Annotated in this window: 45 protein-coding genes, 2 tRNA genes, 1 other RNA gene and 2 pseudogenes (2 of these 50 running past the window's edge); 18 read left to right on the top strand and 32 right to left on the bottom strand. The window is 58.3% G+C overall.

The genetic code is table 11. The features are described 5' to 3' along the window. The 3 genes from oppB to AFK63_RS07420 form a co-directional block, all read right to left on the bottom strand. On the bottom strand, positions 1-438 hold the start of the coding sequence (gene oppB / locus AFK63_RS07430; RefSeq protein ID WP_038862574.1) for an oligopeptide ABC transporter permease OppB. The gene continues 483 nt to the left of window position 1, outside the view; the window shows 438 of its 921 coding nt (coding positions 1-438); it begins with the start codon at positions 436-438; its stop codon lies off the left edge, out of view. 83 nt (positions 439-521) lie between these two features. Continuing rightward, positions 522-2150, bottom strand: a complete 1629-nt coding sequence (oppA, locus tag AFK63_RS07425) for an oligopeptide ABC transporter substrate-binding protein OppA (RefSeq protein WP_038862573.1) — start codon at positions 2148-2150, stop codon at positions 522-524. A gap of 791 nt (positions 2151-2941) precedes the next feature. Next, a complete protein-coding gene (locus AFK63_RS07420; RefSeq protein ID WP_038862572.1) occupies positions 2942-3580 on the bottom strand; it encodes a YchE family NAAT transporter in 639 nt (212 codons plus the stop codon). A gap of 481 nt (positions 3581-4061) precedes the next feature. Between AFK63_RS07420 and adhE the strand changes: the two genes are divergently transcribed. After that, entirely contained in the window at positions 4062-6743 is a 2682-nt protein-coding gene (gene adhE, locus AFK63_RS07415; protein WP_038862570.1) for a bifunctional acetaldehyde-CoA/alcohol dehydrogenase, read from the top strand. 309 nt (positions 6744-7052) lie between these two features. Here adhE and tdk read toward each other — a convergent pair whose 3' ends face one another. Continuing rightward, positions 7053-7658, bottom strand: coding sequence for a thymidine kinase (gene tdk, locus AFK63_RS07410; RefSeq protein ID WP_038862569.1), 606 nt, complete (start codon positions 7656-7658; stop codon positions 7053-7055). Positions 7659-8199: 541 nt separating this feature from the next. Between tdk and hns the strand changes: the two genes are divergently transcribed. Further along, on the top strand, positions 8200-8613 hold the full coding sequence (gene hns, locus AFK63_RS07405; protein WP_007679581.1) for a histone-like nucleoid-structuring protein H-NS: 414 nt from the start codon (positions 8200-8202) through the stop codon (positions 8611-8613). A 108-nt stretch (positions 8614-8721) separates the two neighbouring features. Here hns and AFK63_RS07400 read toward each other — a convergent pair whose 3' ends face one another. From AFK63_RS07400 to rssB, 4 genes are all read right to left on the bottom strand, one after another. After that, positions 8722-9735 (bottom strand): NAD-dependent epimerase, encoded by a 1014-nt coding sequence (locus AFK63_RS07400; RefSeq protein WP_038862567.1) that lies wholly within the window; start codon positions 9733-9735, stop codon positions 8722-8724. Positions 9736-9749: 14 nt separating this feature from the next. Continuing rightward, entirely contained in the window at positions 9750-11090 is a 1341-nt protein-coding gene (locus AFK63_RS07395; protein WP_038862565.1) for a UDP-glucose dehydrogenase family protein, read from the bottom strand. 22 nt (positions 11091-11112) lie between these two features. Then, positions 11113-12021 carry a UTP--glucose-1-phosphate uridylyltransferase GalU gene (galU, locus tag AFK63_RS07390; RefSeq protein ID WP_038862564.1) on the bottom strand — a complete coding sequence of 303 codons (909 nt, stop codon included), beginning with the start codon at positions 12019-12021 and terminating at the stop codon, positions 11113-11115. A gap of 201 nt (positions 12022-12222) precedes the next feature. Further along, the gene (rssB, locus tag AFK63_RS07385; RefSeq protein WP_038862563.1) at positions 12223-13236 is read right to left on the bottom strand and encodes a two-component system response regulator RssB; all 1014 of its coding nucleotides are present in this window, start codon (positions 13234-13236) and stop codon (positions 12223-12225) included. Positions 13237-13637: 401 nt separating this feature from the next. On the opposite strand from rssB, the gene AFK63_RS07380 reads away from it, so the two are divergent. From AFK63_RS07380 to AFK63_RS20285, 5 genes are all read left to right on the top strand, one after another. Then, positions 13638-14096, top strand: a complete 459-nt coding sequence (locus AFK63_RS07380) for a YchJ family protein (RefSeq protein WP_071603673.1) — start codon at positions 13638-13640, stop codon at positions 14094-14096. Between the two features lie 51 nt (positions 14097-14147). Next, positions 14148-14990, top strand: a complete 843-nt coding sequence (gene purU, locus AFK63_RS07375) for a formyltetrahydrofolate deformylase (RefSeq protein WP_038862560.1) — start codon at positions 14148-14150, stop codon at positions 14988-14990. Positions 14991-15145: 155 nt separating this feature from the next. After that, positions 15146-15230: transfer RNA gene (locus tag AFK63_RS07370), tRNA-Tyr, on the top strand. A 29-nt stretch (positions 15231-15259) separates the two neighbouring features. Then, positions 15260-15344 (top strand) — tRNA-Tyr (locus AFK63_RS07365). A 45-nt stretch (positions 15345-15389) separates the two neighbouring features. Then, positions 15390-15520: non-coding RNA, RtT sRNA (locus AFK63_RS20285), on the top strand. Positions 15521-15630: 110 nt separating this feature from the next. On the opposite strand, the gene AFK63_RS07360 is transcribed toward AFK63_RS20285, so the two are convergent. Continuing rightward, entirely contained in the window at positions 15631-17079 is a 1449-nt protein-coding gene (locus tag AFK63_RS07360; protein ID WP_038862559.1) for an MFS transporter, read from the bottom strand. Between the two features lie 103 nt (positions 17080-17182). On the opposite strand from AFK63_RS07360, the gene AFK63_RS07355 reads away from it, so the two are divergent. Then, on the top strand, positions 17183-17980 hold the full coding sequence (locus tag AFK63_RS07355) for a helix-turn-helix transcriptional regulator (protein ID WP_038862558.1): 798 nt from the start codon (positions 17183-17185) through the stop codon (positions 17978-17980). 68 nt (positions 17981-18048) lie between these two features. Here AFK63_RS07355 and AFK63_RS07350 read toward each other — a convergent pair whose 3' ends face one another. Next, positions 18049-18819 (bottom strand): SDR family oxidoreductase, encoded by a 771-nt coding sequence (locus tag AFK63_RS07350; protein WP_038862557.1) that lies wholly within the window; start codon positions 18817-18819, stop codon positions 18049-18051. Positions 18820-18913: 94 nt separating this feature from the next. Between AFK63_RS07350 and AFK63_RS07345 the strand changes: the two genes are divergently transcribed. Next, positions 18914-19858, top strand: a complete 945-nt coding sequence (locus AFK63_RS07345; RefSeq protein ID WP_038862555.1) for an AraC family transcriptional regulator — start codon at positions 18914-18916, stop codon at positions 19856-19858. A gap of 28 nt (positions 19859-19886) precedes the next feature. Here the strand turns inward: AFK63_RS07345 and AFK63_RS07340 are convergent. The 7 genes and pseudogenes from AFK63_RS07340 to AFK63_RS07315 form a co-directional block, all read right to left on the bottom strand. Then, positions 19887-20024: pseudogene (locus AFK63_RS07340) on the bottom strand (oxidoreductase); the annotation flags it as partial. Beyond that, positions 20015-20232 (bottom strand): annotated as a pseudogene (locus AFK63_RS21780) (2-dehydropantoate 2-reductase N-terminal domain-containing protein); the annotation flags it as partial. The pseudogenes AFK63_RS21780 and AFK63_RS07340, both read right to left, overlap by 10 nt. A 262-nt stretch (positions 20233-20494) precedes the next feature. Next, positions 20495-21172: a respiratory nitrate reductase subunit gamma gene (gene narI, locus AFK63_RS07335; protein WP_038862553.1), complete on the bottom strand. Its 678-nt coding sequence runs from the start codon at positions 21170-21172 to the stop codon at positions 20495-20497. Next, a complete protein-coding gene (gene narJ / locus AFK63_RS07330; protein ID WP_038862551.1) occupies positions 21172-21882 on the bottom strand; it encodes a nitrate reductase molybdenum cofactor assembly chaperone in 711 nt (236 codons plus the stop codon). The genes narI and narJ overlap by 1 nt, the downstream gene beginning before the upstream one ends. Beyond that, positions 21879-23414, bottom strand: coding sequence for a nitrate reductase subunit beta (gene narH, locus AFK63_RS07325; protein ID WP_038862550.1), 1536 nt, complete (start codon positions 23412-23414; stop codon positions 21879-21881). The genes narJ and narH overlap by 4 nt, the downstream gene beginning before the upstream one ends. Further along, complete coding sequence (locus tag AFK63_RS07320; protein WP_038862549.1) at positions 23411-27157, bottom strand: nitrate reductase subunit alpha; 3747 nt, start codon at positions 27155-27157, stop codon at positions 23411-23413. Before AFK63_RS07320 ends, narH begins: the two co-directional genes overlap by 4 nt. Positions 27158-27584: 427 nt before the next feature. Then, the gene (locus AFK63_RS07315) at positions 27585-28976 is read right to left on the bottom strand and encodes a NarK family nitrate/nitrite MFS transporter (RefSeq protein WP_075193051.1); all 1392 of its coding nucleotides are present in this window, start codon (positions 28974-28976) and stop codon (positions 27585-27587) included. Between the two features lie 312 nt (positions 28977-29288). On the opposite strand from AFK63_RS07315, the gene narX reads away from it, so the two are divergent. Both narX and narL read left to right on the top strand, forming a co-directional pair. Beyond that, complete coding sequence (gene narX / locus AFK63_RS07310) at positions 29289-31097, top strand: nitrate/nitrite two-component system sensor histidine kinase NarX (protein WP_038862547.1); 1809 nt, start codon at positions 29289-29291, stop codon at positions 31095-31097. After that, positions 31090-31740, top strand: a complete 651-nt coding sequence (gene narL, locus AFK63_RS07305; protein ID WP_007698510.1) for a two-component system response regulator NarL — start codon at positions 31090-31092, stop codon at positions 31738-31740. The genes narX and narL overlap by 8 nt, the downstream gene beginning before the upstream one ends. Here narL and AFK63_RS07300 read toward each other — a convergent pair. Then, positions 31737-33152 carry a YchO/YchP family invasin gene (locus AFK63_RS07300; RefSeq protein WP_071603672.1) on the bottom strand — a complete coding sequence of 472 codons (1416 nt, stop codon included), beginning with the start codon at positions 33150-33152 and terminating at the stop codon, positions 31737-31739. The two genes, narL and AFK63_RS07300, sit on opposite strands and share 4 nt — an antisense overlap. 178 nt (positions 33153-33330) lie before the next feature. On the opposite strand from AFK63_RS07300, the gene AFK63_RS07295 reads away from it, so the two are divergent. Continuing rightward, the gene (locus tag AFK63_RS07295; RefSeq protein ID WP_038862545.1) at positions 33331-33882 is read left to right on the top strand and encodes a YbhB/YbcL family Raf kinase inhibitor-like protein; all 552 of its coding nucleotides are present in this window, start codon (positions 33331-33333) and stop codon (positions 33880-33882) included. Here the strand turns inward: AFK63_RS07295 and AFK63_RS07290 are convergent. From AFK63_RS07290 to AFK63_RS07265, 6 genes are all read right to left on the bottom strand, one after another. Then, positions 33790-36480, bottom strand: coding sequence for a nitrate reductase (locus AFK63_RS07290; RefSeq protein WP_038862544.1), 2691 nt, complete (start codon positions 36478-36480; stop codon positions 33790-33792). The two genes, AFK63_RS07295 and AFK63_RS07290, sit on opposite strands and share 93 nt — an antisense overlap. After that, the gene (gene nirB, locus AFK63_RS07285) at positions 36477-40544 is read right to left on the bottom strand and encodes a nitrite reductase large subunit NirB (RefSeq protein ID WP_081642067.1); all 4068 of its coding nucleotides are present in this window, start codon (positions 40542-40544) and stop codon (positions 36477-36479) included. Before nirB ends, AFK63_RS07290 begins: the two co-directional genes overlap by 4 nt. Positions 40545-40553: 9 nt before the next feature. Further along, positions 40554-41342, bottom strand: coding sequence for an ABC transporter ATP-binding protein (locus tag AFK63_RS07280; protein WP_038862543.1), 789 nt, complete (start codon positions 41340-41342; stop codon positions 40554-40556). Positions 41343-41351: 9 nt separating this feature from the next. Beyond that, a complete protein-coding gene (gene ntrB / locus AFK63_RS07275; protein WP_038862537.1) occupies positions 41352-42233 on the bottom strand; it encodes a nitrate ABC transporter permease in 882 nt (293 codons plus the stop codon). A 9-nt stretch (positions 42234-42242) separates the two neighbouring features. Next, complete coding sequence (locus tag AFK63_RS07270) at positions 42243-43493, bottom strand: CmpA/NrtA family ABC transporter substrate-binding protein (RefSeq protein ID WP_038862536.1); 1251 nt, start codon at positions 43491-43493, stop codon at positions 42243-42245. Positions 43494-44197: 704 nt separating this feature from the next. After that, complete coding sequence (locus AFK63_RS07265; RefSeq protein WP_038862525.1) at positions 44198-45403, bottom strand: nitrate regulatory protein; 1206 nt, start codon at positions 45401-45403, stop codon at positions 44198-44200. Positions 45404-45474: 71 nt separating this feature from the next. Between AFK63_RS07265 and AFK63_RS07260 the strand changes: the two genes are divergently transcribed. The 3 genes from AFK63_RS07260 (at position 45475) to AFK63_RS07250 (ending at position 48221) form a co-directional block, all read left to right on the top strand. After that, positions 45475-45828 carry a DsrE/DsrF/TusD sulfur relay family protein gene (locus tag AFK63_RS07260; protein ID WP_038862521.1) on the top strand — a complete coding sequence of 118 codons (354 nt, stop codon included), beginning with the start codon at positions 45475-45477 and terminating at the stop codon, positions 45826-45828. Between the two features lie 149 nt (positions 45829-45977). Continuing rightward, positions 45978-47765, top strand: a complete 1788-nt coding sequence (locus AFK63_RS07255; RefSeq protein ID WP_038862520.1) for a methyl-accepting chemotaxis protein — start codon at positions 45978-45980, stop codon at positions 47763-47765. 210 nt (positions 47766-47975) lie between these two features. Continuing rightward, positions 47976-48221, top strand: coding sequence for a DUF1883 domain-containing protein (locus AFK63_RS07250; RefSeq protein ID WP_038862519.1), 246 nt, complete (start codon positions 47976-47978; stop codon positions 48219-48221). A gap of 48 nt (positions 48222-48269) precedes the next feature. Here the strand turns inward: AFK63_RS07250 and AFK63_RS07245 are convergent, their stop codons facing one another. Both AFK63_RS07245 and chaB read right to left on the bottom strand, forming a co-directional pair. Then, positions 48270-48968 (bottom strand): gamma-glutamylcyclotransferase, encoded by a 699-nt coding sequence (locus tag AFK63_RS07245; protein ID WP_038862518.1) that lies wholly within the window; start codon positions 48966-48968, stop codon positions 48270-48272. A 216-nt stretch (positions 48969-49184) separates the two neighbouring features. Next, positions 49185-49415: a putative cation transport regulator ChaB gene (chaB, locus tag AFK63_RS07240; RefSeq protein WP_004388054.1), complete on the bottom strand. Its 231-nt coding sequence runs from the start codon at positions 49413-49415 to the stop codon at positions 49185-49187. A 274-nt stretch (positions 49416-49689) separates the two neighbouring features. On the opposite strand from chaB, the gene chaA reads away from it, so the two are divergent. Beyond that, positions 49690-50793 carry a sodium-potassium/proton antiporter ChaA gene (gene chaA, locus AFK63_RS07235; protein WP_038862517.1) on the top strand — a complete coding sequence of 368 codons (1104 nt, stop codon included), beginning with the start codon at positions 49690-49692 and terminating at the stop codon, positions 50791-50793. Between the two features lie 117 nt (positions 50794-50910). Here the strand turns inward: chaA and kdsA are convergent, their stop codons facing one another. Genes kdsA through hemA form a run of 6 tightly spaced genes read right to left on the bottom strand, consistent with a single transcriptional unit; the run spans position 50911 to position 56234 of the window. Further along, complete coding sequence (gene kdsA / locus AFK63_RS07230; protein WP_038862516.1) at positions 50911-51765, bottom strand: 3-deoxy-8-phosphooctulonate synthase; 855 nt, start codon at positions 51763-51765, stop codon at positions 50911-50913. Between the two features lie 42 nt (positions 51766-51807). Next, positions 51808-52617, bottom strand: a complete 810-nt coding sequence (sirB1, locus tag AFK63_RS07225; protein WP_038862515.1) for an invasion regulator SirB1 — start codon at positions 52615-52617, stop codon at positions 51808-51810. Then, entirely contained in the window at positions 52614-53009 is a 396-nt protein-coding gene (gene sirB2, locus AFK63_RS07220) for an invasion regulator SirB2 (RefSeq protein WP_007729910.1), read from the bottom strand. Before sirB2 ends, sirB1 begins: the two co-directional genes overlap by 4 nt. A 6-nt stretch (positions 53010-53015) precedes the next feature. Continuing rightward, positions 53016-53858: a peptide chain release factor N(5)-glutamine methyltransferase gene (gene prmC / locus AFK63_RS07215; protein ID WP_038862513.1), complete on the bottom strand. Its 843-nt coding sequence runs from the start codon at positions 53856-53858 to the stop codon at positions 53016-53018. Next, the gene (gene prfA, locus AFK63_RS07210; protein ID WP_038862512.1) at positions 53858-54940 is read right to left on the bottom strand and encodes a peptide chain release factor 1; all 1083 of its coding nucleotides are present in this window, start codon (positions 54938-54940) and stop codon (positions 53858-53860) included. Before prfA ends, prmC begins: the two co-directional genes overlap by 1 nt. 37 nt (positions 54941-54977) lie before the next feature. Beyond that, positions 54978-56234: a glutamyl-tRNA reductase gene (gene hemA, locus AFK63_RS07205; RefSeq protein WP_038862532.1), complete on the bottom strand. Its 1257-nt coding sequence runs from the start codon at positions 56232-56234 to the stop codon at positions 54978-54980. A gap of 199 nt (positions 56235-56433) precedes the next feature. On the opposite strand from hemA, the gene lolB reads away from it, so the two are divergent. Together lolB and ispE are read left to right on the top strand one after the other, a co-directional pair. Continuing rightward, on the top strand, positions 56434-57057 hold the full coding sequence (lolB, locus tag AFK63_RS07200) for a lipoprotein insertase outer membrane protein LolB (RefSeq protein WP_038862511.1): 624 nt from the start codon (positions 56434-56436) through the stop codon (positions 57055-57057). Next, positions 57054-57671, top strand: the 5' portion of a protein-coding gene (gene ispE, locus AFK63_RS07195) for a 4-(cytidine 5'-diphospho)-2-C-methyl-D-erythritol kinase (RefSeq protein ID WP_038862509.1). 252 nt of this gene lie beyond the right edge of the window; only the first 618 of its 870 coding nucleotides appear in the window; the start codon lies at positions 57054-57056; its stop codon lies beyond the right edge, outside the window. The genes lolB and ispE overlap by 4 nt, the downstream gene beginning before the upstream one ends.

The following is a 57671-nucleotide window of genomic DNA, read 5'->3' as shown; positions in this document are numbered from 1 at the left end:
CACCACAAAGCTCGGAATGACCACGCCGGTCATCGCCACCCCCATGACGGCGAAATCCCATTTGGTGTTTTGCTTGAGCGCGGCCATCACACCTGCCGCGACGCCCAGCACCACCGCAAGTAAAAACGCTGCGGCGCCTAATTTAGCGGAAACCGGGAAACTGGAGGCCACCAGATCGTTAACCGAATAGTCCTTATATTTAAAGGACGGACCGAAATCACCTTTCGCCAGCTGCTTCAGATAATTGAAGTACTGGGTCATGATGGGGTCGTTAAGATGATATTTCGCCTCGATATTCGCCATGACTTCCGGCGGAAGATTACGTTCGCCGGTAAAAGGACTGCCCGGCGCGAGACGCATCATAAAGAAGGAGATAGTAATTAGAATAAACAGCGTCGGAATCGCTTCCAGACAGCGACGTAAAATAAATTTCAACATTGCCCGTACCTTCTGGCGTGTGCCTTTGACTCACGGAAAAATAAGACACAGTGGGGCAGAAAGCCCTGCCCCACGAATTGCCATTAATGTTTGATAATATACAGGTTTTTAACGTAGATATTATCCAGCGGGTCTTTCCCGGTGTAACCACCCACCCACGGTTTCACCAGACGGGCGTTCACGTAGTAATACACCGGCACGATGACTGAATCTTTATCCAGCTGCTGCTCTGCTTTGTTGTAGAGCTCGCTACGCTGCGCTTCGTCGGAGACCTGCAGCGTTTCCTGCATCACTTTATCGAACGCTTCGCTCTTATAGTGCGAGGTGTTGTTCGAGCTGTTGGACAGCATGGTGTTCAGGAAGGAGGTCGGTTCGTTGTAATCTGCACACCAGCCCGCACGCGCCACGTCGAAGTTGCCCTGATGACGGGTATCCAGGAAAGTTTTCCACTCCTGGTTTTCCAGCTTCACGTTCACGCCCAGGTTTTTCTTCCAGATAGACGCGGCGGCGATCGCCAGTTTTTTATGCAGGTCGGAGGTGTTGTACAGCAGATCGAATGTCAGCGGTTTATCAGCCGTGTAGCCTGCTTCCGCCAGCAGTTTTTTCGCCTCAGCGTTTCGCTGCTCCTGAGTCATTTTGAACCAGGCCGGCTCGGTGAATTTCGCGCCATCGGTGTACGGCGGGGTATAACCATACGCCGGCAGGTCGCCCTGATTTTTCACTTTGTGGACGATGATGTCGCGATCCAGACCCAGTTTCAGCGCGGTACGTACGCGCGGATCGTTAAACGGCGCTTTCTGGTTGTTGATTTCGTAATAATAAGTGCACAGGTACGGATCGACGTGCACTTCTTTTGGGATCTCTTTTTTCAGCTTCTGGAACAGCTCAATCGGCATGTTGTTATAGGTCATGTCGATTTCGCCGCTGCGGTAACGGTTAACGTCCGTCACTTCAGAAGAGATAGGCAGATAGGTGACTTCGTTAATAACAGTCTTCGCGTTATCCCAGTAGTTGGTATTGCGCTCAAGCACGATGCGCTCGTTCACCACCCAGGATTTCAGTTTGTATGCGCCGTTAGAAACGATGTTTGCCGGCTGGGTCCATTTCTCACCAAATTTCTCAACGGTGGCTTTCGGCACCGGAGACATAGAGGAGTGCACCAGCAGCTTATAGAAATAAGGCACCGGCTCGCTCAGAGTCACTTCCAGCGTGTGGTCGTCAATCGCTTTTACGCCGAGATCGGTGGCCGGTTTTTTACCGGCGATGATGTCGTCGATATTGGTGATATGGCCGTACTGCAGATAGCTTTCATACGGAGAGGCGGTTTTCGGATCAGCCAGACGCTGCCAGCTGTAAACGAAATCCTGTGCTGTGACCGGCTCGCCATTGGACCATTTCGCGTCTTTACGCAGATGGAAGGTCCAGACTTTGAAATCTTTGTTATCCCACTTTTCGGCAACGCCCGCGCTCGGGTGGCCTTCCAGGTCGGTCACCAGCAGACCTTCAAACAGATCGCGGTTGATGTTCGACTCAGGCACGCCTTCAATTTTGTGCGGGTCGAGAGACTGGACTTCCGAACCATTATTGCGCACCAGCGTCTGTTTTTCCGCCAGTTGCACACCCGCAGGAACATTCGCAGCCATTGCGTTACCCGCGATTAGCGCAGAAAGGATCCCCGCAGCTACCAGACTTTTTTTTGTGATGATGGACATTGTGTTGGTACTCCACTCATTATTATTACTGACCAAAGTCAGCCCGTTCTCCCCTTTATGGGGACCTGTGCAGCGCAGGAGCTTTCGCGTCTGCCAGGTGGTTTTTCTTTTTACTACTTGCTATCACCGACTTTATTTATCACGGCCGCTCTCTGGCAGCCTGGCGTCGATTCTTTTTCTGCCCTTCCCTGTTTAAGGGCAGTCTCTTTTCGCGCGTCCTGTTGAAGGAAAGCGCTTTCATACGAAAATCATTCTCATCTGCTGATAATTCGCAGGCAAATGTTTTGCCGGAAAGTATCAAATGCGTGAATTGTGCGCCAATACAATTTACAAATTTGTTAACCGCTTCTCTTTTGTCGCGCCAGCAGGCCTTACACCAGAGTTTATAAAAAGGAAGGTTCTTGAGGTTTTTTCTTTATAAAACAATCGTTTGAACCATAAAGCAGCGTTCTCCTGACGGTGTGACACTGCGCACCCCGGATCGCAACATAAAGTTAACAACTGGACAAAAATTAGCACATTTATCTGCGGTGGCGTTGAAATTACTAATAACATTTCGTTAAACCCGCATCAATACTCAAAGTATCATGTGACAAAAATAACAGACTGATTGCTTTATTTATGAACGGCAGGGATGTAACGGCCCGTGTAATTCTTTGTTTTAATAATGCTTTAGCAGATATCAGATAAAGTTATGAGATAAAAAGCGAAGCGAGGCGTGTGATAGGAAATGCTAATATTAAAAGAAAAAAGCGAAGCTTTCGCTCCGCTTTTTCGATGAAAGGAAATGACTAACTTACCAGCCCTGGAAACAACGCTTTTATCCCTGTCACAATAAATTCAATACCCAGCGCCATGAGCAGCAGGCCCATGATACGGGTAATGACGTTGATGCCCGTCTGACCAAGCAGACGCACCAGCCAGGGCGCCAGGCGAAAGACGCCCCAACAGCAGGCGGCGAACAGCGCGATGGCGAGCGTGAAGCCCAGCATATATTGCCAGCTGTGGTAGCGCGTCCCCCAGACGATGGTTGAACTGATAGCGCCAGGCCCCGCCATTAACGGCAGCGCCAGCGGCACCACACCGATGCTCTCGCGAATCGCCGTTTCCGACTTCTCCTGTTTGTTTTGTTTATCTTCGCCCAGCTTCCCGCTGATCATCGACATGGCGATAGTCACCACCAGAATGCCGCCCGCGATGCGAAACGAGTCGATAGAAATGCCGAAAACCTGGAGGATGGCGTCACCCAGGAAAAGTGAGGTCCAGAGAATAATGGCAACAGACAGGTTGGCCGTCAGGTTGGTTTTATTGCGCGCGGCCGCAGTCTGGTAGCTGGTCATGCTAATAAAAACGGGAATGATGCCCACCGGGTTTACCAGCGCGAAAAGGCCAATAAAAAATTTAAAAAACGTCGGCAAATCAAACAACATTGAATTCAAGGGAAGCTCCGCAGATTGGTAGGGCAACGGCGTCGCGTAATGTAATCCAAAACCCCTGCTTACGCTATGCCATTGCGCCTTAATGCATTCTGGATCTCGCGCTCAATTGACCGCGTCGACCTGTGTTATTCTTTTGTTAGTTTTATGGTAATTTAAATTTCCGAAGCTGTAGCAAATATATTAACCATCGCTGAAATACCCTTTAAAGGGCTGCTGAAAGGAGTCAGCATGGGGTTAAATTGATTTAGATCACGCTTTTGCTACTCAGAAGTGAGTATCTTGATGATGCCGCCAGGGAGTAAAACATTTTCCAGATAAATGTTTTCAGGCAAGGCTCTTTTAGTAAATCAGCGAAGGTTACTGGTCGTATTGCTGGTAAACCTGTCTGTAACGCACGCTGTTTGGGGCTGACTATACTGTCGTTTCGAGCAGATGATTTACTAAAAGAGTTTAACATTATCAGGAGAGCATTATGGCTGTTACTAATGTCGCTGAACTGAACGCCCTCGTCGAGCGCGTCAAAAAAGCCCAGCGTGAATATGCCAACTTCACCCAAGAACAGGTTGACAAAATCTTCCGCGCCGCCGCTCTGGCCGCTGCAGATGCTCGAATTCCCCTCGCTAAAATGGCCGTTGCCGAATCCGGAATGGGTATTGTCGAAGATAAAGTGATCAAAAACCACTTTGCTTCCGAGTATATCTACAACGCCTATAAAGACGAGAAAACCTGCGGTGTACTGTCTGAAGATGACACCTTCGGGACTATCACCATCGCCGAACCTATCGGCATCATCTGTGGTATCGTCCCAACGACTAACCCGACGTCTACCGCTATCTTCAAATCTCTGATCAGTCTGAAGACGCGTAACGCCATCATCTTCTCTCCACATCCGCGCGCTAAAAATGCCACTAATAAAGCGGCCGATATTGTCCTGCAGGCTGCGATTGCTGCGGGTGCGCCAAAAGATCTCATCGGCTGGATCGACGAACCTTCCGTCGAACTCTCTAACGCGCTGATGCACCATCCGGATATCAACCTTATCCTTGCGACCGGTGGGCCGGGCATGGTGAAAGCCGCATACAGCTCCGGTAAGCCTGCTATCGGTGTAGGTGCCGGTAACACGCCGGTGGTTATCGACGAAACCGCGGATATTAAACGTGCGGTTGCTTCTGTACTGATGTCCAAAACCTTCGACAACGGCGTTATCTGTGCATCTGAACAGTCTGTCGTGGTAGTTGACGCTGTGTACGACGCCGTTCGCGAACGTTTCGCGACGCATGGCGGCTACCTTCTGCAGGGCGCTGAACTCAAAGCGGTGCAGAACATCATCCTGAAAAATGGCGGTCTTAACGCGGCAATCGTAGGTCAGCCTGCGGTGAAAATTGCCGAAATGGCAGGTATTACCGTGCCGGCTACGACCAAAATTTTGATTGGTGAAGTGACCGTTGTTGACGAAAGCGAGCCGTTCGCTCACGAAAAACTTTCTCCGACGCTTGCGATGTACCGCGCAAAAGATTTCGAAGACGCGGTAGAAAAAGCAGAGAAACTGGTCGCGATGGGCGGTATCGGCCACACCTCTTGTCTGTACACCGACCAGGACAACCAGCCTGAACGTGTCGCGCACTTCGGTCAGATGATGAAAACGGCACGTATCCTGATTAACACCCCTGCGTCTCAGGGTGGTATCGGTGACCTGTATAACTTCAAGCTCGCGCCTTCCCTGACTCTGGGTTGTGGTTCATGGGGTGGTAACTCCATCTCTGAAAACGTTGGTCCGAAACACCTGATCAACAAAAAAACCGTTGCTAAGCGAGCTGAAAACATGTTGTGGCACAAACTTCCGAAATCTATCTACTTCCGTCGCGGCTCACTGCCGATTGCGCTGGATGAAGTGATTACTGATGGTCATAAACGCGCCATGATCGTGACTGACCGCTTCCTGTTCAACAACGGTTATGCCGATCAAATCACCTCCGTGCTGAAAGCGGCTGGCGTTGAAACCGAAGTGTTCTTTGAAGTAGAAGCTGACCCGACTCTGAGCGTTGTGCGCAAAGGCGCTGAACTGATGAATTCCTTTAAACCGGATGTCATCATCGCCCTGGGCGGCGGCTCCCCGATGGATGCCGCGAAAATCATGTGGGTGATGTACGAACATCCGGAGACCCACTTCGAAGAACTGGCGCTGCGCTTTATGGATATCCGTAAACGTATCTACAAGTTCCCGAAAATGGGCGTGAAAGCGAAAATGATCGCTGTCACCACAACGTCAGGTACCGGTTCAGAAGTTACGCCGTTCGCAGTGGTCACCGACGACGAAACCGGTCAGAAATATCCGCTGGCGGACTACGCGCTGACCCCGGATATGGCGATTGTCGACGCCAACCTGGTCATGGATATGCCGAAATCCCTCTGCGCCTTTGGCGGTCTGGATGCGGTCACCCACGCGCTGGAAGCTTATGTTTCTGTTTTGGCTTCTGAATTCTCTGACGGCCAGGCGCTGCAGGCGCTCAAACTGCTGAAAGAGAACCTGCCGGCGTCCTATCATGAAGGGTCGAAAAACCCGGTAGCGCGTGAGCGTGTGCACAGTGCAGCCACCATCGCCGGTATCGCGTTTGCGAACGCCTTCCTGGGCGTGTGTCACTCTATGGCGCATAAACTGGGCTCTCAGTTCCACATTCCGCACGGTCTGGCGAACGCCCTGCTGATCTCCAACGTTATTCGCTATAACGCGAATGATAACCCGACCAAGCAGACCGCATTCAGCCAGTATGACCGTCCGCAGGCGCGTCGTCGCTACGCTGAAGTGGCTGACCATCTGGGTCTCTCTGCGCCGGGCGACCGTACCGCAGCGAAAATCGAGAAACTGCTGGCGTGGCTGGAAAGCATCAAAGCGGAGCTGGGTATTCCGAAATCCATCCGTGAGGCTGGTGTTCAGGAAGCAGACTTCCTGGCGCATGTGGATAAACTCTCTGAAGATGCTTTCGATGACCAGTGTACTGGCGCCAACCCGCGCTACCCGCTGATTTCTGAGCTGAAACAGATCCTGCTGGATAGCTTCTATGGCCGTGAATTTAAAGAAGGCGCAGAAGCAACCCAGACGGAAACCGCTCCGGTTATCCTGAAAGCTGACAAAAAAGCGAAGAAAACCGTTTAAGCGTGTTTAAACGCAAAAACCCGCCGCCTGGCGGGTTTTTTTATGCTTGAAGAAATTAACCCGCCGTTTGCAATGCGCCTCTGCCCGACAACGCTCCGCTCTTATGAATCGCGTTCTGTCGCTGCGTATCACCATTGATAATCTTTACCTGGCCCGATCCGAGTCCGCATCTGAGCGGCGCCGTGAGCGACAGGAGCCCCGAACAGAGTGACACCGGGGCCGCAGCAGTTCCATCACCAATAAAAAAAGCCTCAGCGCGATTCTGAGGCTTTATACGGTGAGAATAACCCTTTAACTGCCTGCGCCGTTTTAATGGCCCTGTACGGCTTTCAGAGAGCCTTTTTCCAGCGCCTCTTTATAATGCTTCCGGCACACCGAAACATAGCGCTCGTTGCCACCAATAACGACCTGCTCGCCCTCGTTGTAAGGCCGTCCTTCATAATCGAGACGAAGCACCATACCCGCCTTGCGCCCACAGAAACAGACCGTTTTCAGTTCGACCAGTTTGTCAGACCAGGCCAGCAGATACTGGCTACCGCTAAACAGCTCGCCGCGAAAGTCGGTACGCAGGCCATAGCAAAGCACAGGAATATCCAGCTTATCGACCACATCTGACAGTTCATATACCTGTTCGCGGGTCAGAAACTGGCTTTCATCCACCAGGACGCAATGAACAGGCGCCTGCTCATGTTCATCGCGAATATCATTTAATAAAGAGGTCTGCTGATTATAAAGCTTTGCAGGCGAGGATAATCCTATGCGCGAACTGACCTTACCAGCGCCAAAACGGTCGTCAATTTCTGCGGTATAAACCAGCGTGCGCATTCCCCTTTCCTGATAGTTATATGACGACTGAAGTAATGCTGTCGATTTACCGGCATTCATTGCCGAATAGTAAAAATAAAGTTGCGCCATCTGCTCGATAACCCTGGCTTAAGTGTTGGTACGTTGCAGCCAGTGTATCATATTCTCTGTAACCGGCGTGTAGCTGCCTTTGCCTGGCGCAGACATTTCTTATATAGCGATACGCGAAAGGCGCTGTGCACAACATGTTGAAACAAATTCGCACCGCGCATTGTGGATAAACTGTGGAGATAGCCGCCATTTCAGGCGGTTAATCAAATAACCATTGCTCGCTTACTATTCTAATATCTCCCCCACCGTAACCATTGGCGACTCCACTAATACAAAGGGAGCATATTTTTCCCAACCAATAATAATCCCTTAAAAAATGGTGTTTCTCCGAGAATTCGGGGCAGGCACCGCGGATGGTGCGGCAGTTTAGCGCCAGTAACTTTGTGCGTCAGTTCAAGGAAAATTTAAGTTTCGCGTTTTTAAATGACCACAAATAATCCGATATTTTGACTTCCTTACATTTGGGGCTATTGCAGAACTGAATTTAAGGCTCTATTATTAGCTCAACACACCACCCCATTATAAGTTTGAGATTACTACAATGAGCGAAGCACTTAAAATTCTGAACAACATCCGTACTCTTCGTGCACAGGCGAGAGAATGTACTCTGGAAACTCTGGAAGAGATGCTGGAGAAATTAGAAGTGGTTGTAAATGAGCGCCGTGAAGAAGAAAGCGCCGCCGCTGCGGAAATCGAAGAACGTACTCGTAAATTACAGCAGTACCGTGAAATGCTGATTGCTGACGGTATTGACCCGAATGAATTGCTGAACAGCATGTCTGCCGCTAAAACCGGTACTAAAGCTAAACGTGCTGCACGCCCGGCTAAATATCGTTACACCGACGAAAACGGCGAAAGCAAAACCTGGACTGGCCAGGGCCGTACGCCTGCTGTGATCAAAAAAGCGATCGACGAGCAGGGTAAACAACTGGACGATTTCCTGATCAAGGATTAATTTCGCCAGACAGTGCTTTCGGTGCTGTATAAAAAAACCCGCCTCGGCGGGTTTTTTTTAAAGCCTCTCACAACGCATAAGAGGCTTTCGGGCAGGAAGCCCTGTTGGCTAGTCGGTCACGTTATAAAACGCCTTATACCACTCTACAAAGCGTTTTACGCCCTCTTCCACTGAGGTCTGCGGTTTAAAACCGATAACATTATAAAGCGCGGAGGTATCAGCGCTGGTTTCCAGCACGTCGCCCGGCTGCATCGGCAGCATATTTTTCTGCGCCTCTTTGCCAAGCGCTTTTTCCAGAGCGGAAATATAATCCATTAACGCAACGGGTGCGCTGTTGCCGATATTATAAACACGATAAGGCGCGGAACTGGTGGCTGGAGAGCCGTTTTCCACAGTCCACTGCGGGTCGGCCTGAGGAATAACATCCTGTAGGCGGACGATAGCCTCAGCAATATCGTCGATATAAGTAAAATCGCGACGCATCTGCCCGTGGTTATAAACATCAATGCTGCTGCCTTTGACAATCGCCTGGGTAAATTTAAACAGCGCCATATCCGGACGGCCCCACGGCCCATATACGGTAAAAAAGCGCAGCCCTGTTGTCGGCAGACCATACAGATGCGAATAAGTATGCGACATCAGCTCATTGGCTTTTTTCGTTGCCGCATATAAAGAGACCGGATGATCGACGGAATCGTCAGTGGAAAAAGGCATTTTACGGTTAAGCCCATAAACTGAGCTTGATGAAGCGTATAATAAATGCTCAACCTTATGATGGCGGCAACCTTCCAGAACGTTTAAATGGCCGGTAAGGTTCGCATCCGCATAAGCATGAGGATTTTCCAGTGAATAACGCACGCCAGCCTGCGCCGCCAGATGAATGACGCGCTGCGGTTGATGCTGCGCAAATAAGGATTCCATTGCCTGACGATCGGCCAGATCAATTTTTTCGAAATGAAATGCGGTGTTTTGTTGAAGAAGATTGAGGCGGGCAAGTTTCAGATTGACGTCATAATAGTCATTCAGGTTATCGATACCGATAACCTGGTGACCGGCTGCCAGCAGACGTTCACTGACATGAAAACCAATAAAGCCTGCTGCGCCGGTAACCAGAAATTTCATACGACCCTCATTAATTATGCAATGTTGATAGATGCTCCACGGCCAATTGCATAATAAACAAAGCCGCGTTTGCTGAGCCTTGCCGGATCATACAGGTTACGACCATCAAAGATAACCGGTTCTTTCAGGGAATTTTTAATGAAATCAAAATCCGGTGCGCGGAATGCCTGCCACTCGGTACAGATAATCAGCGCGTCCGCGCCCTGAAGCGCCGCCTCTTTGGTGCCCATCAGACGTAAATCCGCACGATGTCCGTAAATGCGCTGGGTTTCATCCATCGCTTCCGGGTCGTAAGCCTGAACGGTCGCGCCATGTTTCCACAGCTCTTCCATCAGCACGCGGCTTGAGGCTTCACGCATGTCGTCGGTATTCGGTTTGAAGGAGAGACCCCACAACGCGAAAGTTTTGCCTTCGAGATTGTCGCCAAAATGACGGCGAATGAATTCCGGCAGCTTCATTTTCTGATCGTTGTTGACGTCTTCCACCGCGCGCAGCAGACGCGGTACGTAACCGATATGCTCCGCGGTGCGGATCAGCGCCTGCACGTCTTTCGGGAAGCAGGAGCCGCCGTAGCCGCAACCCGGATAGATAAAGTGGTAGCCGATACGGGAATCGGAGCCGATGCCCTGGCGCACTTTTTCAACATCCGCGCCCAGACGTTCCGCCAGGTTGGAGATCTCGTTCATAAAGCTGATTTTGGTCGCCAGCATGCAGTTGGCGGCGTATTTGGTCAGCTCTGCGCTGCGGATATCCATCAGGATCATGCGATCGTGATTGCGGTTGAACGGCTCATAGAGTTCGCGCAGCAGTTCGACAACATCATCGTTGTCGGTGCCGACGACGATACGCTCAGGACGCATGCAGTCTGCAACCGCGGCGCCCTCTTTCAGGAACTCCGGGTTAGAAACCACGTCGAACGGGAAATCCGCGCCGCGCGCTTTCAGCGTTTCGCTCATCACCTGACGCACTTTATCGGCAGTGCCCACCGGAACGGTGGATTTATCCAGCACGACTTTATGGCCGGTCATATGCTGGGCGATGGTACGGGCTACCGCCGTCACATATTTCAGGTCAGCGGAGCCGTCTTCGTCCGGCGGCGTACCCACGGCGATAAACTGCATCACGCCGTGGTTAACGCCTTCTGCGGCGTCAGTGCTGAAATGCAGACGCCCTTCTTCATAATTCTTCTTCACCAGCGGCGTGAGGCCGGGTTCATAAATCGGGATGATCCCCTTTTTCAGGTTCTCAACCTTGTTGGCGTCAACGTCGATACACATCACGTCGTGCCCAACTTCCGCCAGTACAGCAGCCTGTACCAGCCCCACGTAGCCAATACCAAATACGGTTACTTTCATTCACGTTGTCCTGGGTGATTAATTACTTCTTGTCGCCAACGGTATCGTTGAGCCAGGCTTTAAACTCTTCACCCAGCGTATTGTGGCGAACGCCGTATTCAACGAAGGCCTGCATATAACCCAGTTTGTTACCGCAGTCGTGGCTCTTACCTTTCATGTGGTAAGCCTCAACGGTTTCTTTATCCATCAACATGGCGATGGAATCGGTCAGCTGGATTTCGTCACCCGCTCCCGGAGGCGTTTTCGCCAGCAGCGGCCAGATGTCCGCGCCAAGCACGTAACGACCCACTACCGCGAGGTTAGACGGCGCCACATCGGCTTTCGGTTTCTCGACGATACCGACCATCGGCACGCTGTCGCCCGGCTGCAGCTGCGCGCCCTGGCAATCCACTACGCCGTAAGCGGTCACATCGGCGACTGGCTCAACCATGATCTGGCTGCGGCCCGTTTCGTCGAAGCGTTTAATCATTTCCGCCAGGTTGTCCTGAGAGAGATCGGATTCGAACTCATCCAGAATCACGTCCGGCAGAATAACCGCAACCGGCTCGTTGCCGACAACCGGATGCGCGCACATGACCGCGTGGCCCAGACCTTTCGCAAGGCCCTGACGCACCTGCATGATGGTAACGTGCGGCGGGCAGATAGACTGCACTTCTTCCAGCAGCTGGCGCTTAACGCGTTTTTCCAGCATCGCTTCGAGTTCAAAGCTGGTATCGAAGTGGTTTTCGATGGAATTTTTTGAGGAGTGAGTGACCAGAACAATCTCAGTAATGCCAGCGGCAATACACTCATTAACGACATACTGAATTAACGGTTTATCCACCAGCGGCAGCATCTCTTTTGGAATCGCCTTCGTGGCCGGCAACATCCTGGTTCCTAATCCCGCAACCGGGATTACTGCTTTTTTCACTTTCGAATTAATGGCAGCCATTGAATATTCTCCTGGACTGTTCAAGTTTCACACTTGTTCGTCAATTAAAAACGCGTTCGAGTATATCAGCTTAAATTTGGGGAAAGAGTCTGAATACCCTTGCGTCATAGCAATTTAGGACAAATACGAAGAAAACTGACGCGATATTAGCACCTGAGCAGACAGCCTGGAAAAGCTATCTGCATCAGATAAATCAAATGCTCATTCCGCAGACAACATGAGTCTTAAGCGGCCGCCGGCACCCCAGACCTGGCATTGCCAGGACTCGCAGCGCTGGCTGATTTGATTTAAGTAAGTATTACCCAGAGTGCCCAAAGGGACACCATTACTGAGCTGAATTTGGTTGTCTGCGGTATTTAGCGTGGCGTTAAGACCCGCGGAGACTAATATGAGGTTTTTTAATTCGCTGTGGTAATAACCGACCAGCAAAGGGAATTGTCCGTACAAATTCGCCTGGCGTAACAATTGATTTACCTGCTTAAGTAAAGCCCCAAGCTCAGGTAAACGTTGACGTTGTTGAGAAAGCTGTTCTTGCAGCAAACCGTTAAACAACGCGCGCAATAATAGCGCAGCCAGCACCCCGTTATCGGCGGCGCGCGTTACGTCAAGACAATAAAACGCCAGGTCGTGATCGGAAATAGGCGCAATATCCAGCACCAGCCCAAGTTCATCGGCGGCGACCAGCTGGCGGTAATTGACGCGGCAGTGCGACATCACCTGCTGTACCGGCGGCTGGAGCTCTTTCAACAGCTTCGCCGCAGCGTGCGGGTTATTAACCAGCGCGTCCCAGTCCTGGAACAGCCGCTCCTCTTCCTCGACGCGCGAATTAAACATATTGGGATAGAGGCAGGCGTAAACGGTTTCACGCAGCCGGTTAAAATCTTTAACAGGCTTCAGCAGCACGTCCTGCACGCCGAGGCGCAGGGCTTTGGCGATATCCGCCATATTGTCGGTCGCGGAAATCACCAGAATGGGCGTCTGATCGCCGTCATTGCGCAGACGCTCAATAAGCTTCAGACCGTTCATTCGCGGCATTTCCAGATCGCAAATCAGCAGATCCGGCGTCGTACCGTGCATTTTTTCCAGCGCGTCGACGCCATCTTCGGCGACCCGCGTCTGCGCGCCCAGCGAAGAAAGCCACGCCTCAAGCATCGAGCGAAAAACCGCTTCATCTTCAACAATGAGGATCTGTTTTCCGGCTAATGGTTGCGTCATTTCTCCCCCCCTGAATGACATGTTGCCAAGTGTGGCATGTTCAGGCGGGCCGTGCCTGTCAGAATTGCCCGAAGAATGTAAGCGCAACAGGAAGAAACATAACGCTTTTGCGCCTGGCGCCTGAAAGCGGGGGTGATAGTGTCCTGTGACCAAAAGATAAACTGCAGCATGTGAATACTTTATTTTATACCTTTGTGTAAGGCTAAGCCTTGCTGTGTGTAGGTTCGCCACGGCATCAGCGCCCGGGCGTAAAGGTCTGCGTTGTCAGCGGTATCGGACGGCGCCCGAATCTTCGCCGCCCAGCGCCTGAAGCTGCGGGCGGCGTGGCGTCAAGGCCGTCGCTCGGTTAACATAGTACCGCTGTGGCGTTTAACGCCTTATTTTGTCCTCAAGGAGAAATCGTGTCGCAACTTTGTCCTTGCGGTAGCGCTCTGGAGTATAGCCTATGTTGCCAGCCTTATCTTTCTGGTGACAAGAGCGCGGCCCTGGCATCACAACTTATGCGCTCTCGCTACTGCGCTTTCGTGCTCAAAAATGCGGATTATCTGATAAAGACCTGGCATCCCGCCTGCCAGGCTGACGCGCTGCGCGCCGATATCGAAGCGGGTTTTGCCCATACACAGTGGCTTGGCCTGACGATTTTTGAAGAAGCGCCCGGTCATACCCAAAGCGAAGCGTACGTCAGTTTCGTGGCGCGTTTCCAGGAAAATGGCAAAACCGGCGCGATTATCGAGCGTTCCCGTTTTCTCAACGAGCAGGGGCGCTGGTACTATATCGACGGCACCCGCCCGGTATTTGGACGTAACGATCCGTGCCCGTGCGGCTCCGGGAAAAAATTTAAAAAGTGTTGCGGGCAATAAACCGCCGACGGACAACACATCTGGCAAACCATCAACAGGATCACCCCTGCAATGCAAGCATTACAACGTAAAGTACTGCGCACCATCTGCCCTGATCAGAAAGGGCTCATCGCGCGCATCACCAATATTTGCTACAAGCACGAGCTGAATATCGTGCAGAACAACGAATTCGTCGATCACCGCACCGGCCGCTTCTTTATGCGCACCGAGCTGGAAGGCATTTTTAATGACGCCACGCTGCTTGCCGATCTCGACAGCGCCCTGCCTGCGGGCTCGGTACGTGAGCTTAACCCGGCCGGACGCCGCCGGATCGTAATTCTGGTGACCAAAGAGGCGCACTGCCTGGGCGATCTGCTGATGAAGGCCAACTATGGCGGTCTGGACGTGGAAATTGCGGCGGTCATCGGCAACCATGACACCCTGCGCCCGCTGGTCGAGCGTTTTGATATTCCGTTTGAGCTGATAAGCCACGAAGGGCTGACTCGCGAGGCGCACGATAATCTGATGGCGGACGCCATCGCGGCGCATCAGCCGGATTATGTCGTGCTGGCGAAGTATATGCGCGTTCTGACGCCGGATTTTGTCGCCCGCTTCCCGAACAAGATTATTAACATTCACCACTCGTTCCTGCCGGCGTTTATCGGCGCGCGTCCCTACCATCAGGCGTATGAGCGAGGCGTGAAGATCATCGGCGCGACGGCGCACTATGTAAATGACAATCTGGATGAAGGCCCCATCATCATGCAGGACGTCATCCATGTGGATCACACCTACACGGCGGAAGATATGATGCGCGCCGGACGCGACGTTGAAAAAAATGTCCTCAGCCGCGCGCTCTACCAGGTGCTGGCCCAGCGCGTGTTCGTCTACGGTAACCGCACGATTATTCTGTAAGAAATGCCCGTATCTGTTTAGGTTTAACACGTTACGGGTAAAAAGTACGCAATCAATCGTGATTGATTCACGGAAGGCTTTACAGGGGCGCGACATTTGATATGATGCGCCCCGCTTCCCGCAGTGGAGGCGGCCAGTAAAAAGCATTACCCCGTGGTGGGGTTCCCGAGCGGCCAAAGGGAGCAGACTGTAAATCTGCCGTCATCGACTTCGAAGGTTCGAATCCTTCCCCCACCACCATCTTCACGACAATGTAGCGCAATACCCCTGGTGGGGTTCCCGAGCGGCCAAAGGGAGCAGACTGTAAATCTGCCGTCACAGACTTCGAAGGTTCGAATCCTTCCCCCACCACCATCCTCTTCAGATATCTCCCTTGCTCATACACTCTTCGATTCCCCAAACATAATTGCCCCGGGAAGGATGAGAACCTTCGACTAAGGTTCGCGTCGAGCGCAGCGAGACAACGTTGCCGCAGGCAACGGCCCGAAGGGTGAGGCGCAACGCGCCGAATAATCCTATCCCCACCACCATCACCTTTATATCGCACTCCCCTGATATTCCCTGATTTATTGCCTCATAATTCTCCGTGCCGGGGAAGGATGATGCTTTCCGGCATAAGACCATGCCGGAAAGGTCAGGCTTATCGGGGAACTGGCTCGCTGCGTTTCACCAGTTTTACCAACAGCAGGCAGATTAACACCGCCGCGCCGAGGTTATAGCCCATCCCGGCCACAAACGCGCTGGCATATTGCCCGGCTGGCGGCAGCGATGCCGCCTCTGAAAGCGCGCCATGAAACAGGATACCCACGACGGCGACACCGAGCGCCGCGCCGACCTGCTGCACGGTCGATATCACGCCCGACGCCATGCCTGATCCCGCCTCGTCAACAAACCCCAGCACCAGGTTTAGCAAGGGCGTCATGATATAACCCTGCCCGGCCCCGATCATGATGAGTGCCGGGATCAACCACGCAGGCTCCAGCTCCGCGCCGGCCAGCGCTACCTGCGCAATCAACGCCGCGATGAAAACCGCATAGATGAAGGCGCCCCATAGCAGGGTCACGTTGCCCCTTCTGGCGACCAGTCGCGGCGCTATCAGTGACGCCAGCACAAACCCTGCGCTACAAGGCCCAAACAGGCTCCCTGCGAGAAAAGGATCCAGCCCCAGCCCGGTCTGCACCAGTAAAGCAAAGCAGAGGAAAAATGAACTCGATGTCGAGTAGACGAGCAGAACCAGCAGCGCGCCCAGCGCAAACTGGCGCTTCACGATGAGCCGCATATCAACCAGCGGCCATTGACCGGCCCTCTGGCGGCGCACCTGGTGGCGGTAAAACCACGCGAGCAGGATCAGCGCGATACCCGGCGACCACAGGCTCCACGCAGGCCAGCCCTGCACGGGCCCCTCAATCAACGGCACCAGCAATAGCGAAAGGCCGCTGCTGACCAGCGCCACGCCGACCCAGTCCAGCTGAGGCCTTTGCGGCGCGCGGGATTCGGGAATCAACCGCGTGGTGAGAAGCGCAAGAATCCCCACCGGCACATTGATGAGAAAAAGGGTACGCCAGCTCAGACCGAACAGGTCGATATGCACCAGCCACCCGCCGAGCACCTGACCGGCAATCGCGGCCAGACCCAGCGTCATGCCCAGCAGCCCAAAGGCTTTTCGCCGATCGTTGCCCCCAAAATTAACCCGAATAGAGGCGTATACCTGCGGGAACAACAGCGCCGCCGCGAGCCCCTGCAACACCCTGGCACCGATGAGATAAGAAATGTCGGGCGCGAGACCGCAGCACGCCGATGCCAGCGTAAAGGCCGCCATTCCGATGATGAAGAGGCGACGGCGGCCAAAACGGTCTCCCAGCCGTCCGCCGGTAATTAACAGCACGCCAAAAGCGAGTTCATAGCCTGCAACGACAAGGCCAATCTGCGCGAAATTCGCGCCCAGCCCGGTCTGAATCGCGGGAATGGCGACATTGACAACAAACAGATCAAAGATAGTGACAAAACCTGCCAGCAGGAGCACGGCGAACCCCGCCCAGGGGGGAGCGTCACGTTCGGCGGGCAGGGTTAGACAAGGGGTTGAACGCATAGCGCATTTCCAGTGTAAGCAAAGTATGCGACGATTCTCCCCGCCTTTTTAAGCTGTTACAATTTAACACTTTATACTATTACTAAAAGCAATGAGATAAGCGATGCGGACACTCAACAGAACGCGCACCGATCTGGCGGCCTTCCTGCGGGCGCACCGGGAACGCCTGTCGCCAGCCGAGGCCGGTCTCCCCAGCGGTACCCGACGCCGCACGCCAGGGCTTCGGCGTGAAGAGGTGGCGGCGCTCGCGGGCGTTGGCTTAACCTGGTACACCTGGCTTGAACAGGGCCGGGATATTGGCGTGTCGTCCTCCTTTCTGGATAATCTGGCGCGCGTGCTGAAGCTCGATGCCGCGGAACGCCGACATCTGTTTATGCTCGCGCATGAGCGCCCGCCTACTGAGCCCGGTAAAACCTGGTGCGTGCTGCCGCCGCTGGTGCGTCGCCTGATGCATGACCTGCCGCATCCGGCTTTTGTGCTGAATCTGCGCTGGGATGTCCTGGGCTTTAATGCGCACGCCAACACGCTGTTTGATTTCGCGCGCCATGAACCCGCGCGGCGTAATCTGCTCTGGCTGCTGTTTACCGAGCCCGCGTTTCAGTCGCGTATCGTTGACTGGCACGAACAGGCGCCGCTGATGCTCTCAAGCTTTCGCCGTGATTTCACCCGCGCCAGCCAGAGCACCGATATTGCCGGGCTGGTCGATGAGCTGGAACAGGTCTCGCCTGAGTTCAACGCCTGGTGGCGACAGCATCAGGTGCATGCGCCCTGCACCGGCGTCCGCCGTTTGCTGACGGATGGCCAGCCGGTGCCTTTCGAATTTACGTCACTGACCGTGGATGAAGACCGGCACCTGAGGCTGGTCGTGTATGCGCGCCAGCAGGAGGCCATTGATCCTTAAGTGCGCTTCCCGCACGTCGAGCAAAAAAGAGAGAGGGCCGCTCTCTCTTCGTGCCTTCGCCCGCATAATCAGTAAGAAAACGGGGAATGTTGCTGCGCTTGTCTAAGAAACTGGCGGGCATCTTCACCCGCTGCGGTGTACAGCGGCGCATGTTGATCGGTCGCAACGGCGAAAATAGCCTCCGCCACATCGTCTGCGTGCGTCACGGGCGATCCGGCCTCACCTGCCCTGCGGATAAAGTCGTCCACCATTTCTCCGTACGCCACATCGTCTCGCCCGCCAAAATACGCCCGCGCATTTTCGCCGAACCTGGTTTCGGGCGATCGTCCCGGTAACACCACTTGCACACGAATACCAAACGGCCTGACCTCAAGGGCTAATGACTCACTCCAGGCATTCAGCGCCGCTTTACTGGCACGATAAAGCCCAATCAGCGGCATCGCTTTGGTGGTCACAGATGACGAAACATTAATGATAACCCCTGATTTTTTCTCTCTCATCAGCGGAAGAAACGCCTGCGTTAATAGCAGCGTCCCCAGAACATTGGTGTTCATTAATTGCTGCGCGGTGGCCAGGGGGGTCAGTTCCACGGGAACCGGTGCGCCAACGCCAGCATTATTCACCAGCAGGTCAATCGCGCCCGCCTGTTTCACCACATGAGCAATGCTCTCCTCAGATGTGATATCCAGCGGCAAGAGTGTCAGTCTGTCGCTTTCAGGAAAAAGCGTTGGATCAGGCGTTCTCATGGTGGCGATCACGTCCCAGCCCCTGGCTAAAAAATGTTGTGCTGTTACCAGCCCAAAACCTGAAGAACATCCGGTAATCAGTGCAGTTGACATGGTTAATCCTCTCTGTTGGCAAGAGTGACCATCATAGCCGCCGCCATCTGGACAATATATAATCAAAAATCCACCTAACTTGAGAGAGCGTCCAGTGTCAGATCCGTTAACCGATATTGTTGCGTTACTCAACCCCAGACCCACGCGTGCGAAACTCGTTGAGGGCGCGGGTCAATGGCGCGTTCTGCGCGAGTCTGCAGGAGAGGCGTTTTATTGCGCCGTGTTGCAGGGCGAATACCTGATGAGCATTAACGGTAAAGCGCCCAGGCGGCTGGTGGCCGGTGATTTCATTCTGATCCCTGCCACTTACACCTTTGAAAATACCAGTACGAACGCCTCTCCTCCCGCCGAGCTCTCAGTGCCGACCCTCCCTGGCGACGGGCATGTGAGAATTGGTTCAACAACGGGGCCAGCAGAACTTCTGATGAATGTAGGACATTGTGAATTCGACACGCCGGACAAAGCGCTTATCGTCGCGTTACTCCCGAACGAAATCCTGATTAAAGGACAACGCCGTTTCATTACGCTCTTTGAACTCCTGCTTGACGAAAGCCGGACCCGGCGGCCAGGGCGTAACGTGGTAATGACGCATCTTTTGCAACTGTTGCTGGTAGAGTCGTTGAGAAGCGATCCAGAACTCGCGAAAACGGCAGGTATTCTGCGCGGGTTACAACACGACAGGATCGCCACCGCGCTGCATCTCATCCATGAAAAACCCGGCGCGGACTGGCAAATGGCTCACCTCGCCCGCGAGTGCGCGATGTCCCGCTCCTCTTTTTTCGCCACATTCAGCGAGACCGTTGGCATGTCGCCCATGCAATACCTGCTCTTCTGGCGAATGTCGCTGGCCAGAAAAGCCCTGACGAGTAGCCAGGATAACATTGAGCAGATAGCCTTGCGAACCGGCTACCAGTCGGCGAGCGCGTTCAGCGTCGCCTTCACGAAACACGCCGGCGTGCCGCCGGGCGAATTTCGCCGCCAGAGCAGAACGGAGCGGCCCGGGCTGCCAGCCCTGCGCGAAGAGTCGCTGCTGGCATGAGGATGGCGCTACGGGTGACGGCGTAGATTTAACCCGGCCCTTCGCTTGCCGCCGCCAGCAGGGGAACGATCATATCGCTGATGGGCGTCGCGATCCCCGCCTGCGCCCCATAACGCTGTATCACGCCATTACGGCTATCCCACTCCAGCGGACGGTTACCGCCACGAAAACCAGATCGCACGGCGCGCTGATAGCGCCAGGATCGCACTGCGCCGGCACCACGATTTCGCCGTCATCGTGACGCACAATTAACCGCGCGCGGTGCGCCCGCAAAGTACAGGCGTGCGCCCCGCTTCATGGAGCGCGGCGGCAACCGTAGCGCCGATAGCGTCTGGACCAACCAGGCTATCGCAGGACGAGAGGACACAATGCACTTTCCAGAGTGAGTCTTGTCGTCAACCACGCCAGCGCCTGTGGCCAAGCCCTCTTCGCCGGTCACGTTCAATACTTTATTTTTAGCCTGAACCCTTTTAGCGCGTTGTGGCGCATGCGCCAGCGGTTTATCTGCCTCAGTGGAGCGGTCATTAGCGGGTGCGCGAAAATCATTGCAGAAGAGTGAAATGCGGAGAATGCAGCGGGATAGCCCCGGCCCGCCAGGAGACGACGAACCGGGGCTTTTTTACCAGAACGACACGTTTAGCGACGCGCGCGTACTACCTGATATTTGCGGGTCAGATACTCCACCGGCGCGCTCCAGACGTGCACCAGACGGGTAAACGGGAACACCAGGAACAGCGTCATGCCGAGCACCAGATGCACGCGGTAGATAAACGCCACGCCGTCCAGATGCTCCGCCGCGCCGCTGCGGAACGTCACCACGCTCTGCGCCCAGCCCACCAGCTTCATCATCTCGCTGCCGTCCATATGCTGCGCGGAGAACGCAATTGTGATAAGCCCCAGCGTACACTGCACCATCAGCAGCGCGAGGATCAGGATATCCGCGCCGGTTGACGTCGCGCGCACGCGCGGGTTGAACAGACGACGCTTCAGCAGCAGCAGGCCGCCAATCAGCGTCATCGCGCCGAAAATCCCACCTGCAATCATCGCCAGTTGCTGTTTCACGGCAATCGGCAGAAACGATTCATACATCCAGTGCGGGGTCAGCATCCCGAACAGGTGGCCGAAGAAAATCCCCAGAATGCCGAAATGAAACAGGTTTGACGCCAGGTTCATCCCTTTGCGATCCAGCATCTGACTGGAGGCGGCGCGCCAGGTGTACTGTCCGTAGTCATAACGCAGCCAGCTGCCCACCAGGAATACCGTACCGGCAATGTACGGGTAGATACTAAAGAAGAACATATTCAGGAAGTGCATTATTGCTGTCCTCCGGCAGTGATATTCAGATATTGCGGAGCGACCGCTCCGGCGAAGCGGCGCTGGTGCGCGGCGATGTCAGACTCGCCGCAGCTCTGGTCGGCGAAGAATTTCACCTGCTCTTCTTCCCAGACGGCGTCCAGCGCCTGCGGCGTGTCGTCGCGCGCCTCGTCAGCGATTTTTTCGCTCACCTTGCGGGTATCGACCTGCGCCTCAGAAAGGGCTATCAGCAGGTCAAACAGCACGGCATAGCGGCTTTCGCGCTGTTTCAGACGCGCGCCGAGCAGCGCCAGGATAGGCGCGATATCCTGCAGGCCGTTAACGGCCTCCTGCGCGGGCAACTGCGCCAGATATTCCAGATACAGCGGCAGGTGATCCGGCAGCTCGCGGCTGTCCAGTACCAGGCCGGCGCGTTCGTACTGCGCCAGCAGATCGACCATCGCCTGGCCGCGATCGCGCGATTCGCCATGCACATGTTCGAACAGCAGCAGCGAGGTGGCGCGGCCACGGTCGAACAGTTCGCTGTACGCCGCCTGGGCGTCCAGCACCTCCTCCTGCAGCAGGTCGCGAATAAACACGCCCAGATGATGGGCGTTTTGCAGCGACAGCTGTTGGGTGTCCGCCAGCGCGTCAAACAGCTCCTGCTGATGCTGCCAGAGGGCAGCATCCGGGTACTCCAGCAGGCGGGAAATAATCAGCAGTTCAGTCATTGGCGCGGCTCCGTTTTCACCGTCACATCAATAGCGTCGATGCGGCGGCTGTTGAACAGATTGAATTTAGTGTCCGAGCCGTGGCAACCGTCGCCGAAGCTAAAGCCGCAACCGTTGCGTTCCGGGAACGCGTCACGCGCCAGTTCGCGATGGCTTGACGGCACCACGAAGCGATCTTCGTAGTTCGCGATAGCCAGGTAGCGGTACATCTCCTGTGCCTGCGCTTCAGTCAGCCCCACTTCTTCCAGCGCGCGAATATCATTCACGCCGTCAACGGTTTCCGCGCGTTTGTAGTGGCGCATCGCCAGCATGCGTTTCAGGGCCAGCAGCACCGGCGCGGTATCGCCTGCGGTCAGCAGGTTCGCCAGGTACTGCACCGGAATACGCAGGCTTTCGACATCCGGCAGAATGCCGTTATGGCCCAGTTCGCCCGCGTCGGCGGCAGACTGGATCGGCGACAGCGGCGGCACGTACCAGACCATCGGCAGCGTGCGGTATTCCGGGTGCAGCGGCAGCGCCAGCTTCCAGTCCATCGCCAGTTTCCAGACCGGCGATTGCTGCGCGGCGTCAATCACGCTCTGCGGCACGCCATCTTTCAGCGCCTGTTCAATCACCGCCGGATCGTTCGGGTCGAGGAACACGTCCAGCTGACGCTGATAGAGATCGGTTTCGTGTTCGGTGCTCGCCGCCTGCTCAATAGCGTCCGCGTCATACAGCAGCACGCCGAGATAGCGGATACGGCCCACGCAGGTTTCGGAGCAGACGGTCGGCATCCCCGCTTCGATACGCGGGTAGCAGAAAATGCACTTCTCCGATTTGCCGCTTTTCCAGTTGAAGTAGATTTTTTTGTACGGGCAGCCCGTGACGCACATGCGCCAGCCGCGGCATTTATCCTGGTCAATCAGCACGATGCCATCTTCTTCACGCTTGTAAATGGCGCCGCTCGGGCAGGTCGCCACGCACGCCGGGTTCAGGCAGTGTTCACACAGGCGCGGCAGATACATCATGAAGGTGTTTTCAAACTGGCCGTACATCGCCTTCTGCATGTTCTCGAAGTTCTTATCCTGCGAACGTTTGTCGAACTCTCCGCCCAGGATCTCTTCCCAGTTCGGGCCGGTTTCGATTTTGTTCATCCGCTGGCCGGTGATTTTCGAGCGCGGGCGGGCTATCGGCTGATGTTTGCCCTCCGGCGCGTTATGCAGATGCTGATAGTCGTAGTCGAACGGTTCGTAGTAGTCGTCGATGCCCGGCAGATGCGGGTTGGCAAAGATTTTGCCCAGCAGCATGCCACGGCCGCCCATGCGCGGTTGCAGCTTGCCGTTGATTTTGCGCACCCAGCCGCCCTTCCACTTCTCCTGGTTCTCCCAGTCATTCGGGAAGCCGACGCCCGGCTTGCTTTCCACGTTGTTAAACCACGCGTACTCCATGCCTTCGCGGCTGGTCCAGACATTTTTACAGGTCACCGAACAGGTGTGGCAGCCGATGCACTTATCAAGGTTCAGCACCATGCCGACTTGTGAACGAATTTTCATTTTACGCTCTCCTGTTTCTGGTCGTTGCCTTCGCCGTCCAACCAGTCAATGTTCTTCATCTTACGTACCACCACGAACTCGTCGCGGTTAGAGCCTACGGTGCCGTAGTAGTTGAAACCGTAAGCGAGCTGCGCGTAGCCGCCTATCATGTGAGTCGGTTTCGGGCAGACGCGGGTGACCGAGTTATGGATACCGCCGCGCTGGCCGGTGATTTCCGAGCCCGGAATATTCACGATGCGCTCCTGAGCGTGATACATCATCGTCATGCCTTCCGGTACGCGCTGGCTGACTACTGCACGGGCAGTCAGCGCGCCGTTGCTGTTAAACGCTTCAATCCAGTCGTTGTCTTTAATGCCCAGCGCTTTCGCGTCCACTTCGCTCATCCAGACAATCGGGCCGCCGCGCGACAGCGTCAGCATCAGCAGGTTGTCGCTGTAGGTGGAATGAATGCCCCATTTCTGGTGCGGGGTAATAAAGTTCAGCGCGCGTTCCGGGTTGCCGTTCGATTTCTGCCCCATCACCGCTTTAACGGAACGGGTATCAATCGGCGGACGGTACACCAGCAGGCTTTCGCCGAAGTCGCGCATCCACGGGTGATCCTGGTACAGTTGCTGACGGCCCGAGAGCGTGCGCCATGGGATCAGCTCATGCACGTTGGTGTAACCGGCGTTGTAAGAGACATGTTCATCTTCAAGACCAGACCAGGTCGGGCTGGAGATGATTTTGCGCGGCTGCGCCTGGATATCGCGAAAGCGAATCTTCTCTTCTTCTTTATTGGTCGCCAGATGCGTATGGTCGCGGCCGGTAAATTCGCTGAGCGCCGCCCAGGCTTTCACCGCCACCTGGCCGTTGGTTTCTGGCGCGAGCGTCAGGATCATCTCGGCGGCGTCAATGGCGGTGTTCAGCATCGGCTGGCCTTTGGCGGGGCCGTCCTGCTTGGTGTAATTGAGCTTACGCAGCAGATCCATCTCGCTCTGGGTGTTCCAGGCGATACCTTTACCGCCGTTGCCGATTTTATCGAGCAGCGGGCCGATGGAGGTGAAGCGCTCGTACGTCGCCGGGTAATCACGTTCCACCGCAATAATGTGCGGGGCGGTTTTGCCCGGGATCAGGTCGCATTCGCCTTTTTTCCAGTCTTTTACATCCAGCGGCTGCGCCAGTTCGGCGGCGGAGTCATGCTGAATCGGCAATGTCACCACATCGGTTTCCACGCCCAGGTGGCCTACGCACAGCTCGGAGAATTTCTTCGCGATGCCTTTGTAGATTTCCCAGTCGCTTTTGGAATCCCAGGCCGGGTCGACGGCAGCGGAAAGCGGATGAATAAACGGATGCATATCCGAGGTATTCATGTCGTCTTTCTCATACCAGGTGGCGGTCGGCAGCACGATGTCAGAATAGAGACAGGTGCTGGACAGACGGAAGTCCAGGGTCACCACCAGATCCAGCTTGCCATCGAGGCCATTGTCCTGCCATTCGATCTCTTCGGGCTTCACGCCGCCCTGCTGGCCCAGATCTTTGCCCTGAATGCCATTCTCGGTGCCAAGCAGGTATTTGAGCATGTATTCATGCCCCTTACCGGAGGAGCCCAGCAGGTTGGAGCGCCAGACGAACAGGTTACGCGGATGGTTTTTGCCGTTTTCCGGCTCTTCAGCGGCGAAGCGGATGTCGCCCGATTTCAGCGCGCCTACGGTGTACTCCACCGGGTTCATCCCTGCGGCGTCCGCAGCGGCTTTGATACGCAGCGGGTTGGTGCCAAGCTGCGGTGCGGACGGCAGCCAGCCCATGCGTTCGGCGCGCACGTTAAAGTCGATCAGATGACCGCTGTAGCGCGATTTATCCGCCAGCGGCGACAGGAGATCGTCCGCCGTCAGGGATTCATAGCGCCACTGCCCGGAGTGGTTGTAGAAGAACGAGGTGCTGTTCATATGGCGCGGCGGACGGTTCCAGTCCAGCGCAAACGCCAGCGGCGTCCAGCCGGTCTGCGGACGCAGTTTCTCCTGGCCCACATAGTGCGCCCAGCCGCCGCCGCTCTGGCCGACGCAGCCGCAGAACACCAGCATATTGATAAGCCCACGGTAGTTCATATCCATGTGATACCAGTGGTTCAGACCAGCGCCGACGATGATCATCGAACGGCCATGCGTCTTATCGGCGTTATCAGCAAACTCGCGGGCGGTGCGGATTATCTGCGCGCGCGGCACGCCGGTCACCTGTTCGGCCCAGGCTGGCGTATAGGCTTTAATGTCGTCGTAGCTGGCGGCGCAGTTAGCGTCGCCAAGGCCGCGATCCAGGCCGTAGTTGGCAAGCGTCAGATCATAAACGGTGGTCACAAGCGCGGTGCTGCCGTCGGCCAGGGTCAGACGTTTAGCCGGCAGTTTATGCAGCAGCACATTGTCCAGCTTCACGCTGTTAAAGTGCTCGCTGCTTTCGCCGCCGAAATACGGGAAGCCGACCTCGGCGATTTCATCCTGGTGGCCGAGCAGCGAGAGACGCAGTTCGGTCTCTTCACCGCTGGCGCCGTCGCGCTGCTCCAGATTCCATTTGCCTTTTTCGCCCCAGCGGAAACCGATGGAGCCATTCGGCGCCACCATGTCGCCATCGCGATTATCGAACGCGACGGTTTTCCATTCCGGGTTATTTTCCTGGCCCAGATTATCGACCAGATCCGAGGCGCGCAGCATACGGCCTGCGGCATAGAAGCCGTCGCGCTCTTCGAGCATCACCAGCATCGGCATGTCGGTGTAGCGGCGCACGTAGTCGGTGAAATACTGGCTCGGTTTGTCGAGGTGGAATTCGCGCAGCATCACGTGGCCCATCGCCAGCGCCATCGCGCTGTCGGTGCCCTGTTTCGGCGCCAGCCACAGGTCGCACAACTTGGCGATTTCGGCGTAGTCCGGAGTGACGGCGACCGTTTTGGTGCCTTTGTAGCGCACTTCGGTAAAGAAGTGGGCGTCCGGCGTACGGGTCTGCGGCACGTTGGAGCCCCAGGCGATAATGTAGCTGGAGTTGTACCAGTCGGCGGATTCCGGCACGTCGGTCTGCTCACCCCAGGTCATCGGCGACGCAGGCGGCAGGTCGCAATACCAGTCGTAGAAGCTCAGGCAGGTGCCGCCAATCAGCGACAGATAGCGGGCGCCGGAGGCATAAGAAACCATCGACATCGCCGGGATCGGCGAGAAGCCCGCGATGCGGTCCGGGCCGAAGGTTTTGGCGGTCCAGACGTTGGCGGCGGCAATCAGTTCATTGACTTCCTGCCAGGAGGAGCGAACAAAACCGCCGCGTCCGCGCGCCTGCTTGTAGCTTTTTGCTTTTTCGCTGTCTTCCATGATGGAAGCCCAGGCATTTACCGGATCGCTGTGACGCGCTTTCGCCTCGCGCCAGAGTTTGATCAGGCGTTTGCGCATCAGCGGATATTTCAGACGGTTCGCGCTGTAGAGATACCAGGAGTAGCTGGCCCCACGCGGACAGCCGCGCGGCTCGTGGTTAGGCATATCGGGGCGGGTGCGCGGGTAGTCGGTCTGCTGGGTTTCCCAGGTCACAAGACCGTTTTTCACGTAAATCTTCCAGCTGCAGGAACCGGTGCAGTTAACGCCGTGGGTGGAGCGGACAATTTTGTCATGCTGCCAGCGTTGACGGTAACCCTCTTCCCAGTCCCGGTTCGTTTCCAGAAGTTGTCCATGCCCATCGGCAAAGGTTTCGCCTTTCTGTTTGAAATAGCGGAACCTGTCCAGGAATTTACTCATCGGGGGTGTTCTCCTGTGTGGAGCCTGTTGGCTCTCTGGTCAAATCGACATTGGCTCAATTTGCGGGCAAGGTAACGCGCGTCATAAGTGTCAGAATTGACAACGATCAACGCGGCCTGGCTTAGAAAAAAGATGCCAAATCGTCATTACCCCCAAAGGGTGATCTGCTATTTTTCAACAACCACCTGTTTTTAATATGAAAATTAAAAAATCGTCGTGTTTTTGACCGCTTTTTGTTACCCGCCGGGTATTAAGGGGTAGTCTGAAAGCGGGTGTGAACGCCGTCGCGTTTAACCGCCTGTTTTTACACTTTCCTCGCTCAACGCCAGCTGAAACCGCGCCACCGCCCCTTTAGTATGTTGTAACTAAATAACAGACAAAAAAAGCGCGGCCAGGCCGCGCAAAGGATAACCAAAAAGTTAACCGGTTAGCGTGCTGATTTACGGCCATAAACGGCCCAGGTCAGCACCACGCAAACAATGTAAAACACAAAAAAGACTTTCATCGCGCCCGCAGGCGACCCGGTCAGCGCCAGCGACGTGCCAAACGCTTTCGGAATAAAAAACCCGCCGATAGCGCCGATGGCGGAGATAAACCCAAGCGCCGCCGCCGTGTCAGTCGCTGCTTCGCGCATCGCCTGCTCGTCGCTGCCGCCTTGCGCTTTCACGCGATCCATCGTGAGCTTGCGGAAAATCACCGAAATCATCTGGAAGGTGGAGCCGCTTCCCAGCCCGGCCGTCAGGAACAGCGCCAGGAACACGCCGAAGAACGCCGCGAAATTTCCGCCCGTGCCGCCGGACGGCAGCGTGACGAACAGCAGCCCGCTGAACACCGCCATCAGAATAAAGTTCACCAGCGTTACGCGCGTCCCGCCCAGACGGTCAGAAATCGCCCCGCCCGCAGAGCGCGCCAGCGCGCCGAGCAGCGGCCCGAAAAACGCGAAATGCATTACATCCACCTGCGGAAACTGGGTTTTCGAAAGCATCGCAAAACCAGCCGAGAAACCGATAAACGAGCCGAACGTCGCCAGATAGAGCAGGCTCATCACCCACAGGTGGCCGCGTTTAAGCACCGGCAACTGATCGCGCAGCGACGCTTTCGACGCCGCCAGATCATTCATGCCAAACCACGCCGCCAGCGTAAACACGGCCAGGAACGGCACCCATACCCACGCGGCGTTTTCCAGATAGAGGCGCGTGCCGTCATCCTGGGTGACGCCTTCGCTGCCAAAGACCGCGAAGATGGAGAGCGAAATCGCCAGCGGCGCGACCAGCTGCATGACGCTGACGCCGAGATTGCCAAGCCCGCCATTTATGCCAAGCGCCCCGCCCTGTTTCTGTTTCGGAAAGAAAAAGCTGATATTCGCCATGCTGGAAGCGAAGTTCGCCCCGGCAAAGCCGCACAGCAGCGAAATGATAATAAACGTGCTGAACGGCGTGGAGGTATCCTGCACCGCAAAGCCCAGCCATACGCACGGGACAATCAGAATGCCGGTGCTGAACGCCGTCCAGCGACGGCCGCCGAATACCGGCACCATAAAGGAGTACGGCACGCGCAGCAGCGCGCCGGATACCGATGGCAGCGCGGTCAGCATAAACAGCTGATCGGTGGTAAAGGTAAAGCCCACTTTATTCAGATTTACCGCCACGGTGCTAAACAGCATCCAGACGCAAAAAGCGAGCAGTAAACAAGGCACGGAGATCCACAGGTTGCGACGCGCGGTGCGCTGGCCCACATGCTGCCAGAACTGGTTGTCCTCGGGCCGCCAGTCGGTAATCAACCCGCTTGTGGAACGTGCCGCAGCGGAAGAGTCACTCATAAACACCTCAAACATTAAGGGAATACTGCCGCCACGATAGAGCCTGCCCGCGCGCTTAAGTTGATGTAAATCAATGGATATTCGCTCTGTTATGCGCGCAAAAAATCGCCTTACCCCTCAGGGGGTAGGCTTAAACGCTAAAAAAAGTGTGGTTTTTCAGGCGCAGCGGCGTCTCCCGGGCAGGGGATTTACAATGGATGACGTGAATGGCAATAAAGGAGTAATCCCCTGTGGGTATGGGTATACTCCGAGGGATAACTGAGAATAGGTTCCCACGCTTGTTCCGACGCCCTGAAAGGAGTGTGCATCGCCATGCTGAAACGACTCTTCTCCCCGCTCACCCTCGCCAATCAACTGGCGATCATCGTGCTGTTGCTCGCCGGTCTCGGCATGGGCGGTATGGCGCTTGCAGGGTGGCTGGCGCAGGGCGTTCAGGGCAGCGCGCACGCCATTAACAAAGCGGGATCGCTGCGTATGCAGAGCTACCGCCTGCTCGCGGCGGTGCCGGTTGGCAATACGCAGACCGCGATGTTTAACGAGATGGAACGCACCGCCTGGAGCGACGAGCTTGAACAGGCGGCGGTCCGCGACGGCCAGCAGGCGGCGCTGCAATCGATTCAGCGCTACTGGCGTCAGCATCTTTCACCCTCGCTGCGCGACGCCCGCTCGCCACAGGAGGTCAGCGCGCAGGTGGCGCAGTTTGTGGGGCAGATAGACGCGCTGGTCAGCGCGTTCGACAGCTCCACCGAGCGGCGCATCGCCCAGGTCGTCATGCTGCAACGCGGCATGGCGCTGCTGATGGGCCTGCTGCTGCTCTTCACGCTGCTATGGCTGCGCCGTCGTCTGCTGCGCCCGTGGCGTCAGCTGCTCGCCATCGCGCATGCCGTCGCCCATCGCGATTTCAGCCAGCGCGCCAGCGTCTCCGGGCGTGATGAGATGGCGACACTGGGCCATGCGCTCAACAGCATGTCCGCCGAGCTTGCCGAAAGCTACGCCAGCCTTGAGCACCGGGTACAGGAGAAAACCGCCGGGCTTGAGCAAAAAAACCAGATCCTGTCGTTTTTGTGGGAGGCGAACCGCCGCCTGCACTCGGATGTGCCGCTGTGCGAGCGCCTGGCGCCGGTGCTGACGCGGCTGCAGAACCTCACGCTGTTGCGTGATATCGCGCTGCGCGTCTACGAAGTGGATGACGAAGAACATTACCAGGAGTTTGTCTGGCAGCCGGACGAGCGCTGCGACGAAATCGGCTGTCACCTCTGCCCGCGTCATCTTCCCGCAGAGAGCGAAACCGGTACCACGATGAAATGGCGTCTTGGCGATACCCACACCCAGTACGGCCTGCTGCTGGCGACGCTCCCCGCCGGCTGCCACTTAAGTCGCGACCAGCAACAGCTCATCGACACGCTGATGGAGCAGCTCACCGCAACGCTTGCGCTGGAGCGGCAGCAGGAGCGCAAACAGCAGTTGCTGGTGATGGAAGAGCGCGCCGCCATCGCCCGCGAGCTGCACGACTCCATCGCCCAGTCGCTCTCCTGTATGAAAATGCAGGTGAGCTGCCTGCAGATGCAGGGCGAGGCGCTGCCGGAGGAGAGCCGCGCGCTACTCGGTCAAATCCGCAACGAACTCAACGCCTCCTGGCGCCAGCTGCGCGAGCTGTTAACCACCTTCCGGCTCCAGCTTAACGAGCCGGGGCTGAAAGCCGCGCTGGTGGCGAGCTGTCAGGAATTCAGCGCCCGCCTCGGCTTTACGGTGACGCTCAATTATCAGCTTCCACCGCGGCTGGTGCCGTCGCATCAGGCCATCCATCTGGTGCAGATAGCCCGCGAGGCGTTAAACAACGCCTTAAAACACGCGCAGGCCAGCGCGATTGATGTCAGCGTGACGCTGCATCAGGGCCAGGTGCGGCTTTGCGTCGCCGATAACGGCTGCGGCCTGCCGGAAAACGCCGGGCGCACCAATCACTACGGCCTCATTATTATGCGCGACCGCGCCCAGAGTTTGCGCGGCGACTGTCAGGTACGGCGACGGACAGAAGGCGGCACCGAAGTGGTGGTGACCTTTATTCCCGATGCGCCGTTTTCTTCCGTACCCGCTCTTGTAGAAGGAGAAGTTCATGAATAACCCGGAACCGGCAACCATTCTGCTGATAGACGATCATCCGATGCTGCGCAGCGGCGTAAAACAGTTGGTCAGCATGGCGCCCGCCATTACGGTGGTCGGCGAGGCCGGAAACGGCGAGCAAGGCATTGAAATGGCCGAAGCGCTTGACCCGGATCTGATCCTGCTTGATCTCAACATGCCTGGCATGAACGGCCTGGAAACGCTCGACAAACTGCGCGAAAAGGCGCTCTCGGGCCGCGTGGTGGTATTTAGCGTCTCTAACCATGAAGAAGACGTGGTGACGGCGCTCAAGCGCGGCGCCGACGGCTATCTGCTGAAAGATATGGAGCCGGAAGATCTGCTCAAAGCGCTGCAACAGGCGGCAGCGGGCGAAATGGTGTTAAGCGAAGCGCTGACGCCGGTGCTGGCCGCAAGCCTGCGCGCCAGCCGCGCGACCTCGGGCCGCGATGTCTCCCAGCTCACGCCGCGCGAGCGCGATATCCTCAAGCTTATCGCCCAGGGCCTGCCGAACAAAATGATCGCCCGCAAGCTCGATATCACGGAAAGCACCGTTAAAGTGCACGTCAAACATCTGCTGAAAAAGATGAAGCTCAAATCGCGCGTCGAAGCGGCGGTCTGGGTGCATCAGGAACGCATTTTTTAAGGCGTCGGCGCCAGCAGGTCATAGCGCGAATCGTCCTGCGGCAACGTCTGCACCGGCGGGGTCAGCTTCAGGGTTATCCAGTTTGACGTCACGCGCTGGCCCTGTTCATCCTCGACGGTAACCGACAGCCGCCAGCTATTGGTGGCCCCCGGCGTGTTATCCCACGCGGGCATGATCACCGTCCAGCCGTCGGCGCTGGTGCTCTCCAGCGGCGGCGTCAGGCTCAGCGTCTGAGTATCGCCCTGCCAGGAGAGCTGGCGGACACCGTGACGGCTGCGCACCTGCAGCTTCAGCGCCACCGTTTCGCCCGCGCTCAAATCCCAGGGCGGCGTCGCCAGGAACACGGACAGCGTTTTACGCTGGCGAAACTCCATCACCGGCACACTGGTGCGCTCCACGCGATCGTAACGGCTGCCGCGCAGCGAGCGCGACGCCGCCACTTCTCCGGGCGACAGCTGTTTATTCAGCGGCACGCCGAAACGGTAATTCAGCTTCAGCCCCAAATCGTTCTGGCTCACGCCGCTCTCCCCCTGGCGGTGATGCGCGCTGACGGTGACTAACGGCACCGGGGTATAGCTCAGCCCCACTTTTACCGCGACCGGGTTATGGTAGCCGGTGCCGCTGTCGAACAGTTCTACCTGGTCGCCGAAATATTGCTCAAAGCTCACGCTGGTGTTGATGTGCTGATAAAACGGCAGATACGCCTGGGCGGTGACGTCATACCCGCGCGCCATCCGCTGCTCCAGCAGCCCGTTACGTGGCTGCCAGCCGCCGAGCGGCTGATAGTAGTTGGCGGAAAGGCGCAGATAGTCGCCCCACGCCTCTGCGCCAAAACCGGCGCGGGAGGAATCGTCGTCAAAGAGGCGATCGTAAAAGGTGTTATAGCCCAGCAGCCAGTGTCCGGCGGCCCAACGCTGGCCGATACCCGCGTTGCCTACCAGCCCCTCGTTCTGCTGGCTGACGCCAACCTGGCTCCACGTCAGGTAGCGGTTGTTATCCTGCCAGGGCGTGAACAGCGAGCCGCTGCTGCCATTAAAATTCCCCTCTTCGTCCACCAGCAGATCCACCGTCGCGCTGCCGTAAGGCGAAAGCAGGCTTTCGGCCTCGCTGGTGATAGTATCGCTGACGGCGTCGCGCAGGCGGGTAAACGCAAAATGGCGCGCCTGCTGGCCTGGCGAGAGCGTGCTGTCAGTCTGGCTCGCCTCGCCGAAGGCTTTCGCCATACGCGCGAGATGCTTTTCCGCCGCGTTATTCTCGGGCGCGATGCCGAGATCGGGCAGATTATCGCCATTTTCATCGAAGGGATTTTGCGCCTGACGCACGTAGTCGTCGCTCTGGCTGGCCGGGTATCCACGGACCGGCAGCAGGGCGGCGGTAAAAAATGAAGGAAGAACGACTAATAACCACCGCATCACGTATGAAGTTTTCTCTCCTGGACCGGTTTTGCCGGAAATTGTACACATCTGTACAGTATACCATACCTAGTTCCCCGCTCCCGACAAGCGCTGGCGCCGCTTTTAAGGATAATCCTCAGCCCGTTTGCGCCCGGTGCGCTACGCTTAATATTCCCACTCTGCGTGAGACACGCCGATGAAACAAACGCTGCTTGCATCCCTGCTTGCTGTTGCCGCCTTTAATGTTGCCGCCGCGCCGGACGACGGTATTTTTATATTGCAGTCCCCGTCGTTCGCCGATAACGGCATGATGGAGAAAAAATTCGCCGGTAATGCGAAGCAAAACCCCAACTGTACCGGCGAAAACCAGTCGCCAGCGCTTATCTGGAGCCACGCGCCGCAGGGCACGACCCGCTTCGCGCTGATCGTTCACGATCCGGAGGGCGCGAAGGGGCTTGGCGTGACGCATCTGGTGGCCTATAACATTCCGGCCACGACCACCGGCCTTGCCGCCAATGCGCTCACCGAGGGAAAAGGCTTCACCGGCGGTAAAAACACGCCCGGCACCACCGCCTGGCACGGCCCCTGCCCGCCGCCCGGCAGCGGCGCGCACCACTACACCTTCACGCTTATCGCCACCGATCTGCCGGCCGACCTACCGCCCGGCCTGACGCGCGACGAACTCTTCACGAAGCTCAAAGGGCACGCGCTCGCCGCCACCGGCCTGATTGGCCGCTTCGGGCAGTAACGCCCTCTGCGCCAGCAGCGCTTTCAGCTCCGGCACGCAGGAGCCGCAGTTGGTGCCGCAGCGCAGGGTTTCACCCAGCCTTTTCGCGCTGTCGCACCCGCCGGCAATCGCAGCCCGGATAGCCGTCTCGCCGACGCCAAAACAGCTACAGATAATGCGCCCCTTCGCGGGCGCGTTGTGTGCCCTCCTTCCGGCAAGCAGCGCATGACGGGCCGCAGGTGTTCCGGGCGGTTCGCTGAACGCCGCCGCGATAGCCTCTGATTCCACTACCGGGCAGCGGACGGCGCTGTAAAAGGCCAGCATCAGCGCGCCGTCGCGCCACGCCAGCGCGTGAAAGCCGTCGGCGCCGTCAGCGTACTGTATCTGCCAGCCCTCACTATCGGCCAACTGACGCAGCCAGCGTTGCGGCGGCAAACGGCCTGCCAGCGTGACATGCGCTCCTCCTTCCCACGCCCGACGCCACCACAGCATATCGGGCGCGAGTGTCGGCAGCGCGCGGCAAAACAGCTCGCCCTGCCAGGCGGTATGGCGTTTTTGCAGGCGCACGGCGGTCTGTTTGCTCTCCGGCTGGCCGGAATGCGGACAGCAGACCGGGGCCACTAACGCGTTGACGCGCCCGTGGCTTGCGAAACGCGCGTTCCAGTGCATCGGTGCAAACAGCGCGCCCGGCGTCTGCGCATCACTGAGCGCCGCCCAGCCCACCATAAACCCTTGCACGGATGCCACTTCCACCAGGTCGCCTTCGCTGATGCCAGCACGCGCCGCGTCATCCGGATGCACCGACACGCGCGGCAGCGGCTGATGCTGCATCAGCCGCGCCACGCCGCCGGTGCGAGTCATCGTGTGCCACTGATCGCGAATGCGCCCGGTGTTAAGCCACAGCGGATAAGACGCCCCCGGCCGCGCCTGCGGCGGCGCTGGGGTCACGGCGACCATATTGAGCCGCCCGCCACGCCAGCCTGCGCCCGTCGCCAGCAGACGCGGCGTGCCCTGCGGCTGCTGTGCGGTCACCGGCCATTGCACCGGCGCGAGCGCGTCATACTCATCACAAGTCAGGCCCGAGAGAGCGCTGATATCAAACGCCCGCGCGCCGTCGTTCTCAAACCCCGACAGTGCCGCGTGTTCGCAAAAAATCTCGTGCGGGTGTCGCCAGGCGAACGCCTCGCCATGCCCCAGACGGCGCGCCATCTGCGCGACGATCCACCAGTCCGGGCGCGTCTCGCCGGGCGCGGGCAGAAACGGACGCTGGCGTGAAATGCGTCGCTCGGAGTTGGTCACGGTGCCGTTTTTCTCGCCCCAGCCCTGCGCCGGGAAGCGAATATGCGCGAACGCCGCCGTGTCGGTCTGCGCGGTAATGTCGGAGACGATCACCAGTTCGCAGCGCGCCAGCGCCTGGCGTACCGCGTCGCTGTCCGGCAGCGAGACCGCCGGGTTGGTGCCCATGATCCAGACGGCTTTTACCTCGCCGCGCCCGATAGCGTCGAACAGCTCCACCGCCATCAGGCCGGGCGTCTGCGCGATGCGCTCGCTGCCCCAGAACCGCCCGAGACGCGCGATATCCGCCGGTTCGAAGGCCATATGGCAGGCGAGCTGGTTGGCGAGCCCGCCCACCTCGCGCCCGCCCATCGCGTTCGGCTGACCGGTCAGCGAAAACGGCCCGCAGCCGGGCCGCCCGATCTTTCCGCTCGCCAGATGCACATTGATGATGGCGTTGCATTTATCGCTGCCGCTGGAAGATTGATTAATGCCCATTGTGTAGAGCGTCATCGCCCTGGGCGCGCTCAAAAACCAGTCGTAAAAGCGCGCCACATCCGCGTCCTTCAGCCCGCAAAACTGCGCCACGCGCGCCACGCTCCAGTCGCGCGCCGCCGCCAGCGCCTGCGCCTGACCGTCGAACGTTTCCGGCGCAGGTCTCCCGGCCAACGCATTCAGCAGACCGACAAACAGCCCGGCGTCGCTGCCAGGCGCGAGCGCCAGATGCAGATCGGCGATATCGCAGGTGGCGGTGCGCCTGGGATCGATAACCACGATTTTCATCGCCGGGCGCGCCTCTTTCGCCGCCGCGATACGCTGATAGAGCACCGGATGCGCCCAGGCGGCGTTGGAGCCGACAAAAATCAGCAGATCCGTCTGCTCGACATCGTCATAGTTGCATGGCACCGCGTCGGCGCCGAACGCCCGCTTGTAACCCACCACGGCGGAGGACATACAGAGCCGTGAGTTGGTATCGATATTCGCCGCGCCGATAAACCCCTTCATCAGCTTGTTGGCGGCGTAGTAATCCTCGGTCAGCAGTTGTCCGGAGGCATAAAACGCCACCGCCTGCGGGCCATGTTTCTCGATAATCGCGCTAAGGCGCGCGGCAGCCGTGTCGAGCGCGGTCTCCCATGACGCCCGTTCGCCGTCGATTTCCGGATAGAGCAGCCTGCCCTCCAGCCCGGTAGTTTCGCCAAGCGCCGCGCCCTTGACGCACAGCCGCCCGAAATTCGCCGGGTGCTGCGCGTCGCCGCGCACGCTCACCGCGCCACTCTCGTCGCGCTGCGCCACCACCCCGCAGCCAACCCCGCAATACGGGCAGGTAGTGTGTACGCCGCTCATGACGCCTGCGCCTGTAACAGCAGCGCCTGGCCCGCGACCCACACTTTGCCGCTCTCTATTTTTACCGGCCAGGCGCGCACCGCCTCGGTAAGCCCCTCCACGAGCCGCCCGTCGCGCAGCCGGATGCGCTGTTTATAGAGCGGTGAAATCACCACCGGCTCGCCGCCGACATCGCCCAACAGGCCGCGCGACAGCACGTTGGCGTCGCTGCCTGGCTCAAGGTTGTCGAGCGCGTAAACACGATCGCCAAAGCGGAACAGCGCGATTTGCATCTCGCCCAGCCGCGCGCCGATCCCTGCCTGCGGCGGAATATCCTGTACATCGCACACCGCCTGCCACGGGCGCTCCGGCGCACGCGGCGTCACCGGTTGCACCACATCGACCGGCTGCGGCTGCCCCCGAAGCTCGCGGCGCTGCACCGCTTCATCCGGTTGATCGCTGTTGACATAGGAGCGGAACAGCGCCAGCCGGTCGGGGCTCGCGAGCGTGGTCTGCCACTCGCACTGATAGCTCTCCACCACCTGCGCCATTTCACGCTCCAGCTCCTCGCCGATGCCGAGGGAATCGTCCAGGATAACCTCGCGCAGGTAGTCGATGCCGCCTTCGAGATTATCCATCCAGGTACTGGTGCGTTGCAGGCGATCGGCGGTACGGATGTAGAACATCAGGAAGCGGTCAATGGTGCGCAGCAAGGTCTCGCGGTCGAGATCGCTGGCAAAGAGATCCGCATGGCGCGGCTTCATGCCGCCGTTGCCGCAGACGTAAAGGTTCCAGCCTTTATCGGTTGCGATCACGCCCACATCCTTGCCCTGCGCCTCGGCGCATTCGCGGGTGCAGCCGGAGACCGCCATTTTGATTTTGTGCGGCGCGCGCAGCCCCTTGTAGCGGTTCTCCAGTTCCACCGCGAGCCCGGTCGAATCCTGCACGCCGTAGCGACACCAGGTAGAGCCGACGCACGATTTCACCGTGCGCAGCGATTTGCCGTAGGCATGGCCGGTCTCAAAGCCTGCCGCCACCAGCTCCGCCCAGATAGCCGGGAGTTGTTCAAGCCGCGCGCCGAAGAGGTCGATGCGCTGACCGCCGGTGATTTTGCTGTAGAGGTTATAACGCTTCGCTATCTGGCCGATGGCGATAAGCCCGTCCGGCGTTACTTCGCCCGCCGCCATGCGCGGCACGATGGAATAGGTGCCGTCTTTCTGAATATTGGCAAAGTAGCGATCGTTAGTGTCCTGGAGCGGCAGATGCGCCGGTTTCAGCAAATATTCGTTCCAGCAGGAGGCGAGCACCGACCCCACCAGCGGCTTGCAGATTTCGCAGCCGTGGCCCTGACCATAGCGGCTGATGAGCTGTTCAAAAGTGCGGATGTGGTTAACGCGCACCAGGTGGTAGATCTCCTGGCGCGAGTACGGGAAGTGCTCGCAGATATCTTTTTTGACCGCCACGCCCTGCTGTTCGAGCTGGTACTCCATCACCTGTTTTACCAGCGCGCTGCAACCGCCGCAGCCGGTCGCCGCTTTGGTGCAGCTTTTGACCGCGCCCATGTCGGTCGCGCCGCCCGCCACCGCCGCGCAGATATCCGCCTTGCTGACGTTATGGCACGAGCAAATCTGCGCGCGCTCCGGCAGCGCCGCCACGCCGAGGCCCTTCGCGGGCGCGCCCTGGCTTGCGGGCAGGATCAGCGTTTCCGGCTCGGCAGGGAGCGCCATGCCGTTAAGCATCATCTGTAACAACGTGGCGTATTCGCTGCTGTCGCCTACCAGCACGCCGCCGAGCAGCGTTTTGCCGTCCGCCGAGACGACGATTTTTTTGTAGATCTGCTTCGGCCCGTGGGTCCACTGGTAGCTCTGGCTGCCCGGCGTGCGTCCATGCGCGTCGCCGAACGACGCCACCTCAACGCCGAGCAGCTTGAGTTTGGTGCTCATATCCGCGCCCCGGAAGGCCGCCGCCTCGCCCGCCAGCGTCGCGGCGGCGACGCGCGCCATCTGATAGCCTGGCGCGACCAGGCCGAAAATTTTGTTCTCCCATAGCGCGCATTCGCCGATGGCGAAAATGTTTTCATCGCTGGTCTGACACTGGTCGTTGATAACAACACCGCCGCGCTCGCCCGTGGTCAGCCCCGCCGCTTTCGCCAGCATGTCCTGCGGGCGGATGCCTGCTGAAAAAACAATCAGGTCGGTCTGCAGGCTGTCGCCGTCGGCAAACTGCATGGTCAGGCCGCCGTCCGCCTCGACAATCGCGGTGGTGGATTTACTGGTATGCACGCTGACGTCCAGCGCCTCGATTTTTTCACGCAGCATCGCCGCTCCCGGTGCATCGAGCTGCACCGCCATCAGTCCCGGCGCGAATTCGACCACGTGCGTTTTCAGCCCCAGTTGTTTAAGCGCGTTCGCCGCCTCCAGCCCCAGCAGCCCGCCGCCGACCACCACGCCGCGCGTGGCGTGCTGCGCGCGCTCGCGGATAGCGTCGAGATCGTCAAGCGTACGGTAGACGAAACAGCCAGGCAGATCGCGCCCCGGCACAGGCGGCACAAACGGCCAGGAGCCGGTGGCGAGCACCAGTTTATCGAAGTGCGTTTCATGGCCCTGCGCGTCGCGCACGGTCTGCTGCGCGCGGTCGATGGCGACAATCTGGCAGCCGGTACGCAGTTCAATGCCGGTCTGCGTGAAGAAATCGCCCTGCACCATCGAGAGCGACTGCGCGCTGCGCCCGCCGAAATATTCCGAGAGATGCACGCGGTCGTAGGCCGCGTAGCGCTCTTCGCCAAAGACGATGATATGAAAACGCTCATGCAGCCCGGCGTTAACGCACTGCTCCAGAAAATGGTGTCCAACCATGCCGTGGCCCACGACCACCAGAGTTTGTTTCGTCATCGTTTCACATCCTGCAGCCGCGGGCTGCGGTTCATCGGTTTCATCAAACAGCAGCCCGACGCTTGCGCGAAGCGGCTGCCCGAAGTGATTCATCAGCGCGCCTGCGCTGTCGGTATCGCCATACAGCAGCACGCCGGTGAGCCTGTCGTCTTTGATAATCAGGCGTCGGTAATGCCCTGAAAGGGGGTCGAGACTTATCAGCGTCTGCGCGCTGGCATCGGGTTCGACCACGCCCGCGCTGAACACCGCAATGCCAGTCACCTTGAGCCGTGTGCCGCGCTCGTCGTAACTAAAACGCGCCGGCTCCCCGCAGAGCCTGGCCGCCAGCACATCCGCCTGTTGCAGACAGGGCGCCACCAGCCCCCACGTCTGCGCGTTGATTTCGCAGCATTCGCCAACAGCGCTTACCTGCGGGTGCGAGGCGCGCAGCGTGTCATCCACCACAATCCCGCGCTGACAGCGAAGCCCGGCAGCCTGCGCCAGCCCGATGGCCGGACGTACGCCGGTCGCAATCACTACCCGCCCGGCCGCTATGGTTTCGCCATCGGCGAGCGTCACGTTATCGGGCGCGATGCGCGTAATGCCGCTGCCGGTCACCACGCGAATACGGCGCGCGCGAAGGCTTTCCGCCAGCCATTCGCCCGCCTGCGCATCCAGTTGCTGCTCCATCAGCCACGGATGACGATGCACCAGCGTGACCGTCGCGCCCTGGCGCGCCAGCGCTGCGGCGGCCTCGACGCCGAGCAGGCCCCCGCCCAGCACGACAGCGGGGCCAGACGTTGCGAGAATGGCCTCGACATCCGCCAGCGTGCGAAAGGCGCGCACGTGCGGCAGGTCGCGGCCTTCAATGGGCGGAATAAAGGGCGTCGAGCCGGTGGCGAAGACCAGCTCATCCCAGGGCAGCGTGCGGGCCGTCGTGGTTACCGTCCGCCCGGCAAGATCCACCTCTGCCGCCCGCTCGCCGGTTAATAAAGTGACACCGTAACGGTGATACCACTGCGCGTCATGCAGTTGCGTCTGCGCGGCGGGCGTTTCGCCGCCCAGCACGGGCGAAAGCAGGATGCGGTTATAGGCGGGCAGCGGCTCTTCGCCGATAAGCGTGATGGCGAAGCGCTCAGGCGCGCGCGCCAGCAGTTGCTCAACCAGACGCACCGCCGCCATGCCGTTGCCGATAATCACCAGTCGTTGCGCCATCGCCGCTCCTTACGCCGCCTTCGGCTGTTTTTCGTAAAGGAAATGGAGGATCTGCTGGCGCATCTGGTGGTAGCGGCTGTCATCCGCCAGCTGTACCCGGTTGCGCGGACGCGGCAGATTGACCTCCAGCACCTCGCCCACCGTGGCCGCCGGGCCGTTGGTCATCATCAGCACACGGTCGGAGAGCAGCACCGCCTCGTCGACGTCATGGGTGATAAGCACAATGGTGGTGTTAAGTTCCTGCTGGATATGCATGACGGCATCCTGAAGGTGCGCGCGGGTCAGCGCGTCCAGCGCGCCGAAAGGCTCATCCATCAGCAGCACTTTCGGCTCCATTGCCAGCGCCCTGGCAATGCCGACGCGCTGCTTCATGCCGCCGGAGATTTCGCCAGGGCGTTTGTTGAGCGCATGCCCCATCTGCACCCGCTCCAGGTTGTGGACAATCCACTCCCGGCGCTGCGCTTTATTCATGGTTTTGCGAAAAACCTGGTCCACCGCCAGCGCCACATTGTCGAAACAGGTCAGCCAGGGCAGCAGCGAATGGTTCTGAAACACCACGGCGCGTTCAGGGCCGGGGCCTGCGATTTCGCGGTTATCGCACAACAGCCCGCCTTCGCTCGGCAGCGTGATCCCCGCGATCAGATTGAGCAGCGTCGATTTGCCGCAGCCGGAGTGGCCGATAAGGCTCACGGTTTCGCCCGCGTTGATGTCAAAGCTGACGTTTTGCAGCGCCAGGAATTCGCCGCTGGCGGTGTTGAAGCGCTGGCTGACGTTCTGTACCTGAATAATCGGTTTCATGTTCGCTCCTTACTTGTCCTGCCAGCTGAACCGCCGGGCGATAAGCATCAGCCCCTGCTCCAGCAAAAGCCCCACCACGCCGATAATGACGATGGCGATGAGGATGTTTTCCACGTTGAGGTTGTTCCACTCGTTCCAGATCCAAAAGCCGATGCCAAGGCCGCCGGTCAGCATTTCCGCGGCGACTATCACCAGCCAGGCGATGCCGATGGAGAGCCGCACCCCGGTAAGCACCGCCGGCAACACTGCCGGGAAGAGAATGCGGCGCATCACCGTCCATTCAGAGAGTTGCAGTACCCGCGCCACGTTCAGATAGTCTTCCGGAATACGCTTCACCCCGTCGGCGGTATTGATGACCATCGGCCAGATAGAGCAGATGAAAATCGTCCAGCTTGAAGCCGGCTCCGCCTTCTGAAACAGCAGCAGGCCGATAGGCAGCCAGGCGAGCGGACTCACCGGACGCAGCAGCGCGATAAGCGGATGAAACATACGGCCCAGAAAGGTGAAGCGGCCAATCAAAAAGCCGAGCGGAATGCCCACCAGCGCCGCGAGTCCAAAGCCCACCGCCACACGGCTGAGCGACGCCAGCACGTTCCAGCCGATGCCCTGATCGTTCGGCCCTTCGTTATAGAACGGGTCGGCGAAGAGCGTCAGCGCTGAGTCAAGCGTGCTGAGCGGCGTGGGAAAGCCTTTGGTGGTCATAGCGGCGATTTGCCAGGCGATCACCAGCAGCGCGAGGCCGAGCAGCGCGGGCACGACATGGCCTGCGATCGCGTTGAATCGGGCAGCCAGCGGCGCGCGGCGTTTACGCACCGCCACGCGGGGCATCACAATCACTTCACCGGCGGGCTGGGCTTCCGGCGCGCTCACGGTCTGTTGCAGCTCTTTCATGGTTCCCCCTTAACGTTTCATGGCAAAACTGTTGGCGTAGGCCGCCGGCGCCTGGCCGTTCCAGACGCTGCCGTCCATCAGACGACTGGTGCGCAGCGGTGATGCAGGCAGCGCGATATTGCCCACCGCCTGCGCGGCCTGTTGATAGATGTCAGTGCGGTTGATGCGTGCGGCGATGGCCGCGTAGTCCGGATCGGTTTTCAGCAATCCCCAGCGGCGGAACTGGGTTAAGAACCACATGCCGTCGGAGTGCCACGGGTAGCTCACCTCGCCGTCCCGGAAGAAGCGCATACCGTGATCGTCTTTCCAGCGTTTTCCGGCGCCGTCGTCGTACTCGCCGAGCATGCGTGGCGTGAGGTATTGCGCTTTGGTGTTGAGGTACGCGCGTTTCGCCAGCACCTGCGCGGTTTCGCGCCGGTTGTCGTCCGAGGCGTCTATCCAGCGGGCAGCCTCCAGCACGGCGGCGGTGAGCGCGCGGGCGGTGTTCGGGTTCTGCTCCACCCAGAGGCGGCGGGTGCCGAGCACTTTTTCCGGATGATCCGGGAAGATGCTTTGTGAGGTGGCGGCGGTAAAACCGATGCGGTCGTTAATGGCGCGGGCGTTCCACGGCTCGCCGACGCAAAAGCCGACCATATTGCCGATGCGCATGTTCATCACCATCTGCGGCGGCGGCACTACCACGGTGCGGACATCGTTGAAGGGATGAATGCCCGCCGCCGCCAGCCAGTAGTAGAGCCACATCGCGTGGGTGCCGGTCGGAAAGGTGTGGGCGAAGGTGTAAGCGCCAGGCTCGCTTGCCGCGATAAGCGTTTTCAGCGCGTCGGGCGTGGTGATGCCTTTATCGAGCAGATCGGCGCTGAGCGAAATCGCCTGACCATTCTGGTTGAGCGTCAGCAGGTTCGCCATCGGCTGCGCCTTACCGGCGATACCCAGCTCCAGCCCGTAGATGAGACCGTAAAGCGCATGCGCGGCGTCAAGCTCGCCAGAGACCAGTTTGTCGCGCACCGCCGCCCAGCTCGCCTCTTTGCTCGGCACAATGCGGATACCATATTTTTTATCGAAGCCTTTGAGCGCGGCCATCACCACCGGCGCACAGTCGGTGAGAGGAATAAACCCGACGCGCACGGTGTCGAGTTCCGGTTTGTCGGTGCCTGCGGCCCAGACGCTGCCCATCAGCCCCGGTAACAGCATCGCGCCGCTAAGCGCCGCCCCGGCCTGCAAAAAACTGCGGCGGGAAAGAGAGAATGACGAATGGCTCATGGCTGCTCCTGAAAATAAAAAAGGCGTCCGCCAATGTCCGAAGACATTGCAGGACGCCTTTATCCTTCCGGTAAGCCCGCCGCCGTTGGCGAGCCGCCGAAAATGTTTGTCAGGAAGAGTTAAGCAAGCGGTGTGCCAGGTTTAAGGGTAGGCATGTTGGGTAATCGTACGTCACGGCGTCAATGTGGGGGGTTTTGCTCCGGCTTAAAAAAATCGGCCGCGCCGTTTCGCCGCAGGCCGGGACGCACCGGAGGGACCCGGTGCGAGGGCATGACAATACAGGGATGTATTGTCATGCCCGACCCGTGGCCGGAGGGAATAAGGCACGGCTTCCCCGCAGGGGCGATTTTCTGCCGGGAGCCGGGATTGCAAAGGGGGCGGCGGCGAGCCCCCTTTGCACGTTCGCGTGAGGAAAAGGCACATATAAGCGCAGCGTGATGGCGAACGGAACGATTTCACCGCCGTTGCATATTTCCCGTCAACGCGGCCCCGAAACCGGGCGGTGGGTGCGCTTCGCTTACCCACCCTACAACACGCCACGGCAACCTGTATTATCATGCCTTCGCACCGGGTCCATCCGGCGCGGCCGATTTTATTTAGCCGGAGCAAAACCCTCCGCTCCGACGTTAATTCTGTGTAGAACGGGTAAACACCGCTCCATCCCTGCCCCATAACCATGCATAAAATGCCCGGTTGCTGTGCATCTACTCCTTTCGGGTGACGGGCCAGAGCCGGGCGACCGCCAGCATCGCTTCGGCAATTTCCACCATCCGTTTATTCTGATCCATCGCCAGCTTGCGCAACTGGTGCCATGCCTCCTCCTCGCTAAGCTGCTGATGGGTTATCAATAAACTTTTGGCGCGCTCAATGAGCTTGCGCTCCTCAAGGCTTGTCTGTAATGAGGCGAGCTGGCGCGTCAGCGACTCCACCTCGCGGGCCTGCTGGCGCACCAGCGGTAAAAGATGCCGCTCCAGCGCCGGAGCATCCATATCTCCCTGCTGGCGCGCGCGGCGGGCCAGCAGGGCCTCCGGAGATTCGCTGACGTTATCCTGCGCGAGCAGCCTGCGTGCTTCCGCCAGCAGCGCGGCGATAAGCGCCTCTTCGATATCCCGCAGCGCGTCGAGCCGCGTGGTTTGCAGCGCAAACCAGCGCACCGCCCGCGCGCCGTTGTCGTTATCCGCAGGCAGACGCGTGCAGGCGAGCCGTCGTAATTGCTCCAGCTCCAGGCCCGCCTCGCCGTGACGCCAGTAGCCTTCGCGAATCTCCGCCGCCGCCAGCGCTAAAAAAGTCTCAAAACAGCGCTGCTGCCCGTCAATGCGATCCGCGAGCCGCTGACGCAGCGGTTCGCTGAACGCGCCCTGTGTAAAGCCGATAGCGCCAATGGCACGTTCCTGACCTGTCAGCTCCTTCCCCTGCATAAAGCTGTAAAGGGCGGTCAGCGCGCGGGCGAGCGACGCCTCATCCACGCTTTCGCTCGCCTCCGGCACCAGATTCAACAGATGACGAATCGCCAGGTTAAAGCCCTCCATCGCCTCAAGGGGTTCTGTCTCACGCGCCAGAATGCGCGCGCGAAGCGCCGGCAGTTGTTCGAGCTGCCAGAGCGCGCAGGCCATGCGCCAGGCGAGCAGGCTACCTGATGAGGCCAGCGGCGGGGGCGCTTCGCGAAACGCCGCCACGCGCTGGTCGGTCTGCGTCACGCAAAACTCGCGTTCGCGCGCAAACAGCTGCCCGCCGGAGCAGAGCCAGATATTGGACGCGCCGCGCTCGCGCTGTAGCATATGCACCAGATGGCTTATCTGACTTGCCCATTCGCCCACGCTTAACCACGCCTCCAGCTGGCTGCGCGCTCTTTCACGGGCGAAACGAAACCACGCCTGCGCATCTTGCGCCGGTCTGGATGGTGTTGCCATCGCTCACTCTCCTGTTATCGCCTTTACAGGAACCAAGCAATAACTATGCCTTTATGGCAAAGGAGTTCCGGATGCAAACGATCGTGATTATCGCCAACGGCGCAGCTTATGGCAGCGAATCGCTGTTCAACTGCCTGCGTCTTGCCATCGCGCTGCGAGAACAGCCGCAGGCGCCTGCGCTGAAGCTGTTTTTGATGTCTGACGCCGTGACCGCCGGCCTTCGCGGCCAGAAGCCCGCCGAAGGCTATAACATTCAGCAGATGCTTGAGATCCTCACCGCGCAAAATGTGCCGGTGAAGCTTTGCAAAACCTGCGCCGACGGGCGCGGCGTGAGCGCCCTGCCGCTGGTGGATGGCGTTGAGGTAGGCACGCTCGTGGAACTCGCCCGGTGGACGCTTGAGGCTGATAAAGTCCTGACGTTCTGATAATCACGCAGGTGTAATAATATTTACTTATTCGCCTGCGTCGTCCATCAAGTCCCTGCCGTGTGTGCCGATATTTACCTTAAAACCCATAACAACAAGCCTGTCCCAACAACACACAACACATACAACACACAGCAGGGTAAACGCCTATGTTAACGTCGATTCGCGCGCGCATCATCGCAGCCACCGCAGGCTGTCTGGTCGGCGCGCTGGTACTCAATACCATCATGAACTATCAGGTCACGCGGCTGGATAACCAGCAGGCGAGCCTTAATACCCTGAAAAGCACCAGCGCCAGCCATAATCTGGCTATCGCCGACTGGGTGAACAGCAAAACCGCCATGATCCGCTCGCTCGACACCGTCGCGCTGGGCGCGGACCCCGTGCCGGTCTTCACGCAGATGGCGAAAGCGGGCGGCTTTATGAACGTCTACGCCGGTTATGCGACCAAAACCGCGAAGTTTTCCAACCCGGAAGGCGTCCCGGCGGATTACGATCCGACCATTCGCCCGTGGTATCAGCAGGCGGTGAAAGCTGACGCGCCTGTCGTGACCGCGCCGTATGTGGATGCGGGCACCGGCAAGCTGGTCGTCACCTTCGCGGTGCCGGTGAAGCAAAACGGCACCGTTGCCGCCGTGGTCGCGGGCGACCTTTCCATGGACAGCGTAATTGCCAACGTACGCAGTATTCACCCCACCGAAAACAGCAGCGGCTTGCTGGTCAATGAAGACGGGACGCTTATCGCTGCGAAAGATCCGGCGCTGACCTCTAAACCGTTTGATAACGCGGTGTCAGGCGTCGCATTTCGCGAACTGAAAACCAGCGATACGGCGCTTGACGGCGACATCGGCGGCGCGCCAAAAGCGCTGCTGGCGACACCGGTGCCGGGCACCCAGTGGTATCTGGTGGTGGCGCTCGATGAAAGCGACGCGACCTCCGGCATGCGCGCGCTGCTTAATACCTCCGCCATTTCGGTGCTGGTACTGCTGCTTATCACCGGCGCGCTGATGCATTTCCTGGTAACGAAGCTGTTAAAACGCCTGTTGATGATCCGCGACGCGCTGGTGGCCATCAGCAGCGGCACCAACGATCTGTCGCAGCGTCTGCCGGAAAATGGCCGTGATGAAGTGGCGCAGATAGCCCACGCCTTTAATGCCTTCTGCGACAAGCTCGCGGGCGTGATGGGCCAGTTGCGCGACGCCAGCGCCTCGGTGAAAGTGGCGGCTAATGAAATCGCCGCGGGCAACCAGGATCTCTCCGGGCGCACCGAACAGGCCGCTTCCAGCCTGCGCGAAACCGCAAGCGCGGTGGAGGAGATTACCGCGTCGGTGGCAAACTCGACGGATGCGGCGGCCCAGGCCAACAGCCAGGCGCAGAGCGCCACGGATGCCGCCTCGCGCGGCGGCGAAGTGGTGTCGAAAGCCATTTCGACGATGCAGCTGATTGAAACCGCCTCGGCGAAGATTGGCGATATCACAAGCGTTATCGACGGCATTGCCTTCCAGACCAACATTCTGGCGCTTAACGCCTCGGTGGAAGCGGCGCGCGCCGGCGAACAGGGCCGCGGCTTCGCGGTGGTGGCGGGCGAAGTGCGTAACCTCGCGAGCCGCAGCGCCCAGGCGGCGAAAGAGATTAAATCGCTTATCGACTCGACAACCGAGAGCGTGGCGACCGGCTCGCGTTACGTACGCCTTGCGGGGGAGTCGATGGAGGAGATTGTAAGCAGTATCGGCAATGTCTCCGGGATTATGCGTGAGATCACGGTCGCCACCAGCGAGCAGATGAAAGGCATTCAGGAGATTAACCACGCGGTTATCCAGCTCGATCAGATGGTGCAGCAGAACGCCGAGCTGGTGGTGCAGTCCGCCGCCGCGGCAGGCGCGTTGCAGGGCCAGGCGGGCGAACTCGCCCAGACGGCCGGGCATTTCCGCATTTAATCAGGCGCAGGCGCGCATTCGGACATTTTCCGCGCGCCTGCCCGCCCCTTTAACGCACAATGTGATGAATATGGCGGCGAGACCGCCTTTTTTGATCAAAATCAGCGTTCAGCGCCTCTCGCTTTGGTGTTATTCCCGGAGTGTTTTGTGAACAGCCTCACGTTCGAAAGGCTGTCCTGACGGGATTTATCATTGACAGAGGGGTTTAAAATGGCGCGGGTAAAAGCAAGCCTGAAATTGTTTGGCGGAGATACGGTGGTGGTGCGCTGCTCGGCGAATTGCCACATTCATTTAATGAGCGCAGGCGAGCGGTTTACGCGCGCCGGGGCAGATATTTTAAGCGTCCAGAACCGCAACAGCGCATATATCAGCGTGCCTTACAGCGGCGTCTGGGATGTGCTTATCGACAGTCACAGCCAGACGCTGGAGCACTCCATCAGCTACGTTCCGGCCTGATTTTTGCCCCGGCGTCCGCCGGGGTTTTCACTGACGCCTTCACGACGCTTACGCAAACCCCGGTTGCAGTTCGCCGCTTTCCCCGCTGTCGCGCGCCTGACAGGCACGCACTTCAACCGCCAGTTCATCAAGCGACGCTTCGCACATGCCGAGCTTTTTCAGCTCCTGCTCCAGCGAGAAGAGATATTGCGCATTAGTGCCAAGCGGGCCGCTGGCGCGGGCGATAAGCGGCGCGATGGTCGCCGGACGGGTGTCGGCCTCATAAAGCGGATGGCTCGGATCCATGATAAAGACCAGCGCGTGTACGGTACGACCATCGTTGAGCGTGAGCTTACACCAGCCTGGCAGATAGCAGCCCGTGATCATCTCGCGCTTCCAGAGCAGGGTCAGCTCGGTTTCGAGCTCTGACTCAGGCAGACGATAGGCAACACCGGTTGTGGCGCCGCCCTCTTTAAGCGCCAGCATACGTCCTGGCTGACAGGCGCTGCCGCGCCCGGCGGTAAGCCGCAGGCAGAACGCGCGGTGCCAGCCGTTGAGCGTCGCGGCGCAGCGCTCTTCAAACACCATGGCCGGGTTCCACATCAGGGACCCATAACCAAAAATCCAGACCGATTCGTTTTCGGGACGACAGGCGAGCGTGGCGGCCAGTGACGCCGCTCGCTGCTCTGGCGTCCACAGTAACGATTCCTCAATGGCTCCAAAAGCCGTCTTACAGTCTGCTGTCATTAAGAAATCACGTGTTAACACCTTCTACCTCCACCACTGCTGCTTCCCTGCGATTTTAAGCGCCTTCAGGATCTTTTTATCGCTCAATCAGAAAGCAATTACGGGGTGACGATAGGGGATTAACGCGCCGCTGACAAGACCGCAGCAGCCTTTGCGCCCCATAAAAAACTTATCGTTTTCCATACGGCGCGCAGGGTTAAGCTAAAGATGGAAGGGAATCAGGCGATTAACAACGCATTACTTTTTCTTATGCCATTTGTCGTCATCACCCTTTTCGTACTCATGTTTGACCGCAGCCCACGCAACGCGGTGCGCGGTCTCTTCCCGACTGGCGTCGCCGCGGCGGTCGTCTTCGTCTTTATATTGATCCCAGGCGCTGTTAAACGCCTCTTTGTAGATATCCTGCGCATGGGCTGGCAGCACATTACGCACGTTATCGGGTAAATCGGTTCTTGATGAATAAGGCATGGCGCTACCCCTTTTTCTGACCAAAACTTAAGTGTGGAACAGGATACGCATCCGCGCCAGCGGTAAGCGAAGCATTGGCGGTGAGATTCGCAATGGCCTGTTTGCTCAATGGATTCTCAACATAATGTCATTTTTCGGCGTATTTATCGAAAAGTTAAACGTAAGCCGTAAAAAAGCGTAAATAAACGGTCGCGAAGGCGCGTTTTTTGGTACTTTTACGATAAGCAATACCCCTCACTATAATGATAATGACCTGCTTCTCTGGAGAAATAACGTGACCAAAACCAGCCATGAGGCGGTGAAAACCCGCCATAAGGAGACTTCTCTCATTTTCCCGGTGTTAGCGCTGGCGGTGCTGGCGTTCTGGGGGTCCAGCCAGTCGCTGCCAGTGATTGTCGGCATCAACGCGCTGGCGCTGGTGGGGATTCTCAGCAGTGCGTTCAGCGTGGTGCGCCACGCGGATGTGCTGGCGCATCGCCTCGGCGAGCCGTACGGTTCCCTGATCCTGAGCCTGTCGGTAGTGATTCTGGAAGTCAGTCTTATCTCCGCGCTGATGGCCACCGGCGACGCCGCGCCGACGTTAATGCGCGACACCCTGTATTCGATCATTATGATTGTCAGCGGCGGTCTGGTGGGCGTGGCGCTGCTGCTGGGCGGACGCAAGTTCGCTACGCAATATGTCAATCTCTTCGGTATTAAGCAGTATCTGATCGCCCTCTTTCCGCTGGCGGTGATCGTGCTGGTCTTTCCGATGGCGCTGCCGGGCGGCAATTTTTCTACCGCGCAGTCGCTGCTGGTGGCGATGATTTCGGCGGCAATGTACGGCGTATTCCTGTTGATTCAGACCAAAACGCACCAGAGCCTGTTTGTTTACGAACATGAAGACGAGAGCGATGACGATGACCCGCATCATGGCAAACCGTCGGCGCACGGCAACCTGTGGCACGCGGCCTGGCTGGTGGTGCACCTGATTGCTGTCATCGCCGTGACCAAAATGAACGCTAATCCGCTGGAAGGGCTGCTCAGTCACCTGAACGCGCCGGTGTCGTTCACCGGTTTCCTGGTCGCGCTGCTGATCCTCTCGCCGGAAGGCCTGGGGGCGCTGAAAGCCGTGCTCAATAACCAGGTACAGCGCGCGATGAATCTGTTTTTCGGCTCGGTGCTGGCGACCATCTCCCTGACGGTGCCGACGGTGACGATTATCGCCATCCTGACCGGCAATGAATTGCAGTTTGCGCTTGGCGCGCCGGAAATGGTGGTGATGCTCGCCGCCCTGATGCTGTGCCAGATTTCGTTTTCGACCGGGCGCACCAATGTACTGAACGGTAGCGCGCATCTGGCGCTGTTCGCCGCGTATCTGATGACGATTTTTGCGTAGAGGTTAAGGCGGAGCGCTGCGCCTGCATGGCAGGCGCGCCACATGCATCATCCCAACGCAGATACGCCCATAAAAAAACCCCGCTATGCGGGGTTTTGCTTTTTACGACCGGGTCAGTTAATGCTCGGTGTCGAGTTCCGGGAAGCTTTTCACCAGATCGTCGATGGCTTTGATCTGCGTGAGGAACGCTTCCAGTTTCGCGAGCGGCAGCGCGGACGGGCCGTCGCATTTCGCGTTTTCCGGGTCCGGGTGCGCTTCGATAAACAGACCGGCGATACCGGTCGCCATGCCGGCGCGGGCAAGCTCCGTTACCTGAGCGCGACGACCGCTGGACGCGGCGCCGAACGGGTCGCGGCACTGCAGCGCGTGGGTGACGTCAAAGATTACCGGCGCGTTGCCAGAGACTTTCTTCATGACGCCAAAACCCAGCATGTCAACGACAAGGTTGTCGTAACCAAAGTTGGTGCCGCGATCGCACAGGATAACCTGCTCGTTGCCGCCTTCTTTGAATTTATCCACGATGTTGCCAATCTGGCCGGGGCTGATGAACTGCGGTTTTTTGACGTTGATAACGGCACCGGTTTTCGCCATCGCTTCGACGAGATCGGTCTGACGGGCCAGGAACGCCGGCAGCTGGATAACATCCACCACATCCGCGACCGGCTGCGCCTGCTCGGCGGTGTGAACGTCGGTGATGATTTTCACGCCGAAGGTCTGCTTCAGTTCCTGGAAAATTTTCATGCCTTCTTCAAGGCCCGGGCCGCGGTAAGAGTGAATCGAGGAGCGGTTGGCTTTATCAAAAGAGGCTTTGAAGACGTAAGGAATGCCGAGCTTCTGGGTCACGGTGACATAATGCTCACAGATGCGCATCGCAAGATCGCGCGATTCCAGCACGTTCATCCCGCCAAACAGTACGAACGGAAGATCGTTCGCTACATTAATGTCGCCAATGCTAACCACTTTTTGTTTCATATTGTCGCCTTTATCCTGTGTAAATCGGTACACTGCCGCCGCTTAGTGCAGGGTAACCTGCTTATGCGAAATCGAGTTAATCTGCGCCCGAATCATCTCGCTAATGGGATCTTCGGGGCACTGCTCCACAAAATAGCTTAAATCATTCAGCGCCACGTGCTCGCAGTCGAGCTGGGCATAAATCAGCCCGCGGTCGCGGATTTCATAGGGGTCTTCCGGATTGAACTCCAGCAACGCCTCGCTGGCGCGCAGGGCAAGCTCCATCTGCCGCTCTTCCATCAGCGCGGATTTCAGCGTATCGAGCAGCTTGCGGATCACCAGAATATGTTCGGACTCTTCGAGGTCATCCATATACAGCTCGGCCACCGGGCTGATATTGCCCTTGAGCCAGACTTCGAGCGTATGTTCGTCAAGCGTCTCACCGTTAAATGGATTGATGAGCCACATTTCGCCATCCATCCAGTCGGCGCGCAGAATAAGCTGCGTCGGGAAAATCACCGGCATGAGCGGAATATCGAGACGGCCTGCGATCCACAGCAGGATAGCCCCGAGCGAGACCGCGCTGCCCTGGCGATTTTTCAGCACTTTGTCGAGCCACAGGGCGTCAGAGAGACGGTAGACGCCGCGCGCGTCGCTAAAGCCCCATTCGCCATAGAACAACTCCAGCAGACGCTCAAGCTGCGAGTCCTGATGCGAGCCCTGGCAAATCTCTTCGCGGGCCAGACGCACCAGGCTCTCCAGCTGGTCGTAAACATCCTGCGCCGGAAAATCGTCGCGAATATGCTGTGAAACCAGAATCATGCCGTCACAGAGCGGCGCGTTGTTAAACTGAAAATCGGCCAACGACTTCATATTAACCCCAATAGCGGTATTTTGGTGGTGGCGAGTTTCACGATGATGTAGAGCACCACCAGCCCAAGCAGGAAAGCTACCCAGCGAACCTGCTGGCTGCGCGGGCGACGCCCGAGCGCGATAAAGCCTAAAACGATGTAGATGATAACGCCAAAGAGTTTTTCAGTCAGCCACGCGCCCTGCGGGGTGAACGGATAAAAATGGGTGATCAGCACCAGCGCGACGCCGCTGCCGAGCAGCACGGTGTCGTTGACGTGCGGCACAATGCGTACCCAGCGCTTGCCCGACATCGCCGAGCCGCGGTATTGCCACCAGTAGCGCAAAATAAAAAGACTGATGGAAATAGCCACCGTCAGAAGATGTAAGTGTTTTACTGCAAAGTAAGCGGCCATGCTGCCCTACTCCTGTGTGTTGCGATAATGTCCCAGCGTCAGACGCTCGTTGCCGCCGTAGTCGCGGCAGGTTTCGACGCCCTGGTAACCCGCGCGTGTGAAAAGCGCACGCACCGCCTCGCCCTGTCGCCAGCCATGTTCTAACAGTAACCAGCCGTCGTTTTCAAGGAAGCGGCGCGCCCCGGCGATTATCGCGTCGAGATCGGCAAGCCCCGCGTTTTGCGCCACCAGCGCGCTTTTGGGCTCAAAACGCACATCGCCCTGCGTCAGATGCGGATCGTCGCCGTCGATATACGGAGGATTGCTGACAATAAGCGAAAAACGCGCGTCCGTCAGTGCGCAAAACCAGTGACTTTGCAAAACAGTGACGTTATCGATGCCAAGCCGCTGCGCGTTGCGTTTTGCAAGCTCAACAGCCTGCGGCACAACATCCAGCGCCGTCACCTGACAGTCGGGCCGCTCAGAGGCGAGCGCCAGCGCAATTGCGCCGGTGCCCGTGCCAAGATCGAGAATTCGACACGGCGCGGCGGGCAGACGCGCCAGCGCCTGCTCCACCAGACATTCGGTATCGGGACGGGGGATAAGCGTCGCCGCAGAGACCTCAAGCGGCAACGACCAGAATTCGCGCTGGCCTGTCAGATACGCCACCGGCTCGCCCTGGACGCGGCGCGCCAGCAGGGCATCGAGCCGCGTGAGCTCATCGTCAGTCAGCGCGGTTTCGCCAAAGGCGAGGATAAACGTGCGCGTCCTGCCGGTTACAAAACCCAGCAGGATTTCCGCGTCGCGGCGCGGCGATTCGCTTTCAGTGAGGCGGTGGATGGCCTGTTTCAGCCACTGCTGATACTCCATCACTCCTGCTCGGCCAGCGCCGCCAGTTGATCCGCCTGATGTTCCTGGATTATCGGCTCGATAAGCGCATCCAGCTTGCCTTCCATCACTTCGTCGAGGCGGTAGAGCGTCAGGTTGATACGGTGATCGGTCACGCGGCCCTGCGGGAAGTTGTACGTGCGGTTGCGATCGGAACGATCGCCGCTGCCCAGCAGGTTACGACGCGTCGAGGCTTCCGCCTGCTGGCGTTTCGCCACTTCAGCGGCGTGAATGCGCGCGCCCAGCACCGCCAACGCTTTGGCTTTGTTTTTATGCTGCGAGCGTTCATCCTGGCACTCGACCACGATGCCGGTCGGCAGGTGGGTGATACGAATGGCGGAATCGGTGGTGTTAACGTGCTGACCGCCCGCGCCGGAGGAGCGGAAGGTATCGATACGCAAATCTGCCGGGTTGATATCCGGCAGTTCGGCTTCCGGCAGTTCCGGCATCACCGCCACGGTGCACGCAGACGTGTGAATGCGGCCCTGGGATTCCGTCGCCGGCACGCGCTGGACACGATGACCGCCGGATTCGAATTTCAGCCGCCCGTAGACGCCCTCGCCGCTGATTTTGGCGATGACTTCTTTATAGCCGCCATGCTCGCCTTCGCTGGCGCTCATGATCTCCACACGCCAGCGGCGGGATTCGGCGTAACGGCTATACATGCGAAAGAGATCGCCTGCGAACAGCGCGGCTTCATCGCCGCCAGTGCCCGCACGCACTTCCACGAAGGCGTTGCGCTCGTCGTCCGGATCTTTTGGCAACAGCAACAGCTGAAGCTCCTGCTCCAGCGCTTCGCCTTTCGCTTTCGCGTCAAGCAGCTCATCCTGCGCCATATCGCGCATTTCCGGGTCGCTTAACATCAGACGCGCGGTTTCCATATCTTCCTGTACCTGGCGCCACTCAAGGAAACAGCGCGAAACGTCGCTCAGCTGGGCATACTCACGCGACAGCGCGCGAAAACGCTCCTGGTCGGCAAGCGTACCCGCATCGCCCAGCAGAGCCTGAACTTCTTCATGACGCTCCTGCAAGGCTTCCAGTTTGGCAACGATAGAAGGCTTCATAGGCGGTAGATCACCCTGTAATTAGAATTGTGTTGTGCTACTCCAGCCCGAGGCTGTTGCGCAGAATATGCAGGCGTTCATCATCCCCGTCACGGGCAGCCTGCTGAAGAGATTTGGTTGGGGTGTGGATCAGGCGGTTGGTCAGCCGGCGCGCCAGATCCTGCATGATGGCTTCGGCGTCGCCGCCGGCGCGCAGCGCGGCCAGCGCTTTGCTGGTGAGCTCTTCGCGCACCTGCTCGGCCTGCGCGCGGTATTCACGGATGGTCTCGCTGACGCTCTGGGCGCGCAACCAGGCCATAAATTCGTGGGCTTCCTGCTCGACGATAGACTCCGCCTGCACCGCCGCCGCTTTACGCTGCGCCATGTTGTGCTGGATGATGCTCTGGAGATCGTCGACGCTGTACAGGTAGGCGTTGGCAAGTTTGCCAACTTCCGGCTCGACATCACGCGGCACCGCGATATCCACCAGCAGCATCGGCTGGTTGCGGCGGGCCTTCAGCGCGCGCTCCATCATTCCTTTGCCGATAATCGGCAGCGGACTCGCGGTGGAGCTGATAATGATATCGGCGTCTTTCAGCCGTTCGTCTATCTCGCCAAGCCCGATAACTTCCGCGCCCACTTCATCCGCCAGGCGCTGGGCGCGCTCGCGGGTGCGGTTAGCGATAATCATCTTCTGAACGTGGTGTTCGCGCAGGTGACGAGCCGCCAGTTCGATGGTTTCGCCCGCGCCGACCAGCATGACAGTGACTGTTGAGAGCGATTCGAAAATCTGGCGCGCCAGCGTACAGGCGGCGAACGCCACCGAAACAGCACTGGCGCCGATATCGGTTTCGGTACGCACGCGTTTGGCAACCGAGAAGGACTTCTGGAACATGCGCTCCAGTTCGCTGGCGTTGGCATGGCCGCGACCAGAATCGGCAAAGGCTTTTTTCACCTGGCCTAAAATCTGCGGCTCGCCGAGCACCAGCGAATCCAGCCCGCTGGCGACGCGCATCAGGTGGCTGACCGCGTCGTTATCGTGGTGCCAGTAAAGACTGTTGCGCACTTCCGCTTCATCAAGCTTGTGGTAATCGCACAGCCAGCGGACCAGTTTATCGTGCAGGTTGTCCTGTTCTTCAACGCTCAGATAAAGCTCCGTGCGGTTGCACGTAGAAAGCACCACCCCGCCCTGCACCATCGGCTGCGACAGCAGGCTTTCCAGCGCCTGGTCGAGCGTATCCGGCGAAAACGTCACGCGTTCTCGCAGCGAAACAGGAGCCGTTTTGTGGTTGATGCCGAGAGCTAACAGAGTCATGGAGCGGGAATAGTACCAGCGTTGATAAGGTTTGCTGTGCGCATCATACAGGATGCGTAAGGTCAATAAAAGAGAACCGCCTCTTTTGGAGTAATAGACAGATTCATGATTTAAGACAACTTGACCATAGACGCCCTTAGCCCCGGACGCTAGCATGAAGGGTTATAACCTCAATCAACATCAAGGATTTGTTCCTGTTATGGCGATTTCTTCTGTGCGTTTTTGGTCTCTCGCCCCACTGGCGAGCCTGGTGCTGACCGCCTGCGTCAGCCATGCCCCGCAAGGCCCCGGCAAAAGCCCCGACTCCTCCCAGTGGCGACAGCATCAGGAGCAGGTAAAAAACCTGGCCCAGTTCCAGACCCGCGGCGCCTTCGCCTGGCTTTCCGATCAGCAGAAAGTCTATGCGCGCTTCTTCTGGCAGCAGACCGGTAAAGAAAACTATCGCCTGCTGCTCACCAACCCGCTCGGCAGCACCGAGCTTGAGCTGAATGCAAAGCCGGGCGCGGTTGAGCTGGTGGATAACAAAGGCCAGCATTATCAGGCGACGGACGCGGAAGAGATGATTGGCAAGCTGACCGGCATGCCGATTCCGCTCAACAGCCTGCGCCAGTGGATTGTCGGCCTGCCGGGCGACGCGACTGATTATTCGCTCGACGACCAGTACCGCCTGCGTGAAGTCAACTACACGCAGAACGGCAAAACCTGGAAAGTGGTTTACGGCGGCTACGACACGAAAACCCAGCCAGCGATGCCGTCGAACCTGGAGCTGCGCGAAGGCGATCAGCGCATCAAGCTGAAAATGGATAACTGGATTGTTAAATAATGACCCGTTGGCCCTCTCCGGCGAAGCTTAATCTCTTCTTATATATCACTGGTCGTCGCGAGGACGGCTATCACAATCTGCAAACGCTGTTTCAGTTTCTCGACTATGGCGACACGGTGCTGATTACGCCGCGCCGCGACGGGCAGTTGCGCCTGGTGACGCCCTTTGACGGTGTGGCGGAAGAAGACAATTTAATCATGCGCGCCGCGCGACTGCTGATGACGCACGCCCGCGAGGCCGGACGGCTGCCCCAGGGCGCCGGCGCGGATCTCGGGGTTGAAAAGCGTCTGCCGATGGGCGGCGGGCTCGGCGGCGGTTCATCGAACGCCGCGACGGTGCTGGTGGCGCTCAATCATCTCTGGCAGACCGGGCTTAGCGAAGACGCGCTGGCAACGCTTGGCGTGCGCCTCGGCGCCGACGTGCCGGTCTTCGTGCGTGGTCGGGCGGCGTTCGCTGAAGGCGTTGGGGAGCTTCTGACGCCCGCCTCCCCGCCGGAGAAATGGTATCTGGTGGCGCACCCTGGCGTCAGCATTCCGACACCGGTGATTTTTACCGATCCTGAGCTGACGCGCGATACGCCCGTCCGGTCAATGGAAACGTTGCTGAAATGTGAA

The sequence above is a fragment of the Cronobacter muytjensii ATCC 51329 genome (genome assembly GCF_001277195.1).
GTDB classification, from domain to species: Bacteria; Pseudomonadota; Gammaproteobacteria; order Enterobacterales; family Enterobacteriaceae; genus Cronobacter; species Cronobacter muytjensii.
The sequence above is the reverse complement of the archived record's forward strand: the minus strand, read 5'-3'. Positions and strand labels throughout refer to the sequence as shown.

What these genes read in the sequence shown, in the direction of transcription:
- AFK63_RS07320 (WP_038862549.1), bottom strand. Translation starts at nt 27,157, where the DNA reads ATGAGTAAATTCCTGGACAGGTTCCGCTATTTCAAACAGAAAGGCGAA.
- nirB (WP_081642067.1), bottom strand. Translation starts at nt 40,544, where the DNA reads ATGGCGCAACGACTGGTGATTATCGGCAACGGCATGGCGGCGGTGCGT.
- AFK63_RS07255 (WP_038862520.1), top strand. Translation starts at nt 45,978, where the DNA reads ATGTTAACGTCGATTCGCGCGCGCATCATCGCAGCCACCGCAGGCTGT.
- prfA (WP_038862512.1), bottom strand. Translation starts at nt 54,940, where the DNA reads ATGAAGCCTTCTATCGTTGCCAAACTGGAAGCCTTGCAGGAGCGTCAT.
- oppA (WP_038862573.1), bottom strand. Translation starts at nt 2,150, where the DNA reads ATGTCCATCATCACAAAAAAAAGTCTGGTAGCTGCGGGGATCCTTTCT.
- hns (WP_007679581.1), top strand. Translation starts at nt 8,200, where the DNA reads ATGAGCGAAGCACTTAAAATTCTGAACAACATCCGTACTCTTCGTGCA.
- AFK63_RS07295 (WP_038862545.1), top strand. Translation starts at nt 33,331, where the DNA reads ATGAAACAAACGCTGCTTGCATCCCTGCTTGCTGTTGCCGCCTTTAAT.
- hemA (WP_038862532.1), bottom strand. Translation starts at nt 56,234, where the DNA reads ATGACTCTGTTAGCTCTCGGCATCAACCACAAAACGGCTCCTGTTTCG.
- AFK63_RS07270 (WP_038862536.1), bottom strand. Translation starts at nt 43,493, where the DNA reads ATGAGCCATTCGTCATTCTCTCTTTCCCGCCGCAGTTTTTTGCAGGCC.
- galU (WP_038862564.1), bottom strand. Translation starts at nt 12,021, where the DNA reads ATGGCTGCCATTAATTCGAAAGTGAAAAAAGCAGTAATCCCGGTTGCG.
- AFK63_RS07360 (WP_038862559.1), bottom strand. Translation starts at nt 17,079, where the DNA reads ATGCGTTCAACCCCTTGTCTAACCCTGCCCGCCGAACGTGACGCTCCC.
- kdsA (WP_038862516.1), bottom strand. Translation starts at nt 51,765, where the DNA reads ATGAAACAAAAAGTGGTTAGCATTGGCGACATTAATGTAGCGAACGAT.
- AFK63_RS07280 (WP_038862543.1), bottom strand. Translation starts at nt 41,342, where the DNA reads ATGAAACCGATTATTCAGGTACAGAACGTCAGCCAGCGCTTCAACACC.
- narL (WP_007698510.1), top strand. Translation starts at nt 31,090, where the DNA reads ATGAATAACCCGGAACCGGCAACCATTCTGCTGATAGACGATCATCCG.
- AFK63_RS07395 (WP_038862565.1), bottom strand. Translation starts at nt 11,090, where the DNA reads ATGAAAGTAACCGTATTTGGTATTGGCTACGTGGGGCTGGTACAGGCT.
- tdk (WP_038862569.1), bottom strand. Translation starts at nt 7,658, where the DNA reads ATGGCGCAACTTTATTTTTACTATTCGGCAATGAATGCCGGTAAATCG.
- lolB (WP_038862511.1), top strand. Translation starts at nt 56,434, where the DNA reads ATGGCGATTTCTTCTGTGCGTTTTTGGTCTCTCGCCCCACTGGCGAGC.
- purU (WP_038862560.1), top strand. Translation starts at nt 14,148, where the DNA reads ATGCAAGCATTACAACGTAAAGTACTGCGCACCATCTGCCCTGATCAG.
- adhE (WP_038862570.1), top strand. Translation starts at nt 4,062, where the DNA reads ATGGCTGTTACTAATGTCGCTGAACTGAACGCCCTCGTCGAGCGCGTC.
- AFK63_RS07400 (WP_038862567.1), bottom strand. Translation starts at nt 9,735, where the DNA reads ATGAAATTTCTGGTTACCGGCGCAGCAGGCTTTATTGGTTTTCATGTC.
- AFK63_RS07290 (WP_038862544.1), bottom strand. Translation starts at nt 36,480, where the DNA reads ATGAGCGGCGTACACACTACCTGCCCGTATTGCGGGGTTGGCTGCGGG.
- narI (WP_038862553.1), bottom strand. Translation starts at nt 21,172, where the DNA reads ATGCACTTCCTGAATATGTTCTTCTTTAGTATCTACCCGTACATTGCC.
- narX (WP_038862547.1), top strand. Translation starts at nt 29,289, where the DNA reads ATGCTGAAACGACTCTTCTCCCCGCTCACCCTCGCCAATCAACTGGCG.
- AFK63_RS07350 (WP_038862557.1), bottom strand. Translation starts at nt 18,819, where the DNA reads ATGTCAACTGCACTGATTACCGGATGTTCTTCAGGTTTTGGGCTGGTA.
- AFK63_RS07315 (WP_075193051.1), bottom strand. Translation starts at nt 28,976, where the DNA reads ATGAGTGACTCTTCCGCTGCGGCACGTTCCACAAGCGGGTTGATTACC.
- ntrB (WP_038862537.1), bottom strand. Translation starts at nt 42,233, where the DNA reads ATGAAAGAGCTGCAACAGACCGTGAGCGCGCCGGAAGCCCAGCCCGCC.
- narH (WP_038862550.1), bottom strand. Translation starts at nt 23,414, where the DNA reads ATGAAAATTCGTTCACAAGTCGGCATGGTGCTGAACCTTGATAAGTGC.
- chaB (WP_004388054.1), bottom strand. Translation starts at nt 49,415, where the DNA reads ATGCCTTATTCATCAAGAACCGATTTACCCGATAACGTGCGTAATGTG.
- narJ (WP_038862551.1), bottom strand. Translation starts at nt 21,882, where the DNA reads ATGACTGAACTGCTGATTATTTCCCGCCTGCTGGAGTACCCGGATGCT.
- AFK63_RS07355 (WP_038862558.1), top strand. Translation starts at nt 17,183, where the DNA reads ATGCGGACACTCAACAGAACGCGCACCGATCTGGCGGCCTTCCTGCGG.
- sirB2 (WP_007729910.1), bottom strand. Translation starts at nt 53,009, where the DNA reads ATGGCCGCTTACTTTGCAGTAAAACACTTACATCTTCTGACGGTGGCT.
- rssB (WP_038862563.1), bottom strand. Translation starts at nt 13,236, where the DNA reads ATGACGCAACCATTAGCCGGAAAACAGATCCTCATTGTTGAAGATGAA.
- AFK63_RS07260 (WP_038862521.1), top strand. Translation starts at nt 45,475, where the DNA reads ATGCAAACGATCGTGATTATCGCCAACGGCGCAGCTTATGGCAGCGAA.
- sirB1 (WP_038862515.1), bottom strand. Translation starts at nt 52,617, where the DNA reads ATGAAGTCGTTGGCCGATTTTCAGTTTAACAACGCGCCGCTCTGTGAC.
- AFK63_RS07300 (WP_071603672.1), bottom strand. Translation starts at nt 33,152, where the DNA reads ATGCGGTGGTTATTAGTCGTTCTTCCTTCATTTTTTACCGCCGCCCTG.
- AFK63_RS07420 (WP_038862572.1), bottom strand. Translation starts at nt 3,580, where the DNA reads ATGTTGTTTGATTTGCCGACGTTTTTTAAATTTTTTATTGGCCTTTTC.
- AFK63_RS07250 (WP_038862519.1), top strand. Translation starts at nt 47,976, where the DNA reads ATGGCGCGGGTAAAAGCAAGCCTGAAATTGTTTGGCGGAGATACGGTG.
- prmC (WP_038862513.1), bottom strand. Translation starts at nt 53,858, where the DNA reads ATGGAGTATCAGCAGTGGCTGAAACAGGCCATCCACCGCCTCACTGAA.
- AFK63_RS07265 (WP_038862525.1), bottom strand. Translation starts at nt 45,403, where the DNA reads ATGGCAACACCATCCAGACCGGCGCAAGATGCGCAGGCGTGGTTTCGT.